This window comes from Desulfobacterales bacterium, assembly GCA_028704555.1.
Lineage (GTDB): Bacteria > Desulfobacterota > Desulfobacteria > Desulfobacterales > JAQWFD01 > JAQWFD01.
The window spans coordinates 1-45,254 of record JAQWFD010000033.1; the positions used below are offsets into that span (position 1 = coordinate 1).

38 protein-coding genes are annotated in these 45,254 nt (G+C 48.5%); 27 read left to right on the forward strand and 11 right to left on the reverse strand.

The window, feature by feature from the left end; genetic code table 11:
- Nucleotides 1–420: 420 nt before the first annotated feature.
- The 3 genes from PHQ97_11980 (at nt 421) to PHQ97_11990 (ending at nt 1,996) form a co-directional block, all read left to right on the forward strand.
- Nucleotides 421–864, forward strand: coding sequence for a transposase (locus tag PHQ97_11980; GenBank protein ID MDD4393450.1), 444 nt, complete (start codon nt 421–423; stop codon nt 862–864).
- Between the two features lie 96 nt (nt 865–960).
- Nucleotides 961–1,206 carry a hypothetical protein gene (locus PHQ97_11985; protein ID MDD4393451.1) on the forward strand — a complete coding sequence of 82 codons (246 nt, stop codon included), beginning with the start codon at nt 961–963 and terminating at the stop codon, nt 1,204–1,206.
- 196 nt (nt 1,207–1,402) lie between these two features.
- Entirely contained in the window at nt 1,403–1,996 is a 594-nt protein-coding gene (locus PHQ97_11990; GenBank protein MDD4393452.1) for a TetR/AcrR family transcriptional regulator, read from the forward strand.
- Between the two features lie 206 nt (nt 1,997–2,202).
- Here the strand turns inward: PHQ97_11990 and PHQ97_11995 are convergent, their stop codons facing one another.
- From PHQ97_11995 to PHQ97_12005, 3 genes are all read right to left on the reverse strand, one after another.
- Nucleotides 2,203–2,667 carry an ATP-binding protein gene (locus PHQ97_11995; GenBank protein MDD4393453.1) on the reverse strand — a complete coding sequence of 155 codons (465 nt, stop codon included), beginning with the start codon at nt 2,665–2,667 and terminating at the stop codon, nt 2,203–2,205.
- Between the two features lie 132 nt (nt 2,668–2,799).
- Complete coding sequence (locus tag PHQ97_12000; GenBank protein ID MDD4393454.1) at nt 2,800–3,924, reverse strand: MFS transporter; 1,125 nt, start codon at nt 3,922–3,924, stop codon at nt 2,800–2,802.
- A gap of 635 nt (nt 3,925–4,559) precedes the next feature.
- A complete protein-coding gene (locus tag PHQ97_12005; protein ID MDD4393455.1) occupies nt 4,560–4,835 on the reverse strand; it encodes a hypothetical protein in 276 nt (91 codons plus the stop codon).
- Between the two features lie 159 nt (nt 4,836–4,994).
- Here PHQ97_12005 and PHQ97_12010 point away from each other — a divergent pair, with 159 nt between their 5' ends.
- A complete protein-coding gene (locus PHQ97_12010) occupies nt 4,995–5,219 on the forward strand; it encodes a hypothetical protein (protein MDD4393456.1) in 225 nt (74 codons plus the stop codon).
- 96 nt (nt 5,220–5,315) lie between these two features.
- On the opposite strand, the gene PHQ97_12015 is transcribed toward PHQ97_12010, so the two are convergent.
- Entirely contained in the window at nt 5,316–5,534 is a 219-nt protein-coding gene (locus tag PHQ97_12015) for a hypothetical protein (GenBank protein ID MDD4393457.1), read from the reverse strand.
- A gap of 411 nt (nt 5,535–5,945) precedes the next feature.
- Between PHQ97_12015 and PHQ97_12020 the strand changes: the two genes are divergently transcribed.
- From PHQ97_12020 to PHQ97_12030, 3 genes are all read left to right on the forward strand, one after another.
- Nucleotides 5,946–6,740, forward strand: coding sequence for a DNA ligase (locus PHQ97_12020; protein ID MDD4393458.1), 795 nt, complete (start codon nt 5,946–5,948; stop codon nt 6,738–6,740).
- A gap of 230 nt (nt 6,741–6,970) precedes the next feature.
- The gene (locus PHQ97_12025) at nt 6,971–8,812 is read left to right on the forward strand and encodes an SLC13 family permease (GenBank protein ID MDD4393459.1); all 1,842 of its coding nucleotides are present in this window, start codon (nt 6,971–6,973) and stop codon (nt 8,810–8,812) included.
- A 203-nt stretch (nt 8,813–9,015) separates the two neighbouring features.
- A complete protein-coding gene (locus tag PHQ97_12030; GenBank protein ID MDD4393460.1) occupies nt 9,016–9,933 on the forward strand; it encodes a hypothetical protein in 918 nt (305 codons plus the stop codon).
- A 55-nt stretch (nt 9,934–9,988) separates the two neighbouring features.
- Here PHQ97_12030 and PHQ97_12035 read toward each other — a convergent pair whose 3' ends face one another.
- Entirely contained in the window at nt 9,989–10,186 is a 198-nt protein-coding gene (locus tag PHQ97_12035; GenBank protein MDD4393461.1) for a hypothetical protein, read from the reverse strand.
- 233 nt (nt 10,187–10,419) lie between these two features.
- Here PHQ97_12035 and PHQ97_12040 point away from each other — a divergent pair, with 233 nt between their 5' ends.
- The 7 genes from PHQ97_12040 (at nt 10,420) to PHQ97_12070 (ending at nt 20,455) form a co-directional block, all read left to right on the forward strand.
- Nucleotides 10,420–11,991, forward strand: coding sequence for a dehydrogenase (locus tag PHQ97_12040; protein ID MDD4393462.1), 1,572 nt, complete (start codon nt 10,420–10,422; stop codon nt 11,989–11,991).
- Between the two features lie 186 nt (nt 11,992–12,177).
- Nucleotides 12,178–13,362, forward strand: a complete 1,185-nt coding sequence (locus tag PHQ97_12045; protein ID MDD4393463.1) for an ATP-binding protein — start codon at nt 12,178–12,180, stop codon at nt 13,360–13,362.
- A 9-nt stretch (nt 13,363–13,371) separates the two neighbouring features.
- Nucleotides 13,372–14,727 carry a sigma-54 dependent transcriptional regulator gene (locus PHQ97_12050; GenBank protein ID MDD4393464.1) on the forward strand — a complete coding sequence of 452 codons (1,356 nt, stop codon included), beginning with the start codon at nt 13,372–13,374 and terminating at the stop codon, nt 14,725–14,727.
- Nucleotides 14,728–15,758: 1,031 nt separating this feature from the next.
- The gene (locus tag PHQ97_12055; GenBank protein ID MDD4393465.1) at nt 15,759–16,295 is read left to right on the forward strand and encodes an NAD(P)H-dependent oxidoreductase subunit E; all 537 of its coding nucleotides are present in this window, start codon (nt 15,759–15,761) and stop codon (nt 16,293–16,295) included.
- 1 nt (nt 16,296) lies between these two features.
- On the forward strand, nt 16,297–18,144 hold the full coding sequence (locus tag PHQ97_12060; protein MDD4393466.1) for an NADH-ubiquinone oxidoreductase-F iron-sulfur binding region domain-containing protein: 1,848 nt from the start codon (nt 16,297–16,299) through the stop codon (nt 18,142–18,144).
- A 23-nt stretch (nt 18,145–18,167) separates the two neighbouring features.
- Nucleotides 18,168–18,845: a 2Fe-2S iron-sulfur cluster-binding protein gene (locus tag PHQ97_12065; protein ID MDD4393467.1), complete on the forward strand. Its 678-nt coding sequence runs from the start codon at nt 18,168–18,170 to the stop codon at nt 18,843–18,845.
- Between the two features lie 26 nt (nt 18,846–18,871).
- The gene (locus PHQ97_12070) at nt 18,872–20,455 is read left to right on the forward strand and encodes an FMN-binding glutamate synthase family protein (GenBank protein MDD4393468.1); all 1,584 of its coding nucleotides are present in this window, start codon (nt 18,872–18,874) and stop codon (nt 20,453–20,455) included.
- Nucleotides 20,456–20,542: 87 nt separating this feature from the next.
- On the opposite strand, the gene PHQ97_12075 is transcribed toward PHQ97_12070, so the two are convergent.
- The 4 genes from PHQ97_12075 to PHQ97_12090 are packed head-to-tail and all read right to left on the reverse strand — an operon-like array spanning nt 20,543 to nt 24,756.
- Nucleotides 20,543–21,874 carry an alanine racemase gene (locus PHQ97_12075; GenBank protein MDD4393469.1) on the reverse strand — a complete coding sequence of 444 codons (1,332 nt, stop codon included), beginning with the start codon at nt 21,872–21,874 and terminating at the stop codon, nt 20,543–20,545.
- 42 nt (nt 21,875–21,916) lie between these two features.
- Entirely contained in the window at nt 21,917–23,248 is a 1,332-nt protein-coding gene (locus PHQ97_12080) for an ATP-grasp domain-containing protein (protein ID MDD4393470.1), read from the reverse strand.
- Nucleotides 23,241–24,269, reverse strand: a complete 1,029-nt coding sequence (locus tag PHQ97_12085; protein MDD4393471.1) for a GNAT family N-acetyltransferase — start codon at nt 24,267–24,269, stop codon at nt 23,241–23,243. Before PHQ97_12085 ends, PHQ97_12080 begins: the two co-directional genes overlap by 8 nt.
- Before the next feature lie 55 nt (nt 24,270–24,324).
- Complete coding sequence (locus PHQ97_12090; protein ID MDD4393472.1) at nt 24,325–24,756, reverse strand: S-adenosylmethionine decarboxylase; 432 nt, start codon at nt 24,754–24,756, stop codon at nt 24,325–24,327.
- Nucleotides 24,757–26,050: 1,294 nt separating this feature from the next.
- Here PHQ97_12090 and PHQ97_12095 point away from each other — a divergent pair.
- The 8 genes from PHQ97_12095 to PHQ97_12130 all read left to right on the forward strand — a co-directional run bounded on the left by PHQ97_12095 (nt 26,051) and on the right by PHQ97_12130 (nt 34,002).
- Nucleotides 26,051–29,461 carry a hypothetical protein gene (locus PHQ97_12095; protein MDD4393473.1) on the forward strand — a complete coding sequence of 1,137 codons (3,411 nt, stop codon included), beginning with the start codon at nt 26,051–26,053 and terminating at the stop codon, nt 29,459–29,461.
- Nucleotides 29,462–29,546: 85 nt separating this feature from the next.
- Nucleotides 29,547–30,092, forward strand: coding sequence for a DUF1318 domain-containing protein (locus PHQ97_12100; GenBank protein ID MDD4393474.1), 546 nt, complete (start codon nt 29,547–29,549; stop codon nt 30,090–30,092).
- 435 nt (nt 30,093–30,527) lie between these two features.
- The gene (locus PHQ97_12105) at nt 30,528–30,914 is read left to right on the forward strand and encodes a hypothetical protein (GenBank protein MDD4393475.1); all 387 of its coding nucleotides are present in this window, start codon (nt 30,528–30,530) and stop codon (nt 30,912–30,914) included.
- Nucleotides 30,911–31,216, forward strand: a complete 306-nt coding sequence (locus PHQ97_12110; protein ID MDD4393476.1) for a GNAT family N-acetyltransferase — start codon at nt 30,911–30,913, stop codon at nt 31,214–31,216. The genes PHQ97_12105 and PHQ97_12110 overlap by 4 nt, the downstream gene beginning before the upstream one ends.
- Before the next feature lie 474 nt (nt 31,217–31,690).
- Nucleotides 31,691–32,539: an epoxyqueuosine reductase gene (locus PHQ97_12115; protein MDD4393477.1), complete on the forward strand. Its 849-nt coding sequence runs from the start codon at nt 31,691–31,693 to the stop codon at nt 32,537–32,539.
- 7 nt (nt 32,540–32,546) lie between these two features.
- Nucleotides 32,547–32,891, forward strand: coding sequence for a DUF6504 family protein (locus tag PHQ97_12120; GenBank protein MDD4393478.1), 345 nt, complete (start codon nt 32,547–32,549; stop codon nt 32,889–32,891).
- A 118-nt stretch (nt 32,892–33,009) separates the two neighbouring features.
- Nucleotides 33,010–33,819, forward strand: a complete 810-nt coding sequence (locus PHQ97_12125; GenBank protein ID MDD4393479.1) for a hypothetical protein — start codon at nt 33,010–33,012, stop codon at nt 33,817–33,819.
- 30 nt (nt 33,820–33,849) lie between these two features.
- Nucleotides 33,850–34,002, forward strand: a complete 153-nt coding sequence (locus PHQ97_12130) for a hypothetical protein (protein ID MDD4393480.1) — start codon at nt 33,850–33,852, stop codon at nt 34,000–34,002.
- Nucleotides 34,003–34,132: 130 nt separating this feature from the next.
- On the opposite strand, the gene PHQ97_12135 is transcribed toward PHQ97_12130, so the two are convergent.
- Nucleotides 34,133–35,326, reverse strand: coding sequence for a class I SAM-dependent methyltransferase (locus PHQ97_12135; protein ID MDD4393481.1), 1,194 nt, complete (start codon nt 35,324–35,326; stop codon nt 34,133–34,135).
- Between the two features lie 464 nt (nt 35,327–35,790).
- Here PHQ97_12135 and rnmV point away from each other — a divergent pair, with 464 nt between their 5' ends.
- The 5 genes from rnmV to PHQ97_12160 all read left to right on the forward strand — a co-directional run bounded on the left by rnmV (nt 35,791) and on the right by PHQ97_12160 (nt 41,386).
- The gene (rnmV, locus tag PHQ97_12140) at nt 35,791–36,360 is read left to right on the forward strand and encodes a ribonuclease M5 (GenBank protein MDD4393482.1); all 570 of its coding nucleotides are present in this window, start codon (nt 35,791–35,793) and stop codon (nt 36,358–36,360) included.
- 476 nt (nt 36,361–36,836) lie between these two features.
- Entirely contained in the window at nt 36,837–38,747 is a 1,911-nt protein-coding gene (locus PHQ97_12145) for an ATP-binding cassette domain-containing protein (GenBank protein MDD4393483.1), read from the forward strand.
- Nucleotides 38,748–38,888: 141 nt separating this feature from the next.
- Nucleotides 38,889–39,836: a 2-hydroxyacid dehydrogenase gene (locus tag PHQ97_12150; GenBank protein ID MDD4393484.1), complete on the forward strand. Its 948-nt coding sequence runs from the start codon at nt 38,889–38,891 to the stop codon at nt 39,834–39,836.
- A gap of 228 nt (nt 39,837–40,064) precedes the next feature.
- The gene (locus tag PHQ97_12155; GenBank protein ID MDD4393485.1) at nt 40,065–40,838 is read left to right on the forward strand and encodes a zinc ribbon domain-containing protein; all 774 of its coding nucleotides are present in this window, start codon (nt 40,065–40,067) and stop codon (nt 40,836–40,838) included.
- Nucleotides 40,839–40,864: 26 nt separating this feature from the next.
- Nucleotides 40,865–41,386: a hypothetical protein gene (locus tag PHQ97_12160; GenBank protein MDD4393486.1), complete on the forward strand. Its 522-nt coding sequence runs from the start codon at nt 40,865–40,867 to the stop codon at nt 41,384–41,386.
- Nucleotides 41,387–41,459: 73 nt separating this feature from the next.
- On the opposite strand, the gene PHQ97_12165 is transcribed toward PHQ97_12160, so the two are convergent.
- Nucleotides 41,460–45,119: an AsmA-like C-terminal domain-containing protein gene (locus PHQ97_12165; GenBank protein ID MDD4393487.1), complete on the reverse strand. Its 3,660-nt coding sequence runs from the start codon at nt 45,117–45,119 to the stop codon at nt 41,460–41,462.
- Between the last annotated feature and the right edge of the window lie 135 nt (nt 45,120–45,254).

Consider the following 45,254-nt stretch of genomic DNA (forward strand, 5'->3'; position numbering starts at 1 on the left):
TGGCAAACATATGAACGCGAGAATCTGGGGGAACTTTCAGCCCTCGCCTTCTCTCAGGTACCGAGCAGCAGCTTAACGATAACCGGATTTTTCGTCAAGCTCGAAAAACTGGATCATCGAGTATAAAATTTAATTTTTCGCATTATTTTAAGTTAGCATATGTGCGAACTTTTTTCAAGCTTCTTGTAATATAGGGCGCACAACCAATCAATAGACTCTGGCCCAAAAAGCTGACGCTTTTTCGGCAGGTCATTTCAGGCGTTCGGTTTAAAAGTTGAAGGGAACAATGAATATGAATGGGGGTCGGACCAAGATAACTAACTGATATCAAGCGAAATGCTCTTGAAATGCCCCCCCTTGATTTGGGCCTATATCGCCCTTTTTGGGGGTAAAACGGGCAACATATAGGCAATTGAACTAATGGCGAGAGTTCAACGACACTATATACCAGGACAAATATGGCACATCACTCACAGGTGCCACAAACGGGAATTTTTGCTTAAATTTTCCAAGGATCGAAGTAGATGGCTTCAATGGCTGTATGAAGCAAAAAAACGATATGGATTGGTGATTTTGAATTATGCAGTTACTTCGAATCATATTCATCTTCTTGTAGTTGGAAGCAGTGAAAGGGATGTCATCCCAAATTCGATTAAACTGATTGCAGGAAGAACAGGCCAGGAATTTAATCAACGAAAAAATCGTAAGGGTGCATTTTGGGAAGACCGATATCATGCGACAGCAATTGAAAACGGAGACCATCTTTTGAGATGTCTCGTCTATATTGATCTGAATATGGTAAGGGCGGGGGTTGTTCATCATCCATCGGAATGGCCTTTTGGTGGTTATAATGAAATCCATTAACCCAAAAGGAAGAAGGCCTTAATAAATTATCAGAAACTTACATCACTACTTGGTTTTGATTCCTGTGGTGACGTCATAAAGTATCACCAAAAGTGGGTGGATGATTTTCTCGGAAATGGCAATAATATTCGTGATGACAAATGGACCACAAGTCTTGCTATCGGAAACAGGAGTTTTGTTGAAAGAGTAAAATTTTTAATGGGGGCGTTGGCTGTAGGGCGGAAAAGTACTGAAGCTGGAGATTCTTATCAACTACGAAAACCTGCTGTTCCCCATATTGCTCATTTCGGGGGCAAAAAGGGGGATATAGGGTTTGAAAACAATTGGTTATGGGGTGTTTAAACTGAATATTCAACGGTTTTCTTGGTCCGACTCCCTATGAGGGTGGCATGACCCCGTTCTCGCAAAATAGGCCAAAATTAGATTGAGCAACACGGTCTCTGTTTTCAACCCCTGAGGTTTCCTATCTTTCACGACTACCGCCTGGTATAAATATACGGGCCATAGAATTGTTGGTGTGAATAAAGGTAAACCGTTTATGAAAAAAATAGAGCTAAAGAAAAAGTTAAAGTTAAATAGCATCGTCAAAGCTGCACAAGAATTGTTTCAAGCCAATGGCTTCATCGGTACCAGTATGGATAAAATTGCCGACAAGGCCGGTGTCACCAAACAAACGGTATACCGGTATTTCGATTCGAAGGAGGCACTTTTCAAGGCGGCTCTGGATTTACATCGGCTGGATGCGACGAGTCATGACTTTATAGAGGCACTGAACCTGGAAGACGCAACAAACGCCCTGGAAACATTTGCAACCGGATTCATCGAAAGACATTTGTCCAAGGAGCATCTGGCAAACATCCGTTTGCTGGTATCCGAGGGCCCCATGGTGCCTGAAATAACGCGCGTCTTTTATGCGAGGGGCCCCAGGCGGATGAGAACCCGCCTTTCACAATTCCTGAAGGACAGATTCAACATAGATGACGCCGAATATGAGATTGGCGTTTTTCTGGACATTCTCCTTTCCCTGCGCATGCCTGTGCTTACCGGCCTGCATGCGCCTCCGTCCAGGGAAAGTCTCCGGCGGCATGCCGCCAAAGCCGTCAAGGTCCTCATGAAATTGCTTGATTTATAACGGTCACGGACCGTCCGTGGTCTCCCGCGCCCAAGGTTCGGTCCACAACAAATATAGTAATTTTGTCCCTGTTTATTCAAAAGTTTCATGCAAAATAAAGGGAAGGGTAACCATGACAACCCAAAATTGACCCCCTATGATAACCGAATTTTGACCCCTCTGAGTTAATAAACCATCACGCTTCTTTCAGCCGCCCCCCTGGGGCGTTAGGGGGGCGGGCGGTGGCGCCGCATATTTATCTGTTTTTCAGGGAGTCTTTCAAACGGTAACTGCACCCAGGTGTACTGGATAATATGGGCCTTATGGGTGACCCTGTCGAGATGTGCTGCTGTTAAATTTACATCGCCAAATATCTGCGTCCAGTCCCCGAACCCAAGGTTCGTAGTAATAATTACGGATTTGCGTTCATGGCGCTCTGCCAGCACCTGAAATAAAAGCTGTGCGCCCTCTTGAGAAAAGGGGACATATCCCAATTCGTCTATGATCGCCTGGTATGAGCCTGTTCTCGGCGCAGGCTGATGCTTTCTCGGGCTATAGCGGCTGCATTCACCCCGAAGTACTTTTCTTACCGTGTTCTTCGAATGCCCCGTTTCCCTGGCAATTTTCTTGATCGTTTTCCCGTAAAACCGTTGTGCTGTTGGAATGTAATCGTATTGATCCAGCGTCAACATCTCCTGTTCCCTCCGGTAATTGTGGTTTAATTTAATCAATTACCTCTATTTACCGGAAGACTGTTGCTGGGGTCAATTTTCGGTTAGCAAAAGCATCAATAGCCAGTTCATAATTTATGGGCTGGATCTTTCTTATTCATGCTGTTGAACCGGAGGCGTTTTTACCATCTGCGCAAACAGCAGTGAAATAAGCGCCAATACAGCTGAGGCAAAAAACGGGATGCGCCAGCTTATGGTCCACAAAAAACCTCCAATTACCGGCAGGATAACAGCGGTCAGGTGGTTGATGGTAAAACCAACAGACATGGACGGAGCAATATCTTTTGGATCGGCCAGTTTCCTGAAAAAGGAATTGATGGCGATTACGAAACTGAAAAACAAGTTGTTTGTCAAGTACATCCCTGTGGCAAAATACTGGTTTTCGACAAGTGCGTAGCCCATGAACACCAGGAACAGTCCCGTATATTCAATGGTCAGCATGGTGCGTTCACCATAACGATTAATGGCCCTTCCAACGACTGGGCTTAAAAAATAGGTGATGATATTGTTCACCACAAACAGGGTGGAAATGTAGGCTACTGAAAAATGGTATTTTTGTACCAAAAGAAAAACCGAGAACACCATAAAAATTTGCCGCCGCGCACCGCTTAGCAGGTTAAGCACATAAAAGAGCCAGTATTTTTTTCTTAAAATCAGTTTTTTGTGTTGCACCGGAAGGGCTTTATCCACCGGCTTTTTTGTATAAGAATAAAGGCCGATCAGGATAACAACAGACCCGATAATAAAGAATATTTTTTGAATGGACAAATAGTCGGAAATGACCCATATAAATATTCCAACGATAACATTTGAAAGTGCCGTATAGCTTTTCAGCTTTGCCAGCACTATGGGAATCCTTTCTCCGGCAAAATATTGCAGGGTAAGGGACTGATTACAGGTTTCAAAATAATGATAACCAGTGGACAAAATCAGTGTCGTTACCAGCAACCCTCCAAAGGATGGGAGTAATCCAGCCATCATGTCGCCAAGGCCTAACAAGAAAACTGCCAATGCTGCAAAGCGGTGTTCGGCAATAATCAGCAAGATAAACACGACAAAGAAGGTCAGAAAACCAGGAATTTCCTTTAGCGACTGAATGGCACCGACCTGAATGGAATTAAGCCCAATGGTGTCAACGGCAAAATTATTAAATAGGGTTTGCCATCCCTGGAAGCCAAATGCCGATGCCATGACCAGCATTACCAAGTATAAATACATTGGGTTTTCTTTGTAACTTTTAAATTGATTCATAATTCACACGTATTACCTATTTTGTTTTTAGGGCTTGATCATAACTGCGGCCATATTTTGCCGTGCGCAGCCTCTGAGTCCCGCCCGTTGCCGGCGTACGACATGGCGCGATCCGGGGAAAAGATGTCGGGGCCATGAAGCGTTAAGAAGCGCAAACGGTTTGAGGCTTGCCGAGTTTTTGCGCTTTAGATTCATGGGCCCGGCATCCCCCGGATCGTGCTGGAGAAGCCGGCAATGGGCGGGACGGACTCCGCGACATGGTGGCCGCAGTTATGATCAAGCCCTGTTTTTAAATAAAAATCACTACCTCCATTGGACAACAAATTATGGCCAATAGCCTCGGTCCATTCGATTTAATTATCATACTGCTAAGCATGATAATGCTCAGTGGTATTTATTTGTCAAGATAATCATACTTGATGGTATTATTTTTCAAGAAAAAAATTAGACAAAACCCAACCCTATCTGACTGGGTCAACTGAAAGAAGGGCTGTTACCGGCATTTTTTTTATATTCTCGGGCTCAAATCTTGAATTAAGGACTAAGGGCTCACTCAAAAATAACTTCCCATTTTAAGCGCCGATGCATCCTGCCTGGCTGCGTTACGAAAGCTCGAAATATGCTTGATATTCCTGCGCTTTCGTGCCTTGCCAAACAGGCGCCTCAACACTTAAAATTGCGAACTTATTTCTGAGCGAACCCTTAGGTGTCAGCAGTTCTTCTTCCCGGATTGAATAATACTCACAAATCACCGCTTTTATTTTGCCAATATCCGGAACAAGAAAGGATGAATCCGGGACTTTTCGATGAATTTTCTCACTAAAAAATTTCTCTTTCACCCGGTTGATGAACTGGCCACTGCCGAATAGGGAGGGCAACTTATTTTTTTCGAAAAGCTCCTTAACATTCTCTGAATCCTCAAAATTTACAAACCGTTTATAGGCTCTTTTTGCCTGCCCGGCCTCTTGAGAAAATATCTAAAAGATAAAAGCGTTATCCAAGCAATCCCATTTTTCAACGCCGGGAAGGTACCCCCTGTGACTGCTCCACAAATACTTGTCCATCGATTGAACGATTCCAGCCCTCAATGGATTTTTGTGAATATAGCGAACCAACTGGAGCAGATAACTGTCGCCGTCAATCAGAATCGCTTTGTAACGGTCGCGAAACAACTGACCGTCACACCCATGCCGCCGATTGTAGCGTTGAGTGTAAACCCCGTTGATATGACGCACACACCGGGATATAAGGGTATGGCCTAAAAACTCACGTATTGTTTGATGATTATTGGCGATGTCATGGCTTTTATCATAGTCCCAGTTGCAATTGAGCCGAATGGTGCCAAGGACCAGAATTTTTCATAAATCCATGCCCGGTCTGCCATTTTTCGGGTAGACTTTTTGGGGAACGATTTCACGCAAAATAGCAAACACGTTGTCACGGGTTTGCCGATCGCTGTAAATGGCTTGCAATCCTAACAGGAGTTGAGGGATTTCACCTCGGCATTGGATGTCAATGGGAATATCGCAGATGTCAACCGGACCAATTTTTAGTTGATTTTCGATCACTTTTCTCATAGCATTTCTCCGTGAAGATTTTCCGGGTTTTACTCATTATATCCGATTCGGTAAAATCGGTTATTTCGTTATTTGTTTTTTTATTTCAGTAAGTTATATGACGAAAATAAGTAAAGCGTGCAGGCCAGATCTGCACAAATCCGGAAAATCTTCATTTCATTATAATGCTATAACCTTTCGTAATTTTAGGCTTTTTCTGTTCTCGTTCAGGCACTATATAGTTAAGAACGTCCATCCCCCAGGGTAAATAACCCACCGTTTTGACCCTTTACTTTGTGGTGGGGCCGCTCTGGAGGACAGGAAACTCAAAAAAACATGGGGGGGATACATATGATCAGTATGCTGCGGCGGTGTCCATGCTTTTTCCAATGTTCATTCAATAGACTATCTATCGCAGGTCTGATTCTTTCGCTGTTTTTTTATTCATCCCTTTTTGCAGGAGAGCCTGCTCTGCAAAAACCCATAGTCTATACCGATCAGGAAAACATAACAGGATGGGTCATGAGTGAAAAACTGGACGGTATCAGGGGATATTGGGATGGAATTCGGATGTATACCCGAAAAGGTACCCCCTTGCACCCACCGCAATGGTTCATAGAAAATTTTCCGCCATTTTCCCTTGACGGCGAACTCTGGAGTAAAAGAGGCGATTTCGAATTTATCCAGTCCGTGGTACTGGACCAGACCCAGGGGGAAGGGTGGAAACACATCACCTATAACATTTTTGAAGTCCCCAATGAAAAAGGCGATTTTCTCTTCCGGCTCAACCGGGCACGCACTTGGTTTAAAGCACATAAAAACAACTACGCTCGGATTATCCCTCAGATTCGGATTAAAGAAAAATCAGACATGGAAAAATTTTTAAAAGAGATTGAATCAGTGGGGGGTGAGGGCGTGATTCTTAAAAACCCGGGCATTCCCTATCACACCGGTCGCAGTCCCCATATCCTTAAAGTGAAAAATTTTCAGGATATGGAGGGGGTTGTTGTCGGCATCAACAAGGGCAAGGGAAAATACAAAAATCTCATGGGGTCAATGACTGTAAAGCTTGAAAATGGCACCACCTTTAATCTGGGTACGGGTTTTAGCGATAAAATCAGACATACCCCGCCGCAACCCGGCTCAACGGTGACGTTTAAATATCATGGACTTACCAAGAACGGAATTCCCAAATTCGCCTCTTTTTTGAGGGTGAGGCAGGACTGAATTTCATGTTTCTTGCTTTGGATCGCTTGATTCTACTCCGCTGCCCCTCTTTTGTCTGACTTTGATCCGTTGGGGAATATAGAATGTCCCCTTGTTCACTCAGGCTCAGAATCTGCTGAATCAACCGGTTGCCGTTCAATTGAAGCAAGGGAACTATCCTGCTCCTGAAAAGGTTTATATTGTCGTAAGATTAACTGGCAATATCATTGAATAATGGAGTTATTGAAGATATGAACTTTCCCCCCCCGCCCAATGTTCATGCGGTTGCAGTGCTGTTTCTCTCAGTTCTTGCGCTGATTTTGTTCACCCGTGAAAAAATACAGCTTGAGTCTTCCAGTTTTCTGATTCTTATTTTTCTTGCTGTTGGGTTTGAACTCTTTCCTTTCAAGGTAGATGGAAACGTTTTACACGCGGTAGATTTTTTTGGTGGTTTCGGACATGAGGCATTGGTTGCTGTTTGTGCCTTAATGATTGCCGGACAGGGTATCGTCCGAACGGGGGCGCTGGAACCGGTGGGGCGAATGTTGGCCAGGCTTTGGAAGATCAGCCCGAACCTCTCCTTGCTGTTAACACTTTTTGTCGGGGCGTTTATCAGTGCGTTCATAAACAATGTTCCTGTCGTTGTTTTGTTTCTTCCCATTTTGATAAATGTATCCCTTCGGACCGGCATGAAAGCGTCCTCGGTTTTGATGCCTCTGGGCTTTGCCACCCTGCTGGGCGGGACGTGTACGACCATTGGGACCTCCACCAATCTGCTGGTGGTCTCAGTGGCTGCAGAGATGGGCTTGAAACGGCTGGAGATGTTTGATTTCATGGTTCCGGCGGTGATTGCCGGAAGCATTGGCATTGCTTATCTCTGGCTCGTTGTACCGCGGATCATACCGGAGAGAAAACTGACCCTGGCTGACACGTCTCCCAGGGTTTTCTTAGCCCATCTCGTTCTTCTTGAGGGGGGAGCTGTTGAGGGTAAAACATTGGCTGAAGCTATAAAAATGGTTGATGGCGAGATGAAGGTCACGCGCGTGGAACGCGGATCTGATAATTTTATAATGCCAATTCCCACCATGATTCTGAAGGCAGGCGATCATCTGATAATTCGTGACACGCCAGAGCGCCTGAAGGAGTTTGAAAAGCTGCTGAAAGGGACTCTCTATACAGATCACCTGACAATCGATCCGGTAGATGATGAACATCCCCTGAAGGCTGAAGATCAACAGATAGCAGAGGTCGTCATCATAGAGGGGTCACGCTTTCAGGGAAGAACGCTCAGCGGTTTGCGGTTTGTGGACCGGTATGGGCTGATTACACTGGCCATACACCGAGCGGGCAAGCCCCTGGAAAAGATGCATGATGAAGTCGGAGATATCCGTTTGAAAGCGGGAGATATCCTTCTGGTTCAGGGGCCCCGTGAGCAGATTGCCAGTTTGAAAAAAGAAAAGAATTTCCTCGTACTGGATGCCACGACGGATTTGCCGTTTGCTCAAAAGGCACCGTTGGCATTGTTTATTATGCTGGGCATCGTTGTGTCGGCCGCCTCTGGGATCATGCCGATAGCAATCAGTGCACCAGCCGGGGCGCTATTGATGATTTTAACCGGTTGCCTGGGATGGCGGGATGCGACAAGTGCCCTGAGTGCGCAGGTCATCCTTATCGTGGTGGCGAGTCTGGCTCTCGGGGCTGCATTATTGAAAACGGGTGCAGCCAATTACCTGGCATTACTGTTTGTGACCCTGGTGGGTGACGCTTCTCCAGCCGTCACGATCAGTGGACTTATGCTTCTGATGGCAATCCTCACCAATATTATATCCAATAACGCCGCCGCAGTTATCGGCACCCCTATTGCCATTTCCATTGCTTCCCAAATGGGGCAGCCGCCGGAAGCCTTTGTCCTTGCAGTATTGTTTGGGGCCAATATGAGTTATGCGACTCCTATGGCGTACAAGACAAATCTGCTCGTCATGAACGCCGGGGAATACACTTTTAATGATTTTCTTCGGGTTGGGATACCACTGGTCCTGATCATGTGGGTTACGCTTTCATGGTTGCTTCCGATCCTCTACGGTATATCTTGATTCGAGCTCATACCCCCAGCACCAAGCAAATTTTAAATTCCATGGTCACTTTACTTAATTCCAACAAAAGAGAAAAATGGGGACAGGTAAATTGTGATAGACAAGCGTGAGCTATCCTGCTACAGAAAAAAGACGGGGGCTCAAGAGCACCGTATAAGGAAAGATAATAATAAGGGAGGTAAGAAATGCCGCGGATATCACGAATGATCGTTTCTAACGAAACAGCCGTGTACCATGTCATTTTCCGGACGGCCCTGGACGGATTTCCTATAGGAGATGTTGAAAAGGATTTTCTGCTGGGTCTGATCAAACGGTTTTCAAAATTATATTTTACTGAAGTTATTGGATTTTGCCTCATGGGGAATCATGCCCACGTTCTGGCGAAAATGATACCGGAAACCAAGTTCACCGATAAACAGATTCAGAAACGGTACGAGGCATTTTATGGGGATGAGCGGGTGTTTGCCAGGGGGCAGCTTCCGGCTTTGCGGGCAAAATATGACAGTCTTTCGGAATTTGTCCGGGAGATCACGGTTGGATTTACCAGGTATTACAACCGACGGCACAACCGAAAAGGCTTTTTCTGGGGTGGACGGTTTAAAAGCGTTATCGTGGATAAGGGGGAAACGCTCGTGAACTGCATGGCGTACATTGATCTGAATCCGCTACGGGCGGGCATTATAAAACGTCCGGAACAATACCGTTGGTGCTCGCTTGGATACCATGTCCAGACCGGAAATAAGGATGCTTTCCTTTCCACTGATTTTGGCATGAAAGCGTTCAACGTAAAGGATGAAAAAGAAAGAATCCGCAGATACCTCAGTTATGTGTATGAAGCTGGCGCGCTTAACTTGTCGGGTAAGGGCAGGGTGCAGGGAATTGATGAAGAAACCGGTGAAAAGGAGCGAAAAAAGGATTTTGGACTGACCCGTGCGGATCGGTTTCGCTACCGGAATCGGTATTTCACCGATTCAGGAATTATTGGTTCCCGGGAGTTTGTCTTGCGGCATTATCAGAACTTTAGGCATCTGTTTCAAACGGAAAATGAAAAGAAGCCAAAGCCTGTAAAAGGGCTTTCCGGGATGTATTCTCTAAAGCGGCTTTCAGAAAATATCGGCTAGCATCCGGATCAGCAATTGATTCGGGAAAAAGATTTGCGCTGGCGCGCATAAATTTTCAGTCCCCCCTTTGGGCTCCAACAAGCTTATCCGGTTCCACCGGTCTCAGGATGGCGGACATTGCCAGCACCATTTCAGGATTCATGGGCACCCAAACCTGCCGGAAATCATTCTGGAGGCGGCCTTGAAGTCCTCCGGCAAGTCGCTTGTGTAGCGGTTTGTTGTGTAACACGACAGAATCTTGCCAGTTTTGCATAATTTACCTGCCGCCTTCTCTTTTTCTTCTCTTTTGTCACTTATTTTTCTTTACCGTGTTGGTTTTGCTCCCGAAAACGTAACGCTAAGATCGGAAAATACGTATTTATGCAATACATTTGACAAAATATCAGTATAATAGCCTGGTCCGATCCCGGATAAAGTAGGCGGATAAACGGATAACCCCGGATACACCGCCTGAATAGATACAAAAACAGAGACAGGAGCGTTTCCTTGGAGTTGATAATCAGCAATTTGAAAATTCCCATTGAAAAAGACGGGATTGATGAATATTTAAATGCCGCTGCACAAAAGTTGAAAACAGGCGAAGGAAATATATCCATTGCGAAAATTCTTAGTAAATCACTTGATTTGAGCAGCAAAGAACAGTTCTATTATAAAATTTCGATGGTTGTCAGAACGGATGTCACCTATAAAAATAATCAAAATTTTCCCGTATACACAGAACAAATAAAAGTAAAGAGAAAAATAATTAACATTAAGGATCGGCCTGTAATCGTAGGGTTAGGACCTGCCGGCATGTTTGCTGCCCTTGAATTAATTGATTATGGGATGAAACCATTAATATTTGAAAGAGGTAAAAAGATAGAAGACCGCTCCGTTGATGTCCAGAGATTTATAAAAGAAAGGCAGCTAGACCCTGAATCAAATATCCAGTTTGGTGAAGGCGGCGCCGGTTCATACTCCGATGGCAAGCTGTTTTCCAGGAGAAATAATAATTCGAGCTGCGTAAATCGGGTGTTGAAGACGTTTGTCAGATTTGGTGCGCCTGAGTCAATAGGGTACATCAGCAAACCCCATTTGGGGACGGATGTGCTGTGCGAAATCGTTCGCAATATAAGGAACTATATCCTTGAGAGGGGCGGAGAGATATATTACGGCTCAAAAATGACGGACATCCTGATATCAGGGGGTAAAGCCTCAGGTATTATCATCAATGGTGAGAAGGAATATCTTTCTTCAAGTATTTATATCGCGTTGGGACATTCTGCGCGCGATACGTTTGAGATGATGCATAAAAAAGGTATCGCCATGGAGCCGAAGCCGATTCTTGTTGGCATGAGAATTGAGCATCCTGTTGAAATTATCAATCGGATACGATATGGCGATAAATATAAGAATTTTGTTGGCTTAGGGGCTGCTACCTATTCTTTGAATTATACCAATCGAAAAATTCAGAGGGGGGTCTACACATTCTGCATGTGTCCAGGCGGTGAGGTGATTAATGCTTCATCTGATCCAGGCATGATGGTTGTTAACGGGATGAGCTACTCACGCAGGGCATCCGCATTTTCAAATGCAGCCCTGGTTGTAACCTGTCATCCGGATGATTATAAATCAACCGGTCCATTGGCTGGTATAGAGTTCCAAAAGGATATTGAGCGAAAGGCCTTTCACGCGGGAGGAGGACGATGGGAAGTCCCTGCGCAGAATCTGATGAATTTTTTAGATGAGAGAAACGCTGACGGCTTAAATAAAAATTCGTATAAGATGGGGGCCGTTTCTGCTGATATGAAAGACATTTTTCCAGGATTTGTGGCCGAGGAGCTGTTGGCTGCATTTAATAAATGGAAAGTGGAGGTTCCGTTGTTTGTTTCAAATCATGCGATATTGTTAGGTGCGGAAACAAGAACCTCATCTCCTGTACGGATTAAACGCAATGAAAAATTTGAATCCGTAAATATAAAAAATTTGTATCCGGTAGGCGAAGGTTCAGGCTATACAGGGGGCATAACCAGTTCTGCCGCTGATGCCATAAAGGCGGTCGAGATAAACGCATTGTAAGAATGGTTTCGGTAGCAATCGGCAGATACGGATGGCAATGACGCCGCCCGGGCACCACATATGGCATGGGAATTATCGGGTGCATTTTCAGCAGCGTTGCACCTGTCAAGCCTACATGACAGGCAATTGAACAGATCACCGTATTGAAATCAAAAGAGAAATGTATTTTGATGGCGGTATGCTAAAATGAAGAAGACCGAAAGTTATTCTAAATCCGGGTTGGTCGAGGACCAATATGATGCTGAAAGAGTAGAATGCCTGGAGACCGTTGCGGCCAAATTGCGCGAACGGGTGAAGGAGCTTACCTGCCTGTACGGCATTTCACAGATAATTTCAGATCCGGATAAATCGTTTGAGCAGAAGATCATGCATATCCTCATGCTGCTCCCGCCGGCCTGGCAATACCCCGCATGCACCTGTGCGCGAATCATGATTGACGGAGAAACGTTTCAAAGTCCTGATTGCCGGCAGGGAACGCATAAACAGGTCGCTTGGATACGTGTTAATGAAAAAAATCGGGGCGTAGTGGAAATTCACTACAAAGATGCTGGCTTTTTCGCGCAGAAAAAACCGTTTCTTGAAGAGGAACAGAGCCTGCTCAACAATATTGCCGGGCAGATCGCATTGATGATCGAACGCAAGGAGGTCCAGGAGGCTAAAGCCGAGCTTCAGGATCAGCTCATCCGGGCCGATCGCCTGTCTGCAATCGGTCAGCTGGCCGCAGGGGTGGCGCACGAACTCAATGAACCTCTGAATACGATTCTTGGTTTTACCCAGTTGGTCCAGAAAAATCGGGAGTTGCCGGATACAGTGCAGGAAGACTTGAAAAAGATTACGGATGCATCACTCCATGCGCGCACGATTATCCGGGAGCTTCTGATATTTGCCCGACAGTCATCCAGCAGCATTGCCACGATGAGTCTGAACCGGATCGTGGAAGATGAACTTAGTCTTCTGGAATCGCTGTGCCGCAAGTCCTCCGTGGAGGTGCAACGGATTCTCGATTCGAATGTTCCGGAGATTGTTGCAGATAAGTCACAGATGCTTCAGGTCCTTTCCAACCTGATAATCAATGCTCTTCAGGCTATGCCTGACGGCGGGGTGCTGACTATTCAGACTTCATTTGATTCATCTGATGTCTTGCTGGCAGTTACGGATACCGGCATCGGCATGAGTGCGGAGGTGAAGGAAAAAATATTCGTCCCGTTTTTTACCACCAAGGATGTGGATCAGGGAACCGGTCTGGGCCTTGCAGTGGTGCATGGCATCGTGACATCCCATGGCGGAAGAATTACTGTTGAAAGTGCGGCAGGGCAGGGGTCACGTTTTATCATAACCCTGCCCCGGAATCAGGATACACAGGGAAGGTAAATCAGGATAATGGCAACACGGGATAAAAGCATACTGGTGGTGGACGACACGCCTGCGGCACTGGAAGTTATCGAGAGAAACCTGAGCTCGGCAGGCTATCGGGTCTATACGGCTTCAGGCGTGGCTGATGCCATCCGGATTCTCGAAAACACACCGATAGACATCGTTATCACCGATTATAAAATGCCGAAAGTGAGCGGGCTTGATTTGATCCGGCATGTCAGGGAAAATTACTATGGCACCGGGGTGATCATGATCACCGGATATGCATCCGTAAAGGGGGCCGTGGAAGCGGTGAAAATGGGAGCAGAGGAATACCTTCCAAAACCATTCACCGATGAAGAGCTCTTTGCCGCTGTTGAGCGGGCACTGAACAAACAGGAGCTTCATAAAGCCGTGCTCGACAGAAAACCCCACGCCGTTCCGGATTCTTATGGTATTCTCGGAAAGTCAAAGCCCGTTCGCAAGGTACTCAAAGACATAAAAAAAGCATCTGAATCGACTGCCACAGTGCTTGTTTCAGGTGAGAGCGGCACCGGCAAAGAACTGGTGGCAAGAGCGGTTCATTACAGTAGCACTCAGGCTTCGGCGCCTTTTGTTCCGGTAAACTGCGGGGCAATACCCGAAAAATTGCTGGAAAGTGAGCTGTTCGGATATGTTAAAGGGGCTTTTACCGGCGCAAACGAGTCCCGTGCAGGATTTTTCCAGACGGCTGACGGCGGGACAATTTTTTTAGACGAGGTCAATGAAATGAGCCCTGCCATGCAGGTAAAACTTCTCCGGGTTCTTCAGGACCGGCAGGTGCTCATGATTGGCGCCCGGAAAGCCTGTAAGGTCGACATACGAATCGTTGCTTCGAGCAACAAGGACCTGCGCAGCCTGGTGGAAAAGGGCACGTTCCGAGAAGATTTGTTTTTCCGGTTAAATGTCATATCGATTAGGGTTCCCCCCCTTCGGGAACGCCGGGAAGATATTGCACTTTTAATCTCTCATTTTGCTGCCGGCTTTGCCGATGAGCTGGGAAAGCCCGTTCCGGCATTTTCCGATGAGACCTTACAGGTGCTATTGAATTATTCATGGCCCGGTAATATCCGGGAGCTGGAGAATTTGATTCAGCGGCTGGTGGTCATGACGGAAGGTAATGTCATCAGGATTCCAGATTTGCCGGCGATCATGAGATTCTCGGCCATTTCTCCCTCTGCCCCCTTCAGGTCTCTGGCTGAAGAGGAGGCGTCCTATATTCGGATGGTTCTGGCAAGTGTGGGGGGAAATAAATCCCGCGCTGCGAAGATACTTCGAATCGATCGTAAGACCTTAAGAGATAAGCTCAAGACAGATAGTAATTCCTCCGATGAATCTGCATGAAAAACTCACGGGTTGGTGAGGAGAATTTCTCCAACTGGTGAGAATTTACTCACTTCCTTCTTTTTAGAGCATATTCCGTTATAAAAAATGGCATCCGGGTTATTCAGGATTTTGAAAAAATAAATTCATTAATAATCAGTATGTTACCTGGTGATATGCCCGCTTCTATAACCAATCCTTTGCCTGAATATATCTTTCGGCTCTTATGGCATATTTTTTGCCGTTTACAGGGTAATAACGTTTTAAAAAAACTATTTTTTTAAAAAATAATAACTTTCTGGATGATCATAGCTGCTTTTTTATTAAGGGCTCGCCCAGAAATAAGTTCGCAATTTCAAGTGTTGAGGCGCCTGCCTGGCAAGACACGAAAGTGAATGAATATCAAGCATATTCCGAGCTTTCGTAACGCAGCCAGGCAGGATGCATCGGTGCTTAAAACGGGAAGTTATTTTTGAGTGAGCCCTAACGTGCGAAGGGAGGCAATATGTCTGAATATACATACAATGAAGGAATCTGTTCAAATTGTAGATTTGCTTTTGAGTGCCGCCATTCTTCAGAAGGTGTTCAATTCTGCCAGGAGTATGAGTTAGGCGATCCCTCGCAAAATTTTGAGAAAAACAGAGCCACGCCAGCAGGAGCATTTTCTCCGAAAATAGAACCCCAAAATAGTCCAGGCAGATCTTCTGGAAAAGTCATGGGGCTGTGCAGTAACTGTTTACATCGAGAAACCTGCGGTTTTCCCAAACCGGCATCCGGGGTGTGGCACTGCGAAGAGTATGAGTGATTAAAACATAAAAAGAGGTAATAAAACCGTAAACTGACTTAGGGCCCAGGAATAAATAAATTTCACAGTCTTACTTGCCTTCTCGGAGTCTCACAAGTTCGCTTACCGGTCCGTCTTCTGTGTTGCATCAAAAATGCACGTACAACACAAGTATGCACTCTTTGATACGCCTTGAAGACGAACGAATATCCTGCGTAATACTTGTGGATTTTATTCCTTCCGTGACCCTTACCGGGGAAGGATTTACATGAAGCCTGAACACATTGATACGATTATAAAGGCCCATCAGGGGGAGCTGGGGTCAACCATTTCGATTCTGGAAGATATCCAGGATCACTATCATTATCTTCCCGAGGACGCCTTGAGGATGGTTGCCCGGGGAACGGGGAGCAGTCTCGTTGATATCTACGGGGTGGCCACGTTCTATAAGGCCTTCAGCCTTAAAGCCAAAGGAAAACATCTCATATCCGTCTGCCTGGGCACCGCATGCCATGTGCGCGCTGCACCGGACATTGTGGATGAATTTACACAGCAACTGGGGATCAGTCCCGGAGAAACCACGGAGGACAATGAATTTACCCTCGAGACGGTCAACTGCCTGGGGGCATGCGCTCTGGGACCGATCGTGAACGTGGATGGTCATTACTTCTCCAATGTGACACGGTCGGATGTGAAAAAGATCATTCAAAAGACCCGGGCGGGTTTCGAAGAAGACGAGATAAAGTCAGCCCCGGATGTTTTTCCCATTGAAACCAACACCAAAGAAATTTCTACAGGACACTGATATGGAACAATTGAGATCACTTGAAGAATTCGATGCCCTGCAGCAGCAGCTCTTTTCAACGATCATGCCCGAAGTTCCGACCATTGTCATTCCGGCCGGTACCTGCGGCAAGGCAAGCGGTGCAGAAAAACTCATCCGCACCGCCCAGCGTGAAATTCTGGAAAAAAATCTGCAGGATAAAATCTGTCTGAAAATTACAGGATGCCATGGTTTCTGCGAAATGGAGCCTTCGGTGCTCATCGAACCGCAGCGGACCTTCTATCCCAACCTGGATAGCGGCGGAATGCAAAGAGTCATCGATGCACTGGTAAAAGGGGAAGTGGTAGAGGATCTGCTTTATCTTGATGAGGCCACCGGGCTGAGAATAGAAAAGCAGGATGACATACCGTTTTTCCGGCATCAGTCAAGGCTGCTCCTGAGCCGAAACGAAAAGATAGATCCACTCGATATTTATGACTGCCTGCGAAATGGCGGATATTCGGCCTTTGCAGATGTGCTTAGGAATATCAGCGCTGAAGAGGTAATCGATGAAGTAAAAAAATCCGGTCTGCGAGGCCGGGGAGGCGCGGGATTTCCCACCGGGATGAAATGGGGATTTCTGGCCGGTGCTGCAAACGGGAAGGGAAAATATATCGTATGCAATGCCGATGAGGGTGATCCCGGTGCCTATATGGACCGCAGTCTGCTGGAAGGCAATCCGCACAGCATCATCGAGGGAATGCTGATCGGTGCCTATGCCACGGGTGCTGATTCAGGTGTGATGTACGTGCGCAGCGAATACCCCCTTGCCATCAAGCACCTGAACAATGCACTGGCACAGGTTCGAAATACAGGACTTCTCGGCAAGAATATTCTCGGCACGGGATTCAGTTTTGATATCTCAATGGTAAAGGGCGCCGGTGCCTTTGTGTGCGGAGAAGAAACCGCCTTGATGCGCTCCATCGAAGGAAAGATGGGGGAACCCTGTCAGCGGCCGCCGTTTCCCATTGAAAAAGGGATTCATGGAAAACCCACAATGATCAATAATGTGGAAACATGGGCCAACATACCGGGTATTATAAAAAATGGGGCAGAGGAATATGCCGCAATCGGGAGCATGGATGCCGGCACCAAGATATTCAGTCTTGTGGGCAAAATAAAAAATACCGGGCTTGTCGAGGTGCCCATGGGCACGCCCATCAAACAGGTTCTCTATGATATCGGCGGTGGCCAGGCCGGTAAAACAGGCATCAAAGCCGTGCAGACAGGTGGTCCATCCGGAGGCTGCATTCCTGCGCATCTGTTTGATATGCCCATCAGTTATGGCAGCCTTGCAGCGGCAGGCTCCATCATAGGATCGGGTGGTATGATCGTGATGGATGAGAATACCTGCATGATCGATGTTGCCAAATATTTTATGCATTTTTTGAAAGATGAATCGTGCGGAAAGTGTTTTTCCTGCCGCAAGGGGACGCAGCGGATGTATGAGTTGCTTGATGATATTTCCTCCGGCAGGGGAACCATGGAACACCTGGATCTTATGGAGGAACTGGCTGTGGTCATGAAAGATACCGCGATGTGCGGTCTCGGGCAGACCGCACCGAATCCTGTTCTGTCTACACTCAGGTATTTCAGGGACGAGTACATAGAGCATATCCAAAATAAGCGGTGTCCTGCCGGGGTATGCAAGGCCCTTATCAGCTTTTCCATCAATGAAAACTGTACGGGCTGTGGGGCATGTGCCAGGGTCTGTCCGGAACAGGCCATTAAAGGTGAAAAAAAACAGCGCCATGTCATTGATCCGGACTGTTGCAATAAATGCGGTGCCTGCAGAAGCATATGTAAATTTGACGCAATCGATGTAAAATAGAAACGAGGATAAGAGGTAACTATATGATTACCCTGACGATTAACGGCTTGGAGGTCAGTGTCGAGAAGGGAATGACCATTCTGGAAGCGGCACGGTTTCTCGGTTTTCCCATACCCACGCTGTGCCATGATGACGGGCTTTCCCCCTATGGGGCCTGTCGGCTCTGTGTTGTAGAAATCGGGGAAGAACCGAAATCAAAACTGGTTTCTTCCTGTACGTATCCGGTAGAGGAGGGCCTCAAGGTCAGAACAGGATCTCAGAGAGTAGTAAATGCCCGCAAGATGATCATTGAACTGCTTCTGGCATCGTGCCCCCAGTCAAAGACCATTCAGGATCTGGCGTCTGCCTATGGGGTTCGGCAGCAGCGTTTCAGGCAGGAGTACGAGGATTGCATACTCTGCGGGCTGTGCGTGCGGATGTGTTCCGAGCAGATGGTGGCCAAGGCCATCGGGTTTCGCGGTCGCGGCGAAAAGCGCAGCATCGGCACCCCTTTTGATGTGCAGTCCGATACATGCAGGCTCTGTGGTGCCTGCATGTATATTTGTCCGGCATGCCAGCTCCGGTGCACGTATAACGAACCGGACAAGGCCATCTGCAATGCATGTGCAAATCTGAGTGCCCCATGCATTCAAAAGGATCAGTACAATGACCTCATGTGCTATTTGTCCCCATGTGCCGCCTGTGAGATAGGAGATAATTAACAAGTCATAAAGGAGTAAAAAAGAATATGATAGTTTCTAAAGTAAATGCTTCAGCTGCAACGCTTACGAAAAACAGGACAGAAGATTCCGTTGTGCCGACTTCGGGCATGTGTACCACCTGCGTGGATGGTTGTATCGGGATGTGCGAAATCGGCAAATCCGCTTACCGGGGGCACGAGGTCATCTATCCCCAACCGTTCGGTGTGATCACCACAGCCGGTCAGAAACGTTATCCTGTCGATTATTCACATTTCAATATCATGGGGAGCTGTACAGGGGCTCACGGCATAGAGGCAGACAGCGATAAGGCCATATTTCCGAACGTGAACCTGAACGTTACGTTTGGTAAGGATGATGGCATAAAATTCCGCTGCCCCTGGATAATTCCCGGCATCGGGTCCACCGCTATCGCCAAGAACAACTGGGAGGGCCTTGCCATCGGCTCAGCCCTCATGGGAACGGGGCTGACCATCGGGGAAAATGTCGTGGGAATGGACCCGGAGTCCGTACTGAAAGATGGGCGGGTAGTGGATACCGTTGACCTCAAGCGCAGAGTAAAACTCTATCAGGACCACCAGCGTGACGGTTACGGGGCCATCATCGTACAGGCCAATATCGAGGATACCCGTCTTGGCGCACAGGAGTATGCCATCGAAAAACTCGGTGTGGAGTGCGTTGAACTCAAATGGGGGCAGGGCGCCAAGGATATCGGCGGCGAAGTCAAGATCCGGGATTTGAAAAAGGCCCAGATGCTTTCCCGACGGGGTTATATTGTTCTGCCGGATCCATTTGACGAAAATGTGATCAAATCCTTTGAGCGCGGTTCCTTCAAGGAGTTTGAGCGTCATTCCCGCGTCGGCATGGTTTCCGAAGAATCTTTTGCACAGCGGATCGAAGAGCTCCGGGCGGCAGGGGCAAAGTATATATTTCTTAAAACAGGCGCATACCGGCCGGTTGATCTTGCCCGGGCGCTGTCTTTTTCTTCCAAATACAAACTCGATCTGCTCACGGTTGATGGCGCAGGCGGGGGAACGGGAATGAGTCCGTGGAGAATGATGAATGAATGGGGGGTTCCGCCGGTGGAACTGCATTCTCTTCTGATCCAGTATGCAGCCCATCTGGCCGGAAAAGGTGAATATGTGCCGGCCCTGACACTGGCCGGGGGCTTTGCCTTTGAGGACCAGATATTCAAGGGCCTTGCAATGGGCGCGCCATTTGTAAAGCTCATCGGTATGGCCCGTGGTCCGATTGCCGCGGCAATGGTGGGTAAAACCATCGGCCGCACCATCGATGACCACCAGGTGCCTGTGTATATCGAACGGTTCGGCAATTCAAAGGATGAGATCTTTGTGACGGCCGCCTCCCTTCGAAAAGAGCTTGGCGATAAGGAGTTTGAAAAGCTGCCCACCGGCGCTTTGGGCCTGTACACCTATTACGAGCGTCTCAGCCAGGGCCTGAGCCAGATTATGGCAGGCAGCAGAAAGTTTTCTACCGAGTATATCAGCCGGAGCGATCTGGCCGCGATCACACCGGATGCGGCCCGGATCAGCGGCATCAAATATATCATGGATGCGGACAAGGAAGCGGCGTTAAATATCCTCGATAACTGATGAAAGGATGTATCTTCCCCGGGGCGCGGCATGGGCTCCGGGGAAGACAGTTTCTATCTGGCAGCCCCTGAATATTTTCTCAGCGATTTATCCGGTTTCTTCAGTCGTTTTGCCGTCGTAACGGATAACCTTTGAAAGCGGTTTGATAAATGCCTGCCGGAGAGTGTAGGTATAGGCCCCCTGATCCGGAACGACCAGAATATCGCCGGGTTCGGCCGATTTTCCGAATATGGACCAGCCCCACATGTCCAGCGGGGTGCACAGACTGCCGGAAATATGCAGGGGAATTTCATTCAGGTACGGGCGGGTCAGATTGATCACCGGAATATATTCGCTCATGGGCCGTTCCCACCCCAGCATGCCGGTGCCGCCGTCCGTGACGACATTGCGGTAATCTTTTTTGTCCACGACCCGAAGCAGAATGTGCATGGCCGGTGTGGCGATCCAGCGACCGGGTTCCATCCGGATTTCCATCGCGGACATCGGCGGACCCAGTCGGTTCAAATGATCGGAGAGGTGTTTCATGAAGCTGTCCAGAGGGGTTGCCTGCCGGTAATAATGCCGCGTGTCGAACCGGTATCCCGGGTCCAGTACCTGTGTCAGCTGCCCGCAGACCGTATTCCTTGAATTGAGCCACTCGCCCTGCTCCGGCCAGTATCCTCCCCCGATATCCAGAAAACGCAGAGATGAGGTCAACCCGGCCGGGAGCCGGGTTTTGACATACCGGTTGATTTCATCGAGCATTCTGATTTGAGCCTCCGGATTCAGATTCCAGCTGGTATGAAACTGAAGGCCGTATACTTGAATATGGCCGAGAGCACTGGCTTTTTCCAGAAAAGCTTTGAGGTCATTTACGGGAATTCCGAACCGGTTCCAGATGCCCTGCCCGGCACTTCTGACGCGGACGCCTATCCTGACGGCATTGCGGCTCAGCTCTTTTTGGCGGATAACCAGAGAAAGCCTCCGTAGTTCACCGAAACTGTCCACAAGCAGCATAACCCGGTCATGATGGTCCACAGCCAGTGACAGTTCTTCAAATGTCTTGCCCGGGCCGCTGAATATAATCTCACCGGCGTGCAGCGACAGGGCCAGGGAAAGCTCGGCGCCGCTGGAGACGTCAAGCCCCATGCCGTTGTCGAGAACCTTTCTCAGGATTCCGTGATATGGATTGCTTTTGACGGCGTAATAGATCCGGGAGCTGTCAAAATATCGTGAAACGGTTGCTTTAAATTGCTCCAGCCGCTGAGAAAGAGCAGGTTCATCAAAAAAATACTGGGGAGTGCCGAATTTACCGGCGCTGTCAAGCAGGGCAGTTTGTTTTTTCAGTATGCCCTTTACATAGGTCTGAACGAGGCAGCGGGGCAGCGGCCGGGCCCGATGTTTCATCAGGTCAAAGGTTTTAAAAATTAAATTCAGCATCTCAATGCCCTGTCGGAAGTTGATGAACAATGCCTGAATCCGTCAGACATTGTCCGAAGATGTGGTCCACTGGTATGATTTGTTGGTGATAATATTCACATGGCTCATCAGGGTTTTGGCGATACAATTCATATCCTCATCTTCGGGTAAGGAAATGATGCAGTAACCGATGAGTCTGTTATCATAATCCTGCGGAGGGAAGGTGATAATATCCCCGGCCTCCTTTTTTAAATGCACCGATTTGACCCAGGGCAGTGAATGGATTCTGTTTGCATCCAGATGAGCAATCAGCCCGTCCGATTCAGCATACAGATTGATGCTGGCAACGGTTTTATCAGGCCGGGGCACCCGGACAGGAAGTTTCAGCTTTGCGCATACCAGATCCAGATACGCGCCGATGATGTCAAAGCCGGTGGCCGCTTCGATCAGGTCCGGAATCGAGTCGCCCCCGGGTCTGGGCGTCATTTCAATGATGACTGGCCGGTCGTTATGGATGATAAGATCAGCCATGAAATATCCGCGCGTAAATCCCAGAGAAGTCGCTGCGGTTTTCAGTACATCGGGTAACTGATCCGGGGAAAATCCTTCCGGGTATGACGGTGGTACGATATAGGCAAGCACGGAGCCGAATGTCTGATTCGGCGCCATGACCTTTTCGGTCGTCCGGATCAGATAAATCCGGTTGTCTTCAAGAATGAAATCACAGCTGAATTCGGGACCGGAAACAAACTGCTCTACAATCCATGTTTTGCAGGGATCTGATACCGGCAGATCGGAGTCCTCGATGCATACCGATTTGAAAAGCCGGTTGGCCTGTCTTTCGGCAAGGCTCTCAATCATGATATTGACATCCGTTTTAACTTCAGATTCCGTTGTGCAATGAAATACCAGCTCACTTCCACTGGCCGATATGGGTTTTAAAACGACATCCTGCGCCCCTGTCGTTCTGAAAAAGGTAAGGGTTTCGTCCAGAAGTGAAGAAAGGGCGGCAAGGGGTGAGAAAATGCCTGCCTGCTTCCAGATGGTTCTGGCCTTGAATTTATCTCTTGCCAGGGCTATTGCCTGAAGTTCAGGAAAAGGAAGCCCCATATTCACGGCCAGAAAGCCTGCAAGCAGAAGGGACTCACAGTCAAAACAGGCGATGCCGTCCGGGGTTATGCCGAAACGCTGAAAATGTTTACGGATCGATCGTTCGGCAAAGTCAAATTGTTCCAGGTCCGTAAAGCATAAATAGTCCGGATCTGCGGCATTGAGTGTAAAATCCCATCGATAGGCCTGGTCCATTAAAAAACAGACACGGTCAGGTCTTTTATTGAAAATTCTGACGACATAATCCGGGGTGGTGCCTACTATTAAAACACGTTTATCAGACATTTGAAACTCGATTGCTGAAATGGGCTTCCGGCGCATGAAGATTAACCGTTTCGGCATATTCACGCAATGCCGGGATGGGAATATGCGGAAGGTCTGCAGTACAATGAGAATGAGTTTTCGGAGTCTTAAACAGGTACAGTGGCTCCGGATCCAGATGCCACAATGTTTTCCATTTGAAATCTCCGCAGAGAAAATCAAGCTTTGAAATTTTATGGCTGAAGGCAAATTCAATATGATTCAGGTTGATGACTTTAGCCACGCCGGGCATATCGGTGCGGGTTCCTCCCAGAAATACCGTATAGGTGTCTTTGTACAATGCCCCCAGATCGATTGCCGCCAGTTTTCCGTTTATTTCCAGACTTACCAGCCTGAGCATGCCTTTCGCGTGTAACAGGTGCATGACATCTCTGAACGCGTTTTTGAACCGCTGGTCATACAGGTATGAATTTGATCCGAAACTCTGGATGTTCATTTCCACAAGCGCTTCAAAATCTTCCAGTCGGTTCAGATGATATCGGCTGGAAGATCCTATCAGAAGTTGAATCGTTTTCATGATGGCTTTGCGCTTTTTATTTGAAAATCGGTCAAAATAGGACTGGATGTCATATCCCAGCCGTGGAGGATAAAGGCAATAGCCGGTTTCATCAATCTCAAGTTCGTGAGCCCCGCTGGACTGGGGAGGCTGGATGTAACGCAGGTAAGATCCTTTTGGACAATTGCTGAAGATATATTTGAACATTTCCGGTCTTCTCACAAAAACCGGTGTTCGTTCAAGCCATGTTTTTCCGTTCCACACCTCGCCGGGAAAAAAGACATACTGCTCGCGTTTTGTATTATAGGACAGGGGAACAAGCCCGGCAATTCCGTCCTGGTCTTTGAACAGCAGAAAGCAGGGCTTATGATTAAAATGGCGGTGAAAACAGAGGCGAAACTCCCATTCATCCGAAATTGTTTGCGGCCGGATCAGCGTTTCCCATAGTTTGCCACATTCCTCCAGATCGGTAATAAAAAAATTTTCCATAATACCTGTGTATCTTCTTTCTGATACGTTGTAACAAAGAAATCAGGGCCTTTGATCATATACGGTTAACAATATGGGTACAGAAACGTTGTGCCTTGAAAAAAGATTTTGAAAAATCCACCACAACATCCGGGTCATAGGTTTTGCAGCTGAATACATCGATATAGGCCGTATTGGTAAGGTTTGCAAAGTGCCCGGAAATCAGAGAGGTTTCAATTAACTGTACCATTGAATAACCGGCAATCCGTTCATCTTCCCCGAAATGAACCACCTGGGTTTCGCCAAAGCGTTTCATTTGAATCAAATCGCACAGTTCGACAACAAACGCTTTGATTTTTGCGCCACTTCGGATAGTGTCGGGGTCACACTCATATAAATCAATACTGCTCAGCAGACCCCATGGACGGGCTGGCGAAACGGCTTTTTCTGCGGATTGGCAAAACCGCTGGCGGGATTCGAGCTCAACGCAAGAAAGAAATTGCTTCACTCTACAGTCTCCTTAAAAATCTGGCGTGGTATGTAAAAAGATGCTGAAAGCTTGTAGCTGAAAAGCCAAAAAAAACAGGTTCATATCGCGAGGACAAGCATCTCTTTTCTATTGACGAATAATCCATTCCAATGAAAGTACCGGATATGAATCCGGTTACCCGCTCAAAGCAAAACGGGTGCCACCGTCGGATATCCTTTCAGGACAGGCGGTTTCAAGCCTGCCCTGCGCGGTGATCGGAATAAAAAATTCCGTTAAAATCCGGGCTGATATTTTTATCGGGGCCGATGGGAAGTAAAATGGAAGTAATACTGCCTCAACGACCTGTAATGGTTATTTAATTAAAATAAAGAACTCTGAATTCCAACTATCGGGTTTTGCGGAACTAGATGTTCTTTTTTTCATCTTCCGGGACAGCCGCCTTTGAAATAAAATGCATATTTTTCAAAAATTTGAAAATTTGAGTGATTAATCAAATTGTCCAATGCATGGTGGAACTGGCAAATGTTTTTTAAAGAATCGGAGAAAATCTGGACATAGGCTTCGGTTTGATTTTTTGCTTCGGGCTTCAGGGTTCTTAACATGCAGTGAAAGTTGATGATGCCGCTGATTTTACCCGGCTCTTTTTGCTTTTTTTCAATGGCTTTGCGTGTGGCAATATACAATATCTTTTGTAAAGATTTGTAGAGATATAGCACAGAATTAAATCCGTTTTAAACGGAAAAAATGTTTTAATTTAGGATGGTTATAGCTTTTAACCCTGCATAGAAAGCTCTTGAAAAAACCATGGGCATGAAATATGCTGGGCTTGATCATAACTGCGGCCACAATGTCACGGGGCCCGTCCCGCCCGTTGCCGGCGTACGACATGGCACGATCCGGGGAAAAGATGTCGGGGCCATGAAGCGTTAAGAAGCGCAAACTGTTTGAGGCGTGCCGAGTTTTTGCGCTTTAGCTTCATGGGCCCGGCATCCCCCGGATCGTGCTGGAGAAGCCGGCAACGGGCGGGACTCAGAGGCTACGCACAGCAAAATATGGCCGCAGTTATGATCAAGCCCAATATGCTCATACCGGAGGTGAAATTGTGGCCGCATCAAAAATTGCAATAACGACAGCGCCGGACCCATTGAATTGATTGGATCTGTCAGGCCTCATTCCTGCCTGGGTTATGTTCGCCTAAAAAAATGAGGAACTGTGGCTTCTGAAAAAAAGCCGCACAAAAATGTTCATTTTTATTTGACCGGGTCAAAACTTGTATAGTCTCTGTCGGATGAATTAGAAAAGGATAAAGTCGATGGCGATGACCTTCCCGAAAAAAGTTTTTCTGGTTCTGGGCATCAGCTGTCTTTTTGTTATACTTTCCATTTTGGGTATCGGGAGTTATCTTTATTATCACCCGGAGCGGATCAAACCCGTTTTAGAAAGATCCCTTTCTGCCTACTCCGGTTCAACCTGCACCATGGAGAGCCTCTCTTATTCTTTTGAACCCATCAGTATCGAAGTAACGAATATACGTTTTAACCCACTGAAACCGCAAGAAAAATTTTCGATGGAGATCGGTTTCGTCAAGGCAGACATGGCGGTTAAAGGTCCATTCGGTCAACGCTCTCTTTTTCTCGAAGATATTCAGATCAACGGTTTTAACCTCGCTCTTTTTTCCGGACCCTTCGCATTATCAAAGATCGCCAGACCGGAGAAGGGTAAATCTTCTTTTCTGTCCCAGCTGTTTCGGCGCCTTTTTGGTGTCTTTTTATTTAAGGACATCCGTTTCCAGTCCGGAGAAATTACAGACGGACGCATATCGTCAATGATCGGCGCTCAAACCGTCCGGGCCGAAAATATCCGGGTTAAAGCCGGGGCCGGCAAGCCCCTTATTTTATCCTGTGCGTTGAAGGTCAGCACTCCTTCTCAAAAAATCCGGTTCATCGCGCCTGATGTCACGGTCCATTCGGATGCGGTTTTTGACCCGCTCGATCATAAAATAGATGGAATGCTTGAATCCCGCAGCATGACGCTTCAAAGCCCGGACGTGGGGATCGGCCGGATGGACGTTTTTTCACGATTTTCATATTCCTGGGCGGATAAAAAACTTTGTCTTGAAAATTTGAGAATCAATGGGAATTCAATCGCTTTAGATGCTTACAGCGCCAAAACGGGGTTGTTTCCTGTCGCTGTAAGTGGCGCAAAAACCATCAATTTGGAAACCGGGCCCGCCATCTGTGACATGGATAAGGGAGAAATCGAGTTTGCCCGTCTAAAAATCAACATCGGCGGCCTGCGCTTTAAAGATAAAACAGATCCGCTGCAATCTTACCTTGATCTCGAATTTAAGGCAAAAGCCCGCTTTAATTTGAACACCCGTCAGGCTGGCCTGGAGCAATTTTATCTGGTAGCTTCGGATATCATAAATATGGAAGGGGACTTTCTGGTCAAGCCCGGCCGGAAAGGCTCGATCCGGCTGAAGATAGCAAATGCTTCAATTTTGTCTGAAAAGGGTTTTTATTTTCTTCCCCCGGCGGTTCAGCAGTCTCTGCAACCGTTAACGTTTCAAGGCCTTGTATCTGCTCAGGGGGACCTGCTGGGTACAAAAGAATCCGATCAATGGGTTTGGGAATGCGATTTTATATCCCGTCTAAAGAAAAACCGGTTTGCTTTTTTCCATAAAGCGGCAAAATTCAAGGGCCTGGTCTCTGCCGTAATAAAAGCCAAAGGGCGTTTTCCGGACGTCACTGTTTCGGCCGAAATACAGGGGGACAATAATGTTTTCTCGACCCGGACCCTGGCGTTAGACCCTTTCCGGATGGATTTTTCACTCTCCATGCAGTATCCGCTCATCGATATTAAAGATGCAGCAATTCATATGCCTCAGGCAAAAATTAATCTCACGTCCCGAAATATTCTGATGAGGGATATTCGTATCCATATTCCCGAAGGCAGGGTAGATGCAGAAAAAAAAACAATCGCAATTTCAGAGTCAAAATTCGATGCTTCCGGGTTGAAAAATCTTTTAATAAACGGCTCCCTGAAGGAAAACAAGTTAACCCTTTCGGTTAAAGGCCGGGAGACCGATTTTTTTCATCTGGCCGATTCAAACGGGCTGATTCCTTCGGGTTGGGCCTTTAATGCTCGCGATTCTTTTCAAATCAACGTTGTGGAAAAAGACAATGGAATCTGGTCGTTGCGATCAACGCTGTCTGTTGAAAAACTGGTCTTTCAAAACAAAGACGGGAGCAACATGGGAGAAAACATCTCCCTTGACATGGATATGGACAGTGTCCTGGATTTAAATAACTCTGAGCTGATACTTGCTGCATCATTAAACGCCCGGGAGGGGGAAGCCCTTTTTGACCGGTATTATCTGAATCTGGAAAAAAATCCCTTGATCACGGCCGGTAACGGATACTACCATATTCAAAAGAAATATCTGCAGCTTTCCAGGCTCAGTTTCGAGCTTACGGACATTCTGCCCCTTGAAATCAAGGGACGCTTTAACCCGGAACCTTTGACGGGTCATACCGATTTTACAGTGAGCATGCCGCCGGTATCCATCAAACCGATTTTTGAGCATTTTTTGAGAGAGCCCTATAAGACCGAAAAGCCCTTCCTCTCAACCCTTGAAACAGAAGGAACCGTATCGGCAACGTTCAGAATCAATGAATTTGACAATTCGTGGCAGGCTGCGGGACGTTTTGTCTGGCAGGAGGGAAACTTGCTTTCAGAAGAAAATAATATTTCTCTAAAGGGCATTTACCTCGATCTGCCGGTCTGGTACAAAACCGCTTTGAGCAGTGCTCCGGTTGAACCTCTCAAGGGCAGGTTCGCGGTTCAATCCGTAACGGTACCCCTGCTGCCCGAACAGCCTTTAAACATGGCTTTATTTGTCAGCCCCAACCGGATATCTGTCGAATCCCCGACTGAAATCAGGACGCCCGGCGGGGATTTTCGCATAGGACCCGTTCTGGTTGAAGCGCTCTTTAGCCCCGAGCTTGCCATTCACACCAGCCTGTCGTTTGACGGGATAAAACTTCAGCCCTTTTTATCCGGGGTTTGGCCGCATCCATTGACGGGCAGCTTTTCCGGTATACTGGATCCGGTCCGATACAACGCACATGCCGTTACCAGTGATGGAGAGGTTACCGCAGAGGTGTTTGGCGGCCGGGTTGTGTTTTCCCGCCTTGGCGCTTCCGGAATTTTTACACCTGCTCCGGTTTTCAAGATCGATGGGCAGTGGGAGAATCTTCTCCTTTCGGAAATAACGACAGACACCCCCTTTGGAAAGATAGAGGGCGTCCTGGAAGGATATATCCGTGATGTTGAGATCGCCGATGGGCAACTCCAGAAGTTTAAGCTTTTGCTGGAAACGATGGGAAAAAAGGGTGTGCCCCAAAGGATCAGCGTTAAAGCCATCGACAACATTGCCCAAATCGGCGGGGGACAGAGCCCCTTTATGGGCCTTGCGGGTGGCTTTGCGTCCTTATTCAAAAAGTTTCCTTACGAAAAGATCGGCATCCGGGCCGGTCTTGAAAACGATCTGTTTACCATCAATGGCACCATCAAGGAAGGGGGGACAGAATACCTAATAAAAAGAGGTGGTTTTTCAGGAGTAAATGTTGTAAATCAAAATCCGGATAACCGTACCAGTTTCAAGGATATGGTTAAAAGAATAAAAAGGATTTCACAAAAGGGAGGCCCTGTTGTTAAATAACGGGTCCGATCATATTTTCGGACAGGTTGTCGCAGGCACATGTACAAAAATATGATCTATCCCCAAATGATGGAGGGAATTTAAAATGAAGAGACGTCCCAAGTTTTTATTCACCATGACGGCAGTCTTGCTGGCAGGCTTATTTGCCTGCGTAACCATCAATATCTATTTTCCGGCAGAAAAAGTTGAATCCGTTGCCGGGGATATCGTAGATGATATCAGAGGCCAGAAAGTGCCTCAGAATGATAAGCAATCCAAAAAAGATGAAGGCTTTTTTTCTGATATCAAATTTGCGTTATTTTCATCAAATGCCTGGGCTGATGAGGTGACCGATGTTTCCAATCCCACCATTCGCGCCCTGAAAGAGAAAATGAAGGACCGTTTTAAAAGTTTGAAACCCTATTACCAGAAAGGGCTTCTGAAAGAAGGCGGTGACGGCTATCTTTCCGTAGCGGGAACCGGCGGATTGAACCTTTTGGAAAAAAGAGATCTCAGTGGTCTTGTGGATGCCGAAAACAGGGATCGGAAAACGTTATATGTCGAGGTGGCCCATGCCTTGAAGATAGATGATAGCCAGATCGTTCGAATCGCAGAAATTTTTGCCGGAGAATGGCAGAAACCCGTGCGTTAAAATATTTATAAGAAAATTCAGGTGCAATTTGTGCTTTAATTAATAAGCCTCCGGCAAGGGGGCTTTTTTTTAAAGAAAAAACGGGGTGAGGGTCGTCCGACCGGAGTAGCCCATAAAACCGGGTTGGTTAATTGATCCCAAATAACAGGTTGTTGCGATACTTTTCAGTGGCAGGTGAAATGCCGGACTGTCAACATCGCGCCAAAAATTGTTTGTACGAATTTTTAAATAACTTTAACGATTTTCCTGTTTGCGCTATTCGAAAAATTATGCTCAGATCAGCCAGATTTGATGCGCCGGAATTTTGTACCATGGGATCATCCGAGGGATTTAACATGAGTACCCGCGCAAAAATGACTTCACATCATAAGTGCCGATGCATCCTGAATGGCTGGACACGCTTTGCCTTGCCCATTCTACGCAGGAGATAATATCATGCCCGTATCTGTTGAAAGGGTTCATATAATTTCCGATGAAAGAGGCTGCGTTTTCGAACCCCTTAAGCCCGCCGCCATTACGTCTCAGCGAAATGTTCATCTGGTGGTAACCCTGCCCGGAGCCGTCCGTGGCAATCACTGTCATCGGATCGGAACCGAAACGATCACGGTCATGGGTCCTGCCCTGGTCCGCTTCCGTGAAGGCAATGCGCTCAGGGATATAGTGGTCCCGCAGGATCAGGCATATCAATTTGTATTTCGGCCCGGGGTGGCGCATGCAATCCAGAATACCGGCAGCCGGTCTGCCATTTGGGTCGCATTCAATACACAGGAACACGATCGTGAACATCCGGATACTGTCAGGGAGGTGTTGATCACCGCTTGAATTGCACGGATCAATGGATAGAGGATGATTTTGTCCGGGGAGTGACGTCGTATTATGTTCTGGGAAAAAACGGGGTTGCTGCCGGCTGCGTTGCGTTTGAGAAAGCCGATAAAACACAGTGCGATATGGAACGGCTTGCCGTGTTGCCGGCATATCGGAGAAGCGGATGCGGCAAAGCGCTGGCCCGTCACGTTATGTCTGTGGCAACCGGCTTGGGGCTGAAGTGCGTGGGAATCGGCGTGATTGGCGAAGATGTGTCTCTGAAACACTGGTACCGGAAGTTCGGCTTTGTTTCGCAGTAAACAAAATCAGGGCTTGATCATAACTGCGGCCACCATGTCACGGGGCCCGTCCCGCCCATTGCCGGCTTCTCCAGCACGATCCGGGGGATGCCGGGCCCATGAAGCTAAAGCGCAAAAACTCGGCAAGCCTCAAACAGTTTGCGCTTCTTAACGCTTCATGGTCCCGACATCTTTTCCCCGGCTCGCGCCATGTCGTACGCCGGCAACGGGCGGGACTTCAAGGCTGCGCACAGCAAAATATGGCCGCAGTTATGATCAAGCCCCAAAATCATATTCCCATCTGCCGTTTACTGTTGAGTTTATGGCAAACGGGGCACGCTCAGAGATTGAGAATTTTAGAGCGATGCTGACCCCTGGTATGGTAGACACATTGTGTCAGTGAATATTGAAATTTGGCCCTGGAATTGCTTCGGTTGATGGACCTGATGCGCATTGGCTTTTTGCGAAAAAGAAAAAAGGAATCGAAAGGGAAATATGAATACCCGCGCTCGAGTAACAAAACTGATCGAAGATTTCATGAACGATCCGAAAAACAATCGTATCGCACCGAATAGCGATTCTCCCGCGTTTGACACCCCGCTGGTCGGTTTTTGCCGGGGGGATGATCCGCTGCTTGAGGAATTTAAACAGCACATCGGACCTTTTTACTGGACCCCTTTGGAAATTCTTCAGCTTGAGTATCCGGAGACAGAATTTTCACCGCAGAACCTGTCGGTTATCACCTGGATACTGCCTCAGACAAAGGCGACCCGTGACGAACAACGAAAGTGCCGGGAGCTTCCGGGGCGTCTGTGGAGTCAGAACCGCTATTATGGTGAAGCGGCTAACCACTCCCTTCGTGAACATGTGCAGGCCTGGTTGAGAGAATCGGGGATAGCCGCCATATCTCCGCTGCTCTCTCCTCACTGGAGCGTCACCCAATCCGAAACCTGCGGGATTGCCTCCAACTGGTCCGAACGTCATGCAGCCCATGCGTGCGGCCTGGGAACCTTTGGCCTCTGTGACGGGCTGATTACTCCGAAAGGCAAAGCCGTACGGATCGGATCTGTTGTTGCCGCCGTTGATATTGAATCCACCCCGAGACCTTATTCTGACCTTCATGCCTATTGCCTGTTTTATTCCACTGGAACCTGTGTGAGCTGTATCAACCGGTGCCCGGCCGGGGCCATATCCGAAGCCGGACATGATAAGCAAAAGTGTATGAATTATATCCGAAAGGTGACCGCCCCGTATGTGAAAAAGGAACTGGGCGTTGAGGCGACCCCCTGCGGGCTGTGTCAGGTGGGCGTGCCGTGCGAGTCAAAAATCCCTGTGAAGAGGTGAACATCAGATGGCCATGGCCGGAGAATTTATCAGTGAAACCATCAAACCCGTATGCGATACGTGTGACACGTTGCAAATGGCAGCCGGGGAACCCGGGCTTCCGTGTAAGTTTCTCTGGCGGGGACGAATAATTGAGATTGCGGCTGTCCTGAGCACCTGGCGGGAAACCGGCAGGTGTCGCCACGGAAGCCCCGAGATGTATGTACGCAAGCACTGGTTCGAGGTGATCACGACCTGCGGTGAGACCATGAAAATTTATTTCGACAGGCAGCCCCGTGGAGGTCGAAAGCCTGAGAGATGGTGGCTGTTCAGCCTGGAAGTAAAACCGGATCAGCCCGGTTCTCTTTCTTGACAAAATGTCTTTGTGAAAGTAACAGTGGTCATAATGGCTTTGATAAAAATCGATAGGCATAAGATATGCTGGCAGAACCACTGTTTTTAGCGGCCCTTAACCTGAATGAGGTGAAAACATGAAACGTTTGATTCTGGTACTTCTTGTTTTGGTTTGGCCCCTGTCTGTATCTGCAGGGGATATCGTTTCAAAATGGAGGCAGACTGACGGCAGCATCACGACTCTTTCCATGAGGGATTTGAAGCACATCAGGCTGGATATGGCGCCGGACAGCTATATGCTGTTATCCGGACAGAAAGTGTATATGGTCTCCAGACAGGAGGGACAATGGAGCGCCATGGACATGGATGAAATGTCCGGGATGATGAAGATGTTCGACGGGCAGGCTGCAGCACAGATTGAAGAGCGCCTGGGGACGTATAAATCCACGGGGCGAACAGAGACGGTTGCCGGGTATAAGGGAACGGTTTATATCGCTGAGGTGCGCGATGCATCCGGCAAAGTCCTCGAGCAGAGTGAGACGGTTTTTTGCAAACATCAGGATATCGTCCGCGTGAATGAAGCCTGGATGGCAGTCGCCTCAGGCATGGGGCGTCTCGTGGGACCGGAAATGTCCCGCGCAATGGATCAGGTTACAAAAGAGGCCAGAGAAGGCGGTTATGGTGGTTTTCTTCGTTTCGGAACGGACTTGACGCTGATTTCGCTTGAACAGCAGTCACTGGGTTCGGGCTACTTCAATCTTCCTGAAGGAACCGAACCGGTCCGTGCACAATCTCCTCCGTCTGAGGGGGCGGCTCGTCCGGATAACGACGGCATCGCCGATACTGCTTCAGATGTCGGAAAGGATGCCGTGGATGAGGCCAAGGGTGCAACCATTGATGAGGTGCGCGATGGTGTGAAAAATATTTTTAACCAATTGTTTAAATGATGGATCATCACCAAACAGCCGGGGCAGCCGGTGGATACCCGTATAAAGGTACTGGCGATCGTTGGAAGCTACCGGAAAGACGGTATTATCGATACGGCAATCGATGAGATTTTATCCTCGGCCCGGAAAAAGGCGGCCGAGACCGAAAAAATCTATTGGATCGATAGCTGCATTGAATTGTAGACAAACTGCAGCCGCTCAGCAGCAACCGTTCGGGGAGCGAGTCAGAAAAAAAGTCCGTCGCCCGGGTAAAAGAATTATTTCCGAAGAGCTGCAAAAATACAGTAATTCAGAAAGAATGCCCCTGGTGGGTTTACCAGATTCTGCAGATCAGGCCTTTGAGATAATCGGCTTCCGGAAAATTCAGGCCGATGGGATGATCCGGGGCCTGGGATAGCCGCTGTAAAATTTGTGCGTCTTTTTTTTCATCCAGGGCGGCGTCCGAGACAATTTTCTGGAACAGCTCCCGGCTGACAAGGCCGGAACATGAAAACGTTATCAGCAGTCCTCCGGGCTTCAGGAGCCTGAATGCCAGCAGGTTGATATCCTTGTAACCCCGGGCGGCGCGCATCAGGCTGCTTCGGGAGTCAGCAAATTTGGGCGGGTCGAGGATAATCATGTCAAACTGGCGGTTTTGTTCGCGATAAGTCCGTAACACCTTGAACACATTTCCTTCTTCATTCTGCGCAAGCTCAGGGTTCAGACCGTTCAGCTCCATGTTCCGACGGGCAATGGCCAGCGCGTCGGCGGATGAATCGACATTGACGACGCGAACCGCTCCGGCTTTCAGGGCGGCCACCGCAAATCCGCCAGTATACGCGAAGCAGTTCAATACGTCCATTCCTTTGGCAAACCCGGCCACGACGCCCCGATTAACCCGTTGATCCAGGTAAAAACCGGTTTTATGGCCGTTTCGGATATCTACGAAAAAACGATACCCTGCCTCATGAATTTCCACCAGATCTGGCGGCTCCTGCCCGAGGATCAGGCCTGTTCGCGTGTCCAGGCCTTCTTTTTTCCGTTCGTTGGCATCCGACCGTTCATAGATTCCCTGGTTTGGAACCAGTTCGTTCAGCAGCTCCGTGAGGGTGTCTTTCCAGAATTCGGCACCGGTTGTGAGGAACTGACAGACGAGAAAATCGGCGTAACGGTCCACAATCAGGCCGGGAAGCCCGTCGGATTCGGAATTGACCAGACGGCAGCCAAGATGTTTCCAGTCGCAGTTTCTGTATAGAAACCTTCGGGTCTGGATGACTTTTTCGAGTCGGGAACGAAAAAAAGAGGCGTTGACCGGCTCGTCCGGATCAAATGTCCAGACACGGACGATCATCTGGGAAGAGGGAGAATAGGCACCTTGACCGAGCAGGGTGCGATCGGGTGACAGAATATCCACGGTTTCTCCGGGAGCAGGATGGCCTTCAATCTGTTTGACGGCGCCGGAAAATATCCAGGGGTGCCGCCTCAGAAGTGATTTTTCACGTTTTGTCTTTAATATAATGGATGTCATGTGGACCTGTTTGCTCTTTCCTCGCCCTCCAGGGGGATAAATAACATTGCGTTTTTTTGTCTGTTAAAGAGGTTAGATAAATATCACCTCCTGATAAGTTCTACAATCAGTTTTCGAATTTCAGGATGATTGCTGCGTGATCTGGATGGCCATCTCGAGTGTGGCGATATTTTTCAACGTACGGGCCCCTTGCCTTTTCTTTTATCCCCTGCCGATGCCTTCCGTTTCCCTCCCAATTTTCATCCCTGCAACTTGTAAATGGCATTGACCGGCATAAGGGGTATCAAGTCAGTGCTTGACTCTTCTGGTACAACCCGTTACATTTCACGCCCTGTCAGCTGTGGAATATCCGGATTGCTGCCTGCTGTTTAATGTCTGAGCGACTTATTATGTCGAGTACGACATAATAAGGTGGCACCGGGTCTGAAAAAAATTATGCAAATATTGCGTGAACAGGTGGTGTTTTGAGGATAAAAGAAATCATAGTGGTTGAAGGAAAAGATGATGAAAGCGCCGTGAAACAGGCTGTGGATGCGGAAGTTATTATAACCGGCGGCTTTAAGATATCAAAGGAAACCTTTCGTAAAATTGAATTTGCCCGGGAAAAAAAAGGCGTTATTGTCTTTACGGACCCCGATTATGCCGGGGAGCAGATCAGAAGACGAATAAATGATCGAATAAAAGGCTGTAAGAACGCATTTGTGTCCAGAAATGATGCGTGCAAAAATAGTGATATCGGAATAGAAAATGCCGATCCCGGCATTATCCGGGATGCTCTGGAAAACGCAAAGTGTATTATGGAGACCATATCTCCGGTATTTACCAACGACATGTTATTTGAACATAACCTTGTCGGAGGAATGAATTCCTCAAAACGAAGAGATGCATTAGGTAAAATCCTCGGAATAGGCTACGCAAACTGCAAGCAACTGCTGAGCAGACTCAATCACTACGCTATTTCAGAAGAGCAGTTTCATAACGCTGTCAAGGCGCTGCCTGAAATGGACACCCGCTCAACTTCTTCTAAATCATAATCATGTCGGTTAATATTTCTGCTGCGCGATATCCGGGAAAAATATCAAATAATATTTCTCCGGCAGGCCATATCATGGTAATATCGATATTCGTTTCGTGAGGTCGGTTCGTCACGTATGGGGGGTGACGTGAGGTTATCCAACAGCTGATTATATCATCTGAAAGAATGATCATATTGTTATTGTGCGGTTACAGACTATGACTTTAAGTCATTTTTGGGTTTGATCATAACTGCGGCCATCATGTCACGGAGTCCGTTCCGCCCATTGCCAGCTTTTTGAGCACGATCCGGCAACGGACGGGACTCCGAGGCTACGCACAGCAAAATATGGCCGCAGTTATGATCAGACCCTGATTTTTTAAAAAAAGACCGGTTCATACGGATGAGTTTCCGGTCACCCTCCGGGGAAGATTGAATCCAAAATGATGCATGCCGCTGGCGGCAACGCGTCTTTCATACGACAGGATATATGTTATGGCTCTGATGGCTTTAAATAATGTAAACCTCGGATTTGGCGATCCGTCGCTGTTCGATAATGTGGATCTTCAGATCGAACAGGGGGAGCGGATTTGTCTGATCGGTCGCAATGGTACCGGCAAGTCCACGCTGCTCAAGCTGCTTCATGGGGAGATGCTGCCTGACAGCGGTGTGGTAGCAAAGGCTCCGGGGCTGAAAACCGCCCTGTTGACGCAGGAAGTCCCCCCTGGCCTGGAGGGAAGCGTCTATGATGTCGTGGCATCCGGTCAGCCGCATCATGCCGCACTGCTCGGCGAATACAACCGGCTCACCCATGAACTGGGAAAATGCTTTGATCAGGATGTTCTGGAACGGCTGAACCAGATTCAACATGAACTCGAGACGGTTGGCGCCTGGCACCTGCATCAGCAGGTTCAGACGATCATATCGCGTATGGACCTGGATGAAGAGGCTTCATTCGGAGTCCTCTCTGCCGGGCTCAAACGCCGGGTCTTTCTGGCGCGGGCACTGGTAAATGATCCCGATATCCTGCTGCTGGATGAACCCACCAATCACCTGGATATCGATGCCATTATCTGGATGGAGAATTTCCTGCTTCGCTCGGTAAAAACCTTGCTTTTCGTAACCCATGACAGGGCCTTGCTCAAGCTGCTGGCCACCCGGATCGTTGAAATTGATCGGGCCTCTCTGAGATCCTTCCCCGGTAACTATGACACTTACCTCAGACGGAAGCAGGAGCAGCTCGACAGTGAAGATGTGCAAAACGCCGAGTTTGACAAGCACGTCCGGCGGGAAGAGATCTGGCTTCGACAGGGAGTCAAGGCACGGCGAACCCGGAATGAGGGCAGGGTGAGGGCCTTGATGCAGATGCGTGAAGAGGTGCGGCAGCGTCGTGCCCGGAGCGGCAGCGTGTGTCTTGTGAAGCAGGAAGCCGAGAAATCGGGCAAACTCGTCATTAAGGCCGATGATATCTCATTTGGTTACAGCGAATCCCCCATACTCTCCGGCTTTTCCACCACCATCATGCGGGGTGATAAGGTGGGGATCATCGGTCGGAACGGCTGCGGAAAGACAACGCTGCTGCGGATTCTGCTGGGAGAGATCAAGCCGGAAAGCGGTATCGTCCGGCACGGCGCCCGTCTGGAGGTGGCCTATTTTGATCAGCTCAGGGCTCAGCTCGATGAAAGCCGGACCCTGCAGCAGAATGTGGCCGAGGACGGTGACACGGTCTTCGTGGGCGGCAAGCCGCGGCACATTATCGGCTATCTGCAGGATTTTCTGTTTTCTCCCGCTCAGGCCCGGGCTCCCATTACCCGACTTTCCGGTGGGGAGCGAAACCGGCTCCTTCTGGCCAAACTGTTTACCCGCCCGTCCAATGTAATGGTTCTGGATGAGCCCACCAATGATCTGGATGTCGAAACGTTGGACCTGCTGGAGGAGCTGTTGGTCGAGTATGAGGGTACCGTCCTTATGGTAAGCCACGATCGTGCGTTTCTGAACAATGTCGTCACCTCCACGCTGGTGTTTGAAGGGCAGGGGAGGGTGCAGGAATACGTGGGGGGCTATGACGACTGGATGCGTCAGCGGCCACAGGAGGAAAAAAATGTTGCAGTGAAGTCGCTGAAAAAGGACAAACCCCGCAGCGCTCCCTCCGGCCCCCGAAAGCTGACTTTCAAGGAGCAGCGTGAACTCGAACAACTGCCGGATATCATTGAAGCGCTCGAGTCGAAGAAACAAGCGCTTTTTACCGCCATGTCCGAGCCGGATATGTACAAGACCGCGGGAACCGAAATCGGGCGTCTGCAGGCCAGTCTGGATGACCTGGAGAGGGACCTGACGGCGGCCTATGCAAGGTGGGAACAGCTGGAGGAGCTTTCTCTGAAGCTTTCGCAAATGAAAACCAAATGACGGAGGTCAGCGGTCAGAGGACAGAGGATAGAGGTCGGAGGACAGAGGTCAGAGTTCAGATGACTCACGACTCACGACTCACGACTCATGACTTTTTCTCCTTAGCCCTTAGCCCTTAGCCTTTTTTTACGGGAGTATCAGATGAATATTCTTTTTGCTGCTTCGGAAAATGCCTGGGGTGGCTTTTTAAACATGATCCGGGCTGAACTTCCCCGGCATCAGTTTGAGGCCACCGGACGGTTCGGAGTCGACCATTTGACCGGGGTCGATGTCCTGATTCCCACCATGTGTCCGGTTACCGAAGCGCTGCTTGAGAAAAGTGATTGCCTGCGGCTCATCCAGCAATGCGGTTCCGGAATAGAGGGCGTTGATCTGCAGGCGGCCCGGAAGCGGAACATCCGGGTGGCCAATGTCCCCACGGATATTTCCGGAAATGCCGACTCTGTGGCGGAGCTGGGGATATATATGATGATCGGCCTGTCCAGGAATATCCGGGGTATGGCACAAAGCCTGGAAAACCGGAAGATGGGAGAGCCACAGGGGCGGGCCTTGAGCGGGCTGACCGTTGGACTGGCAGGCCTTGGCGGCATAGGCAAAGCCCTGATCAGAAGGCTCAGGGCCTTTGACGTGCATTTGATCGGCATCAAACATCACGGCAGCCAACAGGCCATGCAGGAACTGGATCTGGAATGGGTCGGGGGCGCTGAAGACCTGCATATCCTCCTGAAAAGATCGGATGTTGTGATGCTGTGCCTTCCCTGTACAGCTGAGAGTAAATATCTGATCAATCGCTCTTCGATCTCATGGATGAAAGAAAATGCATATTTAATCAATCTGTCAAGAGGCGGCCTCGTAGAGCGCGACGCATTGGCGGAAGCCCTGGCCTCCGGCAGACTGGCCGGTGCCGGCCTGGATGTCTTCTGGGAAGAGCCGCCTGATCCGGATGATCCGATTTTCAAGTATAATGTACTGGCAACCCCGCATATTGCTGGCTCTACCGATGTCTCCATGAGGGGGATTGTCCGGGCCGTGGCCGAAAATATCCGCAGGGTGGAGAAAAACCAGGAACCGTTATATGTGAAAAACTGAAGTGCTGCGGTCCGGTGCAAGGTTGATAATGTTAAAAATTTGCAGAAACAAATTGAAGAAAACATGCTTGCGGTTATCAGAAAATTAGGAGTTCATCACGGGGTAGCCGTGTTTGGGCTGGTTCAGATTTTTTCGACGTTGCCCCATTTATTGCATGGTATCAAAGAAGTCAATGAGGGGTATGAGTGCTTTTGCGAAGAAACCGAAAAAGGTTGAAGAGGCAGAGGAATGAAATGCCCGAAATGCAGTTTTGAACAACCCGATGACACGACAGAATGCATGCGTTGCGGGATTGTATATGAAAAGTATTTGAAATACTATGACGCAGCACTCGTTGGGAAAGAACTGCCCGTGACAGATGAAAAAGATGTGTCCAATTTTCGGAATCTGGTCAAAAACTTACTGCTCTATGTGCCGGATGAAATCAATCCGTTTATTTTTTATACCAGGGTACTGTTCTTTTTAATATTTTTTATATGGGGATTGAAATTCATTTTTTCGCCCCTTGAAGCCAATTATGCGGGCTATTCGTTCTGGCATCTGGTCAATCTGCCCTTCCATGAAGCGGGGCATATATTTTTCAGGCCTTTGGGCAGATTAATGACATCTCTCGGAGGAAGTATCGGCCAGCTGCTGATGCCGCTGATATGTCTTATCGTGTTTGTCGTTAAAACAAAAGATACCTTTGCAGCCTCATTCAGTCTCTGGTGGTTTGCAGAAAACTGGATGGATATGGCACCGTATATGAATGATGCCCGATCCCTGTCAATGCCGCTGTTAGGAGGAAACACCGGGCCGAGCTCACCCTACGGATTTCATGACTGGGAATATATACTGAATGAGTTGGGTATGCTTCGCTATGATCATACGGTGGCAAGTATTTCACATAACATAGGAATCACCTTGATGATCGCATCGTTCATATGGGGCGGTTATCTGCTTTTTAAGCAATATAAAATATCTGCGGGTCAGCCAGTTAAGGGCTTCGGCCCTAACCGATAACCAGCCAAACCGGGAAATGGTCATATATGGAAACCTCAGAAAAGGAAAAAACAGGAATTGAAAAAGCGGCAGAGGATCTGTTCAGCTTTGCGATTGACCGGGAGGATGTAAAAATACTCATGGCGAGTCTGCCCAAAGAGGCTGATATCAAACGGGTTACCGTTGAATATGAACTTCAGCTGCTGAAAATTGTCAGTGCCGGGTGGTGCATATCCTATTATCTTGAAAACTGCCATCAGAAGAGCCGGTTTGCAGCGCTTTACTGGAAGTCGGTTCATGAATTTTCACAGGGGGTATCAGAAACCAGCGGGCTGTTGATCGGAAAGACCATTGATTATTTTCTGATTCTGAAAGATCGTCTGGATATGTACGTGGATGCCATGGCCAAAAAAACCGATGCGCCCGAGCCCGCTGTCGTTATAGGACCTGAATTTGCAAGGGTCTGCGGGAATGCGGATGATGTGTTTACGGTCATGACCGGCTCGAAGATGTTTGTCGCGACGGTCGGCAGGGTAAAACAATATCTTGAGGAAATAAAACTCAGATAGCCGTGTCCGTCCATGAATCCGGTTTTTAACAGATGGACACCGATGGGGAGTTCCAGCCCGGAATGGAGCGGGATTATTCCGATTTTTCAGCTGGCAGAAAAGGCTGAATGATTTTAACCGGAGCTTTAAGAATCCGTTTCATCAGTTCCAGAACCCGTGTTCCGATGGTGACGGGTGAAAGCGGGACGACGACCGGATTGCTGAGATTGCCGGTTACCTGCACCGGAATGGAGATCAGTGTGCCTTCGAGAATGCCTCCGATCAGGGGCAGTTTTTCAATCAGTCGATCCACTGTCTTCAGTGGCGATACCAGTACGGTCAGGTTTGTTTCTCTGGCTTCGAGATCAATACTGCCTATGCAGGCAATTTTCATGGAACTTCCGTCAACAATCAATTCATCGATGTCGCAAATTCCGTTTTTGATAGTGGCTTTGGCATGTATGGAATCATAGGCGAATCCTTCTTTGGCCAGATCCGGCAGGTTGCCCGCAAATATCTCTGTAATGTTAATGACGGAGAAAATTTTTGACATCAGGCCCAGATGATAGATGCGACCGTCCCGGGCGTTAAATTCAAATTTTCCCTGCAGTGAGCGGGTCAATTCATCTCGCCTTCCTTCGGTGGTGATTTGTCCGTCAGCGTCGAATGTGCCGTCAACGCGAATTCTATTGTCCAGAAGACAGGAAACGGCCTTGTCCAGAGGACTGGCTTTGGAAGATGGCATGACAGTCAGCCGGATGTTTTGCGGTGATATGTAAAAACTTCCGGGGGTATCGATACCGCACAGGTTGGCCCGGGTAACGGTGATCAGGTTTTCATTGTCGCTGAGCAATGCATTGGCCAGAAACGGAGACCAGGTATAGCTTCCATACATCAACCGGTTTGCATTGACCTTCAGGGTGCCGTGAAAGGGAATGGAAGTGATATCTGCCCTGCCGTCCTTCGGTTTCTCATCGGGGGATTCAACGCTTTTGTATAGTGAAAGAATGAGCTTGTCCACGTTGAGTTCGTCACAGGCAAGATCCATATCAAACTGAACGCCTTCGGGCGACCAGTCGATATTTCCTTGAACATTATATCGAAAACCATCCCAGCTCAATGTCGCGGATGAAGCATAAAGCCGGTTTGCCTGTGACTGAATCGACGCCTGCCGGATTAAAATCGCGGGACGGCTGGCAAGCGGTATCACAAGATCGTTGGCCTTGAACTGTCCGGTCAGGCTGGATGTCAATGGCGCTTGCCGGGATAGATGGGCCTGAAAATCGCCTTGAACTCCGCCGTGAACAAAGGGGGCAGACCGGATGATCTGATCGATTGTCGATTTCTCCAGGTTTCCCTTGAATGACAGGTCCTGTGTCTGGTCGTGTGATGTGATTTTCATTACGGCACTGGAGATATCGTCTTCGATCTTCAGACGGCTGATTTTCAGTTTATCGGCGGTTTTTACCAGATTTGCGGAAATCCGGGGACCGTCAGACAAGACAATATCACCTGTTAATGAAAACCGCTTCTGCTTTTCCCAGGACAGTTCAGACCGGGATATGGAAATCTGATGGTCAAGATTTAACGTTACCGGGAGGTGCGTCATGTCGGAAAGCCATTGAGCCGATTTTTTACCGATATCGCCCGTGGCGGTCAGCGTTGCGCTCTGGATGTCGGTCGTCAGGTAACCGGACAAGGATCCTGATGCCGTCAGTGAGGCGTCCAGAATGCCAATGCGTGAATCGTAAAAGGATACGCTGTTCTGATCAGACCGAAGTGTCCCCCCGGTAAAGGTTATCGGCAAGTCAAATATATCGGATGTCATGACCAGTTGATCAATATTCCCTGCCGCATTAAACTGCCACTGATCGGCGTGTTGAAGCGGCCCTTTTAAATTCGCGGTTGAAAGTTTTACAGATCCGCTCAACTTTTTGACCGGCAGGTTCATGCGTTTCAACGGGCCAAACAATTGAATCCATGGATATACTTCCGTCAGGGAGATCCGGGTTTCTCCGGACTGGATATCAAGAAAAGGTTGGTTTTGCCAGTCGATCTGCCCGGAGAGATCGCTTGCATAGGATTTATCAACCGTTGCGCGTAAGTGACTGAACGTGACGGCAGAGCCCTGGTATCTGGCCCGGCCGGTTTCAATTTTGACAGGAAAGGGGATAAAATCCGGGGCAGCGGACAGATTCATGTCCGTTACGTCAATCATGGTCTGAATATCATCCAGGCTTTCTCCCAGCACGACTTTGGCCGACGCCCTTCCTTTGAGGTCATGAATGCGGTTGATGGTGCGTATGACCGGCTCGTTGTGAACGACATCGTTCAGCAGGGAAGGAACGTTGGCTAAATCCGCATCGAGGTTGAGTTCGAGGTGAAACTGCGAATCTTCTTCCGCCAGTCCCAGGCGAAGAACGCTGTTGCGGGTGCGGCAGTCCTGAAAGGCGCCTTCAAGATCGTTGCCTTCAAGAATGCCCCCGGAAATCAGGACCTCTCCTTTCACCTCCTGCAGATTCCAGCCGATTCGCGGAAGACGGACGCGGGCTTCATCCACGGACGCCTTGATGACAAGATTGTCAAGATCCCCCAACTCTGAAATGCTCCTGCCGGATGAGGTGACCGAAACAGATGGGGCCGTTCCCTGATTGACGATACGGCACACTTTCTGAACCACCGGGTGATCCCTCCAGATAAAGAGGGTCAGATCCCGGATGGATGTCAGATCAGCCTCTGTTCCGGATACCTCCAGCATCACCGGGGGGGTCTCTGTTAACTGATGATCCATGACAAAGCTTCCCGTCAGAGTCGCCTTCGGGTTCTTCAGCTCCAGGCTGTTGAGCTGCACACGTGTCTGCTTCGGGTTCCGGAACCAGTCAACACTCACCCGCCCGCCGTTTATAGAAAAAATTTTCTGTTTTTTAAGCAGGGTCAGGCTGGAAATCACCCCCTTTGTCTGAATTTTGAAAACCTTGATGCCATCGGTTAAAAAATGGATGTCCAGATCAAGCGATGAGTCAGCCATGCCGAGCGGCGCATCGGGTTGAAAGTATTGCGTGAGCAGATGGGGACGGAAGTCCTTCAGCTCTATACGCCCTCTGTTTTTGAACAGCCGGGGGTTTACCCTCCTTGCTTCAACGTTGAGCGTTTCAAACAGGTTCGATCGGCAGCTGAGCCGGATGGCGCCTGCTTTATCTCCCGATGCCTGAATATCATCAAACCGGAATACGGTTTCAGACTGATCGATCAGGGCGAGCCGGCCGTTTGTCATGTGAAATACCGAATCCGGAAACAGGGATAAAATTTGACTTATCAGCGTAGTTGCTTTGTCCAGGCTGTCCGTCGGTGTCGGATGGTTCGGCGGGCGTTGCTCCCGGGACATTTTTCGGGGCAGGGTGAGTAAAATGTCCGGCGAGTCGAGAATAATTCTGGCCAGATGAATATTGCCTCTCAGAAGATGAAACAGGGATGGATACACTTTTAGCGAACGGACAGTCCCGGAGGCTTTGTCTGCGGTGTTGAACCCGACGTTTTTCAGGATAATGTGCGGGGTAAAAAAAAGAGAAAGTTCCAGTCTGTCAAATTCTATGGCGGTCTTAAGCCGTGTTGATGCAATGGCCTTGATTCTGTTTGTCAATGACGCCCGATTCAGGAAGAAGTCGGAAAATACGAGCAGGGCAGAAAGGAATACGGTACAGATTGCCACTGTGGCGATTGCGCCCGCATATTTTTTTTGAAGCCTGAAGACCATGTTCCAGTGAAAACTCTCCCCCGTCACCTCAAAGACAGCGAACGGTCCGTCCTCAAAGACCCGTGCTGCAAGGATACTCCGCTCGGGGTTCCGGTCGCCGGCGCGGGAGAACGACGAGAAGTCATGCCGCCCGAC

Bases quoted from the DNA above. Each gene is read 5' to 3' on its own strand.
- PHQ97_11980 (MDD4393450.1), top strand. From the start codon at position 421: ATGGCGAGAGTTCAACGACACTATATACCAGGACAAATATGGCACATC.
- PHQ97_11990 (MDD4393452.1), top strand. From the start codon at position 1,403: ATGAAAAAAATAGAGCTAAAGAAAAAGTTAAAGTTAAATAGCATCGTC.
- PHQ97_11995 (MDD4393453.1), bottom strand. From the start codon at position 2,667: ATGTTGACGCTGGATCAATACGATTACATTCCAACAGCACAACGGTTT.
- PHQ97_12000 (MDD4393454.1), bottom strand. From the start codon at position 3,924: ATGTATTTATACTTGGTAATGCTGGTCATGGCATCGGCATTTGGCTTC.
- PHQ97_12015 (MDD4393457.1), bottom strand. From the start codon at position 5,534: ATGAGAAAAGTGATCGAAAATCAACTAAAAATTGGTCCGGTTGACATC.
- PHQ97_12025 (MDD4393459.1), top strand. From the start codon at position 6,971: ATGAACTTTCCCCCCCCGCCCAATGTTCATGCGGTTGCAGTGCTGTTT.
- PHQ97_12030 (MDD4393460.1), top strand. From the start codon at position 9,016: ATGATCGTTTCTAACGAAACAGCCGTGTACCATGTCATTTTCCGGACG.
- PHQ97_12035 (MDD4393461.1), bottom strand. From the start codon at position 10,186: ATGCAAAACTGGCAAGATTCTGTCGTGTTACACAACAAACCGCTACAC.
- PHQ97_12045 (MDD4393463.1), top strand. From the start codon at position 12,178: ATGAAGAAGACCGAAAGTTATTCTAAATCCGGGTTGGTCGAGGACCAA.
- PHQ97_12050 (MDD4393464.1), top strand. From the start codon at position 13,372: ATGGCAACACGGGATAAAAGCATACTGGTGGTGGACGACACGCCTGCG.
- PHQ97_12055 (MDD4393465.1), top strand. From the start codon at position 15,759: ATGAAGCCTGAACACATTGATACGATTATAAAGGCCCATCAGGGGGAG.
- PHQ97_12060 (MDD4393466.1), top strand. From the start codon at position 16,297: ATGGAACAATTGAGATCACTTGAAGAATTCGATGCCCTGCAGCAGCAG.
- PHQ97_12065 (MDD4393467.1), top strand. From the start codon at position 18,168: ATGATTACCCTGACGATTAACGGCTTGGAGGTCAGTGTCGAGAAGGGA.
- PHQ97_12070 (MDD4393468.1), top strand. From the start codon at position 18,872: ATGATAGTTTCTAAAGTAAATGCTTCAGCTGCAACGCTTACGAAAAAC.
- PHQ97_12075 (MDD4393469.1), bottom strand. From the start codon at position 21,874: ATGCTGAATTTAATTTTTAAAACCTTTGACCTGATGAAACATCGGGCC.
- PHQ97_12080 (MDD4393470.1), bottom strand. From the start codon at position 23,248: ATGTCTGATAAACGTGTTTTAATAGTAGGCACCACCCCGGATTATGTC.
- PHQ97_12085 (MDD4393471.1), bottom strand. From the start codon at position 24,269: ATGGAAAATTTTTTTATTACCGATCTGGAGGAATGTGGCAAACTATGG.
- PHQ97_12095 (MDD4393473.1), top strand. From the start codon at position 26,051: ATGGCGATGACCTTCCCGAAAAAAGTTTTTCTGGTTCTGGGCATCAGC.
- PHQ97_12100 (MDD4393474.1), top strand. From the start codon at position 29,547: ATGAAGAGACGTCCCAAGTTTTTATTCACCATGACGGCAGTCTTGCTG.
- PHQ97_12105 (MDD4393475.1), top strand. From the start codon at position 30,528: ATGCCCGTATCTGTTGAAAGGGTTCATATAATTTCCGATGAAAGAGGC.
- PHQ97_12115 (MDD4393477.1), top strand. From the start codon at position 31,691: ATGAATACCCGCGCTCGAGTAACAAAACTGATCGAAGATTTCATGAAC.
- PHQ97_12120 (MDD4393478.1), top strand. From the start codon at position 32,547: ATGGCCATGGCCGGAGAATTTATCAGTGAAACCATCAAACCCGTATGC.
- PHQ97_12125 (MDD4393479.1), top strand. From the start codon at position 33,010: ATGAAACGTTTGATTCTGGTACTTCTTGTTTTGGTTTGGCCCCTGTCT.
- PHQ97_12135 (MDD4393481.1), bottom strand. From the start codon at position 35,326: ATGACATCCATTATATTAAAGACAAAACGTGAAAAATCACTTCTGAGG.
- PHQ97_12145 (MDD4393483.1), top strand. From the start codon at position 36,837: ATGGCTCTGATGGCTTTAAATAATGTAAACCTCGGATTTGGCGATCCG.
- PHQ97_12150 (MDD4393484.1), top strand. From the start codon at position 38,889: ATGAATATTCTTTTTGCTGCTTCGGAAAATGCCTGGGGTGGCTTTTTA.
- PHQ97_12155 (MDD4393485.1), top strand. From the start codon at position 40,065: ATGAAATGCCCGAAATGCAGTTTTGAACAACCCGATGACACGACAGAA.
- PHQ97_12160 (MDD4393486.1), top strand. From the start codon at position 40,865: ATGGAAACCTCAGAAAAGGAAAAAACAGGAATTGAAAAAGCGGCAGAG.
- PHQ97_12165 (MDD4393487.1), bottom strand. From the start codon at position 45,119: ATGGTCTTCAGGCTTCAAAAAAAATATGCGGGCGCAATCGCCACAGTG.